Here is a 56049-nt window from a genome sequence, read left to right on the forward strand (position 1 = left end):
CTCGCGCCTCGGCGTCGCGCTCGGCGCGGAGGCGATCCGGATGTACGAGTCCGGCGTCGCCGGCGTCGCCGACATCGACGCCGCGATGGAACTGGGGTACAACCACCCGATGGGCCCGCTGAAGCTGACCGACGTGGTCGGGCTGGACGTGCGGTTGGACGTGCTCGAACACCTCCGCGAGGAACTGGGCGAGCGCTTCCGGCCGCCGCAGGCGCTCAAGCGGAAGGTCCGCGCCGGCAAATTGGGGAAGAAGGCCGGCGAGGGGTTCTACGTCTGGGAGGACGGCGAGGCCGTCCGGCCCGCGGACGAGCCGGCGGAGGGAGACGGGGCGGCCGGCGACGACGCCGCGTCCGAGGGCACGAAGGGGGAGCGATGAGCGACCGCGGCGGCGACGACGGCCGCGACGCCGACCCCGAGGCCGTCGCCGCCGGCTGCGAGTTCGTCGACTGCGCGGTCGGCGACCGGGTCGAGGGCGTGGCGACGATCGCGCTGAACCGGCCGGACGCGCGCAACGCCCTGAACGGGCAGCTCCGAGGGGAACTGAAGGACGTCCTCGACGCCGTCGAGGCCGAGGGAAGCGGCGTCCGGGTCGTCGTGTTGACCGGCGCCGACGAGGCGCGGGCGTTCGTCGCCGGCGCGGACGTGTCGGAACTGCGCGAGCGCGACATGCTGGCGCAGCGGCGCGCGAGCGAACGACCCAGGGTGTACGAGCGCGTTGCCGACCTCAGACAGCCGATCATCGCCCGGATCAACGGCCACGCGCTCGGCGGCGGCTGTGAACTCGCGCAGGCGTGCGACGTGCGGATCGCCCACGAGCGCGCGAAGCTGGGCCAGCCGGAGATCAACCTGGGGCTCATCCCGGGCGGCGGCGGCACCCAGCGGCTGGTCCGCCTCGTCGGCGAGGGCCAGGCGATGAAGCTCGTCCTCTCGGGGGAGCTGATCGACGCCCGGGAGGCACACGAGATCGGCCTCGTCGACGAGGTGTACGGCGACGGCGACGACGGCGCCGAGGGGTTCGACGAGGCCGTGTACGACCTCGCGGCGTCGATGGCCGAGAAGAGCCCCGTCGCACTGGAGTATGCCAAGGCCGCGGTGCGAGCGGCCTCGCGGACGGGACTAGAGGAGGGACTCGACTACGAGTCGGAGCTGTTCACCGCGCTGTTCGCCACCGAGGACAAGGACGAGGGCATCGACGCGTTCCTCGAGGACCGCGAGCCCGAGTGGGAGGGGAGGTAGGCCCCGGCGCGCCCCCGCCGGAGGCGACTCAGTACCGTACCACCGCGTCGACGATGCCGACGGTCTGGCCGAGGCCGACGAGCGCGAGGCCGACGAGTCGAGGCGGCGAGGTCGGAACCGCGCCGGCGACGAGCGCCGCGAGGTAGACGAGCGCGCCGACCAGCGAGACCGCGGCGGCGACGTAGTTGACCGTCCGGGCGGGCCCGTTCGATTCGCGGCCCGTGTACCACAGCGCCGGGACCGGCAGGAGCGTCCACCCGACGACGGAGACGGCGACGAGGGGTGCGGACTCGGGAGCCGCCGCCCGGAGCAGGCCGACTGTGCCGGCCAGCGTGACCGGGATCCCGGCGAGGATCACGAGTCGCCACGCCCGGAGGACGCCCGCGCGCATGTCGCGCCACGAGAGGGCGACGAACAGGACGAGCAGGGCGTCCATCACGAGGTGCGCGATCAGCACCGGGCGGTCGCCGACGAAGCCGAGGTGGGCGGCGATCGCGAACCCCCACGCGAGGGGGACGAGCCCGCCCGGTGCCGTCTCGCGGACGCGTCGGAACACGCCCGGGGGGACGGCGGTGGTCGCAAAAACTCCGGCGGCTACAGCGCCGCGACCGCGACGCCGACGAGCGGGACGAGCACGAGGAGGTACGCGACCGCCTCGACCGCCCACGCCCGTCGGATGCGGCGGAGCCGCTGCCGGGCCAGCCCCCGCGAGCGCGGGAGCACCACCAGCGCGAAGAAGCCGACCATCAGCGGGTACAGCAGGACGCCCGCGACGCCGGCTGCGACCCAGCCGACGCCGAGGACGCTCCCGACCGCGAGCAGCAGCCAGACGTACAGCGGGCCGGTGAGCGTCCCGGCGACGTAGTGGACGACCGTCGCCAGCCGCCGGGGCGAGTCGTCCGGATGGGTGTCCGTGAGCACGCCGCTGGCGACGCGCGGGGGCGTCTCCCCCTCGTCGATCCGGGCCATCACGAGATCCATCGCGAGCGTCGCGACCACGCCGGCGACGACCCCGGCGAGGAACAGCGCCGGTACCGAGACGGGTACGGCCGATTGCGAGATCACGGACGGACCCAGGGGCCGGACTCACCTATCGGTTTCTGCCGAGCGCCGCCGGGGCTCGGGCCGAGCGGCGACGGACGACAGGAGGCCGCCGGTCGCGGCTCACGGCCGACGGCCTGCCGCGGCGACGGCCGCGTCAGTCGTCCGACGTCGGGGGCGGCGCTGCGGGGTCCGTCGAGACGACCCACCCGTCGTCGTTCGCCCGCTCGGCGACGTGCGGACGTAACACCCATCCCGCGATCACGACGATCGGGATCATGGACGCCCCGACGATCGCGTAGCCGACGTGGAGGTTCGCCAGGAAGGGCGCGGCGTACACCAGCGGGTAGACGATGCCGCCGACGGTGCCGACCCCGCCGACGACGCCCGCGACCGACCCGGAGCTGTTCGGGAACATCGCCGGCACCTGCGCGAAGATCGCCCCCTCGGCGAACGCACAACCCATGCCGACGAGGAAGCCGGCGCCGACAGCGATCAGCACCTCGCCCGACAGCCCCGCCAGCGTCATCCCGAACATCGTCACGACGACGAAACACAGGGTGAGGAACGTCCACTGCTCGCGGTAACGCCCGGCGAACACCGGGAGGATGTCGCGCTCGGCGCGCGCCAGCCGGTCGCTCACGTAGCCGCCGACCGGGCGCAGCAATCCCGCGGCGATAGAGAACGTCGCCGCGAACGTCGCGGCAAGCGTGAGGTTCTGCGTGTCGAACCCCTCCCGGTAGTACGTGGCGAGCCACCCGTTCATCGACAGTTCGAGGCCGAACGTCATCACGTACGCCAGCGCGAGCACGACGGTCCCGTACCGGGTCGCGGTGAACAGCCACCCGCGGAAGCTGGCGCCCTCGGCGGTGGCCGCGCGCTTCTCCTCGGTCCTGGCCGCCTCGCCGAGGGCGTAGTAGGCGACCGCCAGCAGGATCGAGACGACGCCCGTGTAGAAGAACGCCGCCCGCCAGTTCGTCGAGAACAGCGGCCCGCTCCAGTCGGACGGGAACGCGCGCGGGAGGATCAGCGCCCCGCCCGCGGCGCCGGCGTTGCCGACGCCCGCGTAGATCCCCTCCGCGGTCCCCAACTCGTCCTCCTCGAACCACTCGGAGACGTGCTGGATCCCGATGACGAAGGTGATCCCCGCGGTCGCGACGATCAGGCGCTCGACGAAGAACACCGTGTACGACTGCGCGAACGCCGACGCCATCGAAAACACGCCGACGTACCCGAGGACGATGGCGAACACCGCCGGCGCGCCGAACCTGTCGGAGAGCCACCCCGTCAGCATCCGGCCGAACGGCGCCAGCCAGATGGCCGCGCTGGCGAGGACCCCGATCTCCGCCAGCGAGAGGCCGAACTCCTCGGCCATCGGCCCCGTGAACGGCGCGAACGAGAACCAGATCAGGAACGAGAAGTTGAACCCGACCGTCGCCAGCAGCAACGTCCGGTACTTGGTCATCCGGATCAGCGCCATTCGACCACCTCGCCGATCGAACGCTCGGATGAAGCGTTCGATACCCAATTATCGTTCATTAATTCGCCGTGTTCCGTTGTGAAACGCATCTTCGGTCGTCCGCTCGGAAGTCACGGTGTTAACTATTTCTGCGAACGATCGACCAGTTTTACGTACGAACACCGGACAGAAAGCCAATACTACGACGGATATTGTCTCCTAAAGGACGTTGTCTTCCGGCCGGACGGTGTGAAAACCGGACGTTCGTTCGGGGATCCGTCGGGCGATCGCGTGGGCGCGTCCAGTCACGCCGCCCGGACGGCGTTCCCGGGCGCGCGCCAGATCCCCCGAAGCGCGCCCGATGGACCCGAAATATCGGGTCTGGCGAACGCGACCTCGCGGCGCGTCACCCCCGGCCGGTCGGGCCCGCGGCGGTCACCCGCCGTCGGCCCGGACCCACTCCTCCAGGGTGAACCGGTCGTACTCCGTGGAGTCGACGAGGTCCCAGTCGGCCTCGTCCCACTCGGGGAAATACGAGTCGCCCTCGTACTCGCCGTGGACGCGGCTGAGGACCATCCGGTCGACCCGGGGCTGGAACAGGTCGTATATCGCCGCGCCGCCGATGACGTAGGCGGTGTCGGCGCCGAGGGACTCGGCGACCGCGACCGCCTCGTCCGGGTCGGCGGCGTGGCGGGCGGTGTCCACGTCGAAGGAGTCGCGGCTCCGCGAGACCACGATCTGGGCGGACCCGGGGAGGTCGTCGAGCATCGACTCGAACGTCGTGCGCCCGAGGATCACCGGGTCGTTCGCGATCCGCTCTCGGTACTGTTCCTTGTCGGCGGGGATGGATGACCACGGGAGTTCGCCGTCGTCGCCGATGACGCCGTTGTCTGCGACAGCCGCGACGGACACGAGTTCGACCATGTCCGGGGGACGGCGGCTTCGGACATACGGCTTTCCCCGCGGCGGTCCGCGGCCGAGTTCGGGTTCGGATCCGGACCGACGCGGCCCCCGCCCCGTCCGGCGCCCCTCCGCCTCAGTCTCCCGGGACGCCTCGCGGGGTGCCCGCCGCCGTCACGGTTATGCGCCCGGCGGCGGGGGATGGACAGTATGCGAATCGGAGTCGTCGGCGTCGGCGGGGGCGGGAGCGCGCTCGCGGACGCGCTGGTCGCGGACGACGCCGCCCGGGCGGACGGCTACCTGGCCGCGGCGGTCGCGCTCGACACCGACGCCGGTGCCCTCGCGTCGCTCGACGGCGTCGCCGAGGATCACAGACACCTCCTCGGCGCCGTCCACGTCGACGGCGAGGGGACCGCCGGCGACGCGGATCTGGCCGCCGAGATCGCTCGCGAGGAGCGCCCCGAACTCCGGGCCGCCGTCGACGCGGTCCCCGTGGGGAGCGTCGACGCGACGCTCGTGTGCGCCGCGCTCGGTGGCGGCACCGGCGCCGCCGTCGCGCCCGCGGTGGCGGACCTGCTCGACCAGTTGACCGGGTCGCCGGTGTACGCCGTCGGGGTCCTCCCGGGCACCGAGGAGGCCGGCGGCGACGGCGGCGCGGTCGGGGTCGGCGACCCGGCGCGGGTGAAGGGCGGAGCGGGGGACGGCCGTGGCGACGAGGGCGCCGAGGCCGACGCGCTCGACGGTCCGGACCGTCCGCTGGATTCCAACGCCGCCGGCGCGGTCCGGGCGCTCGCCGCCGCCTGCGACGACCTGGTGCTCGCGGATCTGGACGTGTGGCGCGCGGCCGGCGCGCCGTACGCGGCCGCCTGGCCCCGCCTGGACGCGGACGTGGCGGCGCGGCTGGGCGCGCTGTTCGCCGCCGGGGAGGCGTCCGACCCGGTACCCGAGCGCGTGCTCGACGCCAGCGAACTCGGGAACACCCTCGGCGCCGGCGGCGTGTCGGTGCTCGGCGCGGCGGGGACCGCGGTGGACAACGGCCGGCGCGAGGGGGTTGTCGGCGGCCTGCTCGACCGTATCGCCGGGGCGGACGACCCGGAGGTCGACGAGGGCGAGGCGGTGTCGGCCGCGGCCAACGCGGCGCGAAAGGCCGTGACCCACCGCCTCAGCCTCGCGTGCGACCCCACGAGCGCGTCGCGGGCGGCCGTCGTGTTCCACGCGCCCCCGGCCTGGCTCAGCCGCCGCGGCCTCGAGCGGGCGCGCGGGATCGTCGAGGACGAGACCGGCGTCCCCCAGATCAGGTGGGGCGACCTCCCCGACCCCCGGGCCGACGAGTTCCGGGTGACGGTGCTGCTGGCGGGCGTCACCGACTGCGACCGGCTGGACGACCTTGGGGACGCGATCGACCCGACGCGGCTCGGGTGAGACGAGCCCGGCGGGGGAGTCCGGGCGACGACGACGGGACCGACCGGTTTAGGGTGACGCTCGCCCGAGGGGGATGCATGCCCACCGACGGGGACGACGACCCGACCGTGCCCATCGTCTGCGAGGAGTGCGACACGCGGACGCGCGTCCCGCTGTCCGACCTCGCGACGCAGCTCGACCGCCACAACGAGACGCGCCACGGCGGCGAGGAGATCGCAGGCGTCGACCCCGCGATCGCGGACCGGATCGCCGACCTCGTCGCCGAGGACATGGGCCTGCTGGACGGGGAGTAGCCGGACGCAGGTAGGTGACAACGATCGGATAGTTGTTCGGTAGTACCACGGATCCGATAATCTCCTGTCGAGTCGATCCGTTCCCCCTCGGGAATCCGAGCGAGTCCGATCGATCCCCGACACCGACAGCGGTACCGAATCGGACCGCGGTCACGGTCCTCGCGCTCGTCGGGTGCGCCCTTGTCGCACGTCGTCGCCGCCACGCCGGATGACCGGTTCCCGCCCGACGGTGGGGTCGCCGTTCGTCGGGACTTCCGGGTCCGCCTCTCCTCCTGCGGGCGGTCCGGCATAGCAGCCCGGGGGCCGACCGTCGGTTCGGTCGACGCGTCCTCCGATACGAGCCGGAGGCCGGCCCCGAGCGGTCGATGACGGGACCCCGGAACGAACGAAAAGCCGGTCGCGATCAGTCGTCGACCGCCATCTGTTTCTCCAGATGGGCGGCGATCTGATCGCACTCGTCCTCGAACGTGTTCAGGTCGTAGTCCTGCGCGTGGAGCATACCGCTGTACCGCGGCGTGTACCCCGCAAGGAACGATACCTCCGAGAGCACCTCGTCGGTGGCGCCGTGCATCCGCGCCGCCCTCCGGTGGAAGTGCGTGCAGTACGGGCACTTCAGCGTGGCCGCGACCGCGAGGTTGATCAGTTCCTTGTACTTGTCCGGGATGACCGTGTCGGCCAACCCCATCCGCTTGAACGTCGGCCACTCGTCGACGAGGTCGTCCTCGTTCAGGTTCTCGAAGAACTCCGGGACGATACCCAGCGTCTCCTCGATCTCCGCGACGGTGTCGTCGGACGAATCGGTCGCCGGTGTGGTTGCCATGTCCTGTGTCCTCCGGTGTGTGACGGACCGCCGTCACGTGTGACCGTACAGGGCCGCGACCCTTTGTTATGAGTCGAGGCCGGTCCGGTACGACCGCCGGTATGACGCGGAGATGTCGAATATACAGCCCGTGATCGTCCCGGAGGGATCGAGTATGGGCTCCGCCACAGACAGACTTTTCGCTCGATATGTCGTCGCTTCGTGACGTGACGGTGCCCGCGACCCGTACTCTCCGGATTTCGTACGCGAGCGGGCCGCTATCCGAGGAAGGGGGTTGTAGGCGAATGAAGCCGCGAAAACATGGGCGCTGCAGGATTTGAACCCGCGGCAGCTTGGTCCGAAGCCAAGTACTCTGTCCAGGCTGAGCTAAGCGCCCGTACCGGACAGTATCGGACTGGGCCGCTTAAGTCCCGCGCTTCGTGCCGAGGGGGACCCGGCCGCGGGAACGGGACCGGTCCCCGACCGACGAACCGCGGACGCGTCCCGCGCCCTTTATCCCCGGGGGGCCGGTGAACGGGACCGATGGAGGCGACTCGGACGCTCGGCGGCTACCTCGAACTCGCCCGCGTCGGCAACGCGGTCGCGGCGGGCGCGCTCACGTTCGTCGGGTCGTTCGTGGCGGGCGGCCTCGACTCGCCCGTCGCCGTCGCGCTCGCGGTCGTGGCGACGATGGCGGCGACCGGTGCCGGAAACGCCGTCAACGACTACTTCGACCGCGAGATCGACGCGGTGAACCGCCCGGACCGGCCGATACCGAGCGGTCGCGTGTCCGCGCGGGCGGCCGCGGCGTTCGCGGCGGCGCTGTTCGCCGTCGCCACCGCGGCGGCGCTGTCGCTGCCGCCGCTGGCGCTGGCGATCGCGGTCGTGAACCTGCTGGCGCTGCTGGCGTACACGCAGCTGTTCAAGGGACTGCCGGCCGTCGGCAACGTCGTCGTCGCGTACCTCACCGGCTCGACGTTCCTGTTCGGCGCGGCCGCGGTCGGACCGATCGCGCCGCCGACGTGGACGCTGTTCGGCCTCGCGGCGACGGCGACGTTCGCCCGCGAGGTCGTCAAGGACGTGGAGGACGTCGCGGGCGACCGCGAGGAGGGCCTGCGGACGCTCCCGATCGTCGTCGGCGAGCGGCCGGCCGTCGCGCTGGCGACGGTCGCGATGGCCGCGGCGACGCTGGCGAGCGCGCTCCCGTACCTCGGCGGGACGTTCGGGGTCGCGTACCTCGCGGTGGTGATCCCCGCGGACGCGGTGATGTTGGGCGCGACGGTCTCGGGATTTCGTGACCCCGCGACGGCCCAGCGATGGATCAAGCGCGGGACCTTCCTGGCGGCGCTGGCGTTCGTCGCCGGGCGGGCCGCGACGGTGGTCGCGTGATCGCGCCGACGGAGGGCGGTCACGTCGCCCATCCAATCATAAAGAATAATACCGGCTCACAGCAACGTGTGGGTAGTTGGATGACTCCCGGCGAGACGGAGCGGACCACGAGCCCGCGAGAGCGCGCCGTCGGCGCCGGATCCTCCGCGGAGGCGCCGTATGTATGAGGTCGAGGCCCTCGGCAGCGAGATTGAGCCGGGATCGAACGTCCTCGTCACCGGCCCGCCGCTGAGCGGCAAGCGTGAACTCGCCCTGGACGTGCTCGCGGAGGGGACGCGCGACGGCGAGGGCGCGATCATGGTGACCACGAAGGACTCCGCCGACCGCCTGCTCAAGCAGTTCGCCAAGCGCGAGCCGTACGAGGGTCGGCCGGTCGCCGTCGTCGACACCGTCAGCCGCCAGCAGGGCGTCAACGACGTGCGCGACAGCGACCGCATCAAGTACACCTCCTCCCCGGTCGACATGACCGGGATCGGGATCAAGCTCTCGGAGTTCCTGGAGGCGTTCTACAAGGACCGCGGGATCCGGAAGAACCGCGTGATGGTCCACTCGCTGTCGACGCTGCTGATGTACTCGGACCTGCAGACGGTGTTCCGGTTCCTGCACGTGTTCACCGGGCGGATCCAGAGCGTCGACGGCCTCGGGCTCTACTGCATCGACTCGACGGCCCACGACGACCAGACGATGAACACGCTGAAACAGCTGTTCGACGGGATCATCGAGACGAGCGAGGACGGGGAGCCGACGGTCCGCCTGGCGAACTCGTAGGTTCCGGGACGGACCCGTACGAACCCTTTTGCCCGATCGCGGCCGAGTCACAGGTATGCCAGTCACCGACGACGACGGCCTGCGCGAACTGCTCTCGATGGACCCCGTCGCGGTCGTCGGCTGTTCGAGCACGCCCGGCAAGGCCGCCCACGACATCCCGAAGTACCTGCAGGAGCACGGCTACGAGGTGATCCCGGTGAACCCCTACGCCGACGAGATCCTCGGACGCGAGGCGTACGACTCGCTGGCGGACGTGGCGGAGGAGATCGAACTCGTGGACGTGTTCCGCCCGAGCGAGGAGGTGTCGGGGATCGTCGACGAGGTGCTCGCGCGCCACGAGGACCGCGGCGATATCGAGGGCGTGTGGCTCCAGCTCGGCATCACCGACGACGAGGCGCTCGCGCGCGCCGAGGAGGGCGGCCTGCTCGCGACCCAGGACCGCTGCATGAAGGTCGAGCACGGCCGGCTGATGGGGTGACGACCGCTTCCCCACGAGACCTCGCGTAGCCGTCGGTCAGAACGACTGCTCGTCGTCGCGCCGCTCGCCCCCGCCGCCGCGGTCGTCGTAGTGCTTTCGCCCGACGAACGCGTCGTCGACGAAGGACGTCACGGTGTCGTGGAGCTCCCCGGCGGACGCGAACTCGGGCGTCTCGGCCCTCTCGAGCACCGCCCCGACGGAGGTGTCCTCGCCGTTCGGTGCCTCGAGACGGACGTCGCCGACGCGGCCGCGGACGGGCTCCCGGTCGACGGGGAACGAGAGCCGGTCCTCGAACGCCTCGCGCGCTTCCGAGAGCTGCATGCCTCACCGAACGCGGCGGCGACAGAAGTATCTGGTTTCCGGGGGGTCGCACGGGCCCGTCCGGCCGGATCTCGGGGGCGTCCGGATCCGACGAGCGTCGTCGGGGGGCGCGCCGGTGACGCGCGGTTTATCCGGGCGCCGGTCGAAGCCGCCGACATGACCGCGCGCGCGCCGAACCGGAACACGCTGTGGGGTCGCGCCGTCGCCGACGAACTCGCCGCCGCCGGCGTCGACGCCGTCTGCGTCACCCCCGGGTCGCGCTCGACGCCCCTGACCGTCGCGTTCGCAGAGCACCCCGACGTCCACGTCTACTCGCACCTCGACGAGCGCGCCTCGGCGTTCTTCGCGCTCGGCCGGGCCCGCCGGACGGGCGCGGTGACGCCGCTGGTGTGCACCTCCGGCACCGCCGCCGCGAACTTCCACCCCGCGGTGATGGAGGCGGCCAACTCGCGGGTGCCGCTGCTGCTGCTCACGGCGGATCGACCGCCCGAGCTGCGCGACTCCGGCGCCAACCAGACCGTCGACCAGGAGAAGCTGTACGGCGACGCCGTCCGGTGGTACAAGGACCTGCCGGAGCCCGAAGCCGACGACCGCAAGCTCCGCTCCCTGCGTACGAACGTCGCCCGCGCCGTCTCGACCGCCGAGGGGACCCCGGCGGGGCCGGTGCACCTGAACGTCCCGTTCCGCAAGCCGCTGGAGCCCGTCGAGGTCGACGGCGACGTGCCCGACGACCTCCCCGAACTGGCGGCCGAGGGCCGCGACGGCGACCGGGCGTTCGTCTCCACGACCGCCGGCCACCCGATGCCCGACGACCGCGACATCCGGCGGCTGGCGCGGGCGCTGGAGACGGAACGCGGCCTGATCGTCGCCGGGCCGGCGGACCCCCCCGGTCCGGACCCGCAGGCGGTGACGGCGCTGGCGCACGCGACGGGGTTCCCCCTGCTCGCGGACCCGCTCTCGGGGCTCCGGTTCGGCTCCGCGACGCGGGTGGCGCCCGTCCTCGGCGGCTACGACGGCGTGCTCGCCGACGGGGCGCCCGACGGCTGGCCCGACCCGGAGGTGGTTCTGCGGTTCGGCGCCTCGCCCACCTCGAAGCCCCTGCGGCGGTACCTCGCGGACAGCGGGGCCCGACAGCTCGTCGTCGACCCCGCCGGCGGGTGGCGCGAGGCCGAGTTCGCGGCGACGGACCTAGTCGTCGCCGACCCCTCCCGGCTGTGCGGCGCGCTCTCCCGGCAGGTCGGCGGCCCGGACTCGACGGCGTGGCGCGAGCGGTGGGAGGCCGCCGAGGAAGTCCACTGGGACGCCGTCGCCGCGGAGGACCGCTTCTTCGAGGGGCGCGTCCTCGCGGACGTGGCCGAGTTGGCGCCCGAGCCCGCGACCGTGTTCGTCTCGAACTCCATGCCCGTTCGGGACGCCGACCGCTTCGCGGCGCCCGCGGCGAAGGGGCTCACGATGCTCGGGAACCGCGGCGCCTCCGGCATCGACGGCGTCGTCTCGACGGCGCTGGGCGCCGGATCGGCCACGACCGACGACCTGACGCTCGTGACGGGCGACCTGGCGTACTACCACGACACGAACGGCCTGCTCGCGCTGGAGCGCTGTGACGTGGACGCGACGGTCGTCCTGGTGAACAACGACGGCGGCGGCATCTTCCACATGCTGCCCATCGAGGACTTCGACCCGCCGTTCACGGCGCAGTTTAAGACGCCCCACGGCCTCGACTTCGAGCCGACCGGGGACCTCTACGACCTCTCGTTCGCCCGCGTCGACGGCGAGGATCGCGACGGCTTCCGCGAGTTGTACCGCGAGAGCGTCGCGAGCGAGGGGACCCACGTCATCGAGGTGACGAGCGACGCGGAGGCGAGCCACCGCGTCCGCGAGGACCTCGCGGAGACGGTCGCCGAACGCGTCGCGGACCTCGGGTGAGCCCGGGTCGGATCCCCGGTAGCGGGTGACCCCGGAGGCGACGGTGGCGTACCGGGGGGATCGGGGCGACGGTTTTTGCCGTCCGAGCACCCACTCGACGTATGGGATCGCGCGGCACCGACGAGGCCACCGAGCGGCGCAAGGTCCGCCCCCGCGAGCGCACGGACCGGACGGGCCGGCTCCTGGAGGACGTCTTCGACGCCCTCGGCGAGCACGGCCTGATCGCGGTGCCGGCGCTGGTGTGGGCGGCGCTGTCGGTGCCGCCGCGAGCGTCGCCGGCCATGCTGGCGGGCTACGTCGCGCTCGTCGTCGCCCTCGCGGTCGTCCGCGGGAACCGCCTCTCGGGGCGCGGGGGCCGCCGGGGGCTCCCGCCGTGGCCCGACGGGACGGGCCGAATGCTCCTCGTGCGGGTCGGCTACTACAACCTCGCGGTCGTCGCCCTCGCGCTCCTCGCCACCGCCGGCCCGACGCCGGGATGGGGCGAGTCGGCGGTCGGGGCGGCTGCGACCGGAACCCTCGGGGCCGCGCTCGGCGTCGGGTTCCCCGTCGCCGCGGCCGGGGTCGTGCGGGCCACCGGCGGCGGACCGCGCGCCCGGCCGCGGGACTGGGACGTCCTGCGCGCCGACCGCGAGCGGAACCGGCGGAGCCGGTGACGACCGCGACGGTAGCGGCCGCGACGACGACGGCCCGTCCCCGGTGACGGCGGGGGTGCCGCGACCGCCGACGCGACGCGCGTTCCGGCGCCACGACACGCGCACCTTTTTGCGCGCTCCGGCCGCGCGTCCGGACATGAGCGACAGCGACAACCCGGGCAGCGTCTCGGAGCTGTTCGACCCGGACCGGTGGGAGCCGGTCGACGGCAGCGACGCGTTCGACGACGTCACCTACCACCGCGCGGTCGACTCGCCGACAGTCCGGGTCGCGTTCGACCGGCCGGAGAAGCGAAACGCGTTCCGTCCCGGCACCGTCGACGAGCTGTACGCCGCGCTCGACGACGCCCGCAAGCGTGCGGACGTGGGCTGTGTCCTCCTGACGGGGAACGGCCCGTCGCCGAAGGACGGCGGCTGGGCGTTCTGCTCGGGCGGCGACCAGTCGGTCCGGGGCGAGTCGGGCTACGAGTACCGCGACGACGACGAGGCCGACGAGTCCGACGACGAGCTGGTCCGGGAGGCGAAGGCCGGCCGCCTCCACGTCCTCGAGGTCCAGCGGCTCATCCGCTTCATGCCCAAGCCCGTCGTCGCGGTGGTACCGGGCTGGGCGGTCGGCGGCGGCCACTCCCTGCACGTGGTCTGTGACCTCACGCTCGCCAGCGAGGAACACGCGAAGTTCCTCCAGACGGACCCGGACGTGGCGAGCTTCGACGGCGGCTTCGGCTCGGCGTACCTCGCCAAGCAGGTCGGCCAGAAGAAGGCACGGGAGGTGTTCTTCCGGGGGAAGACCTACTCCGCGGAGGAGGCCGTCGACATGGGGATGGCGAACGAGGCGATCCCCCACGACGAGTTGGAGGACGTGGCCCTGGAGTGGGCCGACGAGATGACGAGCAAGTCGCCGACGGCGATGCGGATGCTGAAATTCGCGTTCAACATGACCGACGACGGCATGGTCGGCCAACAGGTGTTCGCCGGGGAGGCGACCCGGCTGGCGTACATGACGCCGGAGGCGCAGGAGGGCCGGGACGCGTTCCTAGAGGGGCGCGAACCCGACTTCGACCAGTTCCCCTGGCACTACTAACGAACCTCTTTTCGCCTCGGGTTTCCTCGGCCGCCTTCGGCGGCCTGCGGGAACCGCTCGGCGAAAACCCGTTCATGCCAAAAGGCCGCTCGCTCGGCCTCCGGAAGACTCGCTTCGCTCGTCTTCCGTGCTCTCGTTCGCCGCGCTCACGAGAACTCCGGCCTCGCTCGCGGTACAATTACTGGTGCTTTCCACACCGCTACCGCGACAGCACCGCTACCGCGACAGCACCGCTACCGCGACAGCACCGCTACCGCGACAGCACCGCTACCGCGACAGCACCGCTACCGCGACAGCACCGCTACCGCGACAGCACCGCTACCGCGACAGCACCGCTACCGTTACCTACTCCCGCGGATCCCACCCCACGAACTCGTCTCCCTCCTCCAACTCCACGTCGAGCGCGTCGAGAACGCCCGCCAGTGCCGTGTAGCCGTTCGCCAGCGACGCCACGCCGACGGCCGTCGCGTCGTCGCGGGCGGCGACGAACGCCTCGTGGAGCGCGTCGTCGACCTCGCGCCCGAGCGCGGCGTGGGCGTACCGGAGCAGCAGCGCCTCGTCGTCGTCGAAGGCGTCGAAGTCGCCGTCGGCGACGGCGGCCATCTCGTCCGCGGCGACGCCGGCCTCGCGGCCGATCCGGACGTGCTGGTGCCACTCGTAGCGACAGCCGTTCTCGGCGGAGGCGAGCAGGATCACGAGTTCCCGCTCGCGCTCGTCGAGGCCGCTGGACTCCCACAGCGACGAGAGGAACGCGCGGGTCCCCGCCAGCACCTCCGGGTTGTTGCCGAGGGCGGCGTAGACGTTCACGGGGCGTCCCTGAAGCTTCGAGACGACGAGGTCGCGGTACTCCTCGGGCAGGTCCTCCGGGTCGACGTACGGAACGCGGGCCATGTGGGGGCGTCGGACGGCGAGTTCATAGCTGGCCGGGATACGGACGGTCCCGAGGGGATCGAACCAGGCATCCGTCGAATCGCCACGGTCCGATGCGTGGCGGGCCGAGCGACGGACGCCCTCTCGCCGGTGGCGCGAAACCCGAACGACCGAGCGTACGTCGGCCGAACGACCGACAGTGTGTCGGAAGCGATCGCGGTCGGGTCAGTCGTCTCCCGTCACAGGAGCAGCGAGCCGACGAACCCGGTGGGCGCGTTCGGGACCCGAACGCGGACCGTCGTCCCGCCGGACTCGTTGTCCTCGAAGGCGAGTTCGCCCCCGGAGCGGGCGATCGTCCACTTGAGGAACCACAACCCCAGGCCGCTGATGTGGCGGAGCTGCTTCTCCTCCCCCGTCCGAAGCGGGTCGAGTTCGGTGGCCGGGATCCCCGGACCGTTGTCCGCGATGCGGATCGTCGTCAGGTGTGGCGGGGACGATCCGGTCCGAACCGCGATCTCTATCCGCGGCTGGTCCGCGTCGTTGTGTTCGACGGCGTTCGCGATCGCCTCGGTCAGCGCCTCCTCGAACAGCGGGGCCACCTCGACGACCGCCTCCTCGGGGAGCGTCACCGCGACCTCGACGTCGTCGGTCACCAGCGGATGGGCGTCGAGCAACCGCGGGAGTTCCTCCGTCAGGTCGTACGCCGTCCGCCGGTCGTCGCTGTGGGCGAGTTTGTTGATCCGGGAGGCCTGCTCGGTGTACCTCGTCATCTCCTCGGCCGTGTCGAGGATCACGTCACACTTCGACCGGAGGGAAGCCGAGGGTGAGGGCAGGGAGTCGCGGACCAACTCGGCGTACCCGTGAACCACGCACAGGTCGTTTCGGAGGTTGTGTCGGAGCACCCGGTGGAGGACATCGAGTTCCTCCCGCTGGTGGTTCAGGCGCCGCATGCTGCGCTGGAGCTGTCGCTCCCGACGGCGCGTCAGAACGAACAACAGGGCGGCCGTCAGGACCACCTCGATCCCGCCCTTGAGCGCCTGTATCTGACTGAGCAGCGGCTCCGAGAGGTAGCGCACGAACAGCACGTCGGAGAGGAACAGCGCGCCGAACCCGAACATCGCGTAGATGAGCGTGATACGGACGGGCGTCAGATCCCGTACGGGGAGGTACCGTCTCGGCCAAGGGCGCGAGGCCGACCGTCGATCTGAGACCCACCGCCGCGAATGCCCGCTGCTCATACGATCCGGAGCGCGGCGAAATATTTAGCCGTTATTTATATAATACTACATGCCGCCGGACCGATCGATACCGGGCGATCGACAGGGCGGTTCCGCGCCGTCCGAACGGGAGAGGAGGGGGTGGACGGGGCGGGGAGACCACCGCCGCCGTAACCCACCCTTGATACTCCGTCCGTCCCGAGTGCCGCCAATGAGTACGGAGACGAGTCAGGCCGACATCTCCAGGCGGCGGGCGTGGGTGATCGCCGCGCGCCCGCAGACGATGCCGGCGGCGCTGGCGCCCGTCCTCGTGGGGACGGGACTGGCCGTCCGCGACGGGGTGTTCGCCCCCCTGCCGGCGCTCGTGGCGCTGGTGGGCGCCGCGCTGATCCAGATCGGGACGAACTTCGCGAACGACTACTACGACGCGGTCAAGGGCGCCGACACCGAGGACCGCGAGGGGTTCACCCGCGTCACGGCGGGCGGGCTCATCGAGCCTGCGGAGGTGAAGCGTGCGATGTGGCTCACGTTCCTCGCGGCGATACTCGTGGGCGCCTACCTCGTCGCGGTCGCGGGCCTGCCCATCCTGATCGTCGGGCTCGTGTCGGTGGCGATGGGCGTCGCCTACACCGGCGGCCCCTACCCCCTCGCGTACCACGGCCTCGGCGACGTGTTCGTGTTCCTGTTCTTCGGGCTCGTCGCCGTCACCGGGACGTACTACGTGCAGGCGGCCGCCCGCCTCGGCGTCGAGTTCGCCACGCTCGTCCCCCGGGCTGAGCTGGTTCCCCTCGCCGCCGTCGTCGCCTCCCTCCCGGTGGCGGCCATCGCGACTGACATCCTCGTGGTCAACAACCTCCGGGACCGCGAGGAGGACGCCGAGACGGGCAAGAACACGCTCACCGTCCGCTTCGGCTACGGCTTCTCGCGGGCGCAGTTCGTGCTCCTGCTCGGGATGGCCTACGCGATCCCGGTCGTCTTCTTCACCTCGACCGGCGACCCGGCCGTCCTCCTGCCGCTGCTGACGCTCCCGCTGGCGGTCCCGCTGACGCGGACGGTGCTCACGGAGACGGCCGGCGAGGCGCTCAACCCCGCGCTGGAACGGTGCGGGAAGCTGCACGCCGCGTTCGCGGCGCTGTTCGCGCTCGGGCTGGCGCTGTGACGGTCGTCGCGCTCCGCGGGTTCGCGCTCGACCTGACCGCGCCGCTGTCGACGGCCGCCGGCGACATCGCGGCCCGCGAGGGGCTGCTCGTCCGCGTCGACCTCGGCGGGACGCCCGGCGTCGGGGAGGCGACGCCGCTCCCGGGGTGGACGGAGTCGCTCGCGGACTGCCGCGCCGCCCTCGAACGCGCCCGCGACGAGGGGACGCCGCCCGGGCCCGGCACCCCCGCCGCGCGCCACGCGGTGACGCTCGCGTACCGCGACGCGGTCGCCCGGCGCCGCGGGGAGTCGGTCGCGGCGTCGCTCGCCCGCGACGGCGACGCGCCCGCGTCGGTGCCCGTCAACGCCACCGTCGGCGACGCCGGCGTGGAGGGGACGGTCGCCGCGGCCGAGCGCGCGGTCGGGGCCGGGTACCGGACGCTGAAGCTGAAGGTCGGTGCGCGTCCCGTCGCCGAGGACGTCCGGCGCGTTCGGGCCGTCGCCGACGCGGTTGTCGGGGGCAGGGGCGACGGAGGATCCGGGCGCGAGACCGTCAGGCTTCGCGCGGACGCAAACGGTGCGTGGGACCGCGCGGAGGCCCGGGAGGCGCTCGCGTCGCTCGCGGGGCTCGTCGAGTACGTCGAACAGCCGCTCCCCGCGGCCGACCTCGCGGGCCACGCCGCCCTCCGGGGCGTCGGCGCGCCGGTCGCGCTGGACGAGTCGCTGACGCGGTACGGCGTCGGCGACGCGCTCGCGGCCGGCGCGGCGGACGCGGTCGTGCTGAAGCCGATGGCGCTGGGCGGGCCCTCCCGCGCGCTCGCGGTCGGGCGCGCAGCGGCGCACGCGGGGGTCGCGCCGGTGGTCACCACCACGGTCGACGCGGCGGTCGCGCGGACCGCGGCGGTCCACGTCGTCGCCGCGCTCCCGGACGGTGACGAGAGCACCGGCGGCGCGGACGAAGACGACGGCGCCGGGGACGAGGGATACCCCGACGTCGCCCACGGCCTCGCCACGGGCGACCTGCTCGCGGCGGACCTGATCGACGAGGACCCGGTCCCCGTCGAGGACGGGCGGATCGCGGTCCCGCCGGGGGCGGGGCTCGCCGGCGACGCGTTCGACGACCTGCTGTAGTGGATCACCGCCGGCGAGAGCAACAGTTCCGTCAGCGGGATCGTCAGCCCTCGACGACCTCGATCACGCCCTTCATGCCGAGGTTCCGGTGGGGGGTGCAGTAGTACTTCGTGACGCCCGGGTCCTCGAACTCGTGAGGGAACGTCGCCCCCTCGGCGGCGTAGTACTCGCTCTCGAAGGCGCCGTCCTCGGCGACGACGTTGTGTCGACTCCCCGCGCCCGTCCACTCCCAGACGACCGTGGTGCCGGGGGAGACGCGAACGGCCGCCGGGTCGAACGCGAAGCCGTCGCCTGCGCCGACGGCGACCGACACCTCCTCGCGTCCGGTCCGGTCGGCGACCGACCCGTCGAAGCCGGCGGCGCCCGAGAGGTAGCCGTCGTACGGCTCCGAGCCGCCGGTCCCGTTCGAACCGCCGTCGTCGCCCGAGCCGCCGCCGGAACAGCCCGCGAGCGCCGCCGCGAGGCCGGCGCCCGCGGCCGCGAGGAGTCGACGGCGGCCGACGGGGCGGACTCCCGAGGAACCGCGCGAACCGGTGGGGTCGTCCATGCCGTGTCCGTGGAGCGGACGGGCTTTGACGGCACCGACTTCGATGCGACGCACCGCCCGTCGGGCGGGCGGGACCCTCGTGAACGACCGGGAAAGACTTTAGCCGCGACCGGCCGACCGGTTGCTTGGCATGACAAACCTCGTCACGCACGTCGGTTCGACCGTCGAGGACCACCCCGGGGAGACGGCCGTCTCCTACGACGGGGCCGACATCGCCTACCGGGAGCTGTGGGGACAGATCGGCGCGTTCGCGGCGGGGCTGGACGAGGCCGGCGTCGACCCCGGCGGGCGGGTGGGGATCTACCTCCCGAACCTCCCGCAGTTCGTGATCGGCTTCCACGGGACGCTCCGGGCCGGGGGCGTCGTCGTCCCCATGAATCCCCAGTACAAGGCGCGGGAGATCGAACACATGCTCACCGACTCCGGGGCGGAGGTGGTCGTCACGCTTCCGGACCTCGCGGGTCACGTGGCGGAGGTCCGCGGGGACACCGACGTCCACACCGTCGTCACGGTCGGGCAGGCCGTCGAGGGGACCGTCTCCTTCGAGGAGTTCTGCGGCGACCCCGGGTACGAGACTGTCGCCCGCGGCGACGACGAGGTGGCCTGCCAGCCGTACACCTCGGGGACGACCGGGACGCCGAAGGGCGTCCTCCTGACGCACGACAACCTCGCGTCGAACGCGGAGATGTCGGCCTCGCTCATGCCCGGCGGGATCGCCACCGACGACAAGCAGCTCGGGGTCCTCCCGCTGTTCCACATCTACGGCATGACGGTGGTGATGAACGCGACGCTGTTCGACGGCGGCGCCTACTACCCCCTCCCGGCGTGGGACGCCCAGGAGGCGTTCGACCTCATCGAGGCCGAGGAGCTGACGATCATGCACGGCGTGCCCGCGATGTACAACGACGTGATCAACCAGCCCGACGCCGCCGAGCGCGACCTCTCGTCGCTGCGGCTGTGCGGGGTAGGCGGCTCGGGCATCCCCGTGGAGGTGCTCCGGCGGTTCGAGGAGCTGTACGACGCGACGATCTACGAGGGGTACGGCCTCACCGAAACGAGTCCGGTCACGCACTTCAACAGGCCCGAGACGGGCCGTCGCGTCGGCTCGATCGGCAAGACGCTGCCGGGCGTGGAGGCGATGGTCGTCGACGACGACTTCGCGGAGGTCGCCCCCGTCGACGAGGGGCCCGTCGACGAGGAGGAGGTCGAACTCGACGACATCACCGGCGAGGTGGTGATCCACGGTCCGAACGTCATGAAGGGGTACCACGACCGGCCCGAGGCGAACGAGGAGGCGTTCACCGAGCGCGACGGGAAGCGGTGGTTCCACACCGGCGACGTCGGCTACCACGACGCGGACGGCTACTACTACATCGTCGACCGCGAGAAGCACATGATCAACACCGCGGGGTACAACGTCTACCCGCGGGAGATCGAGGAGTTGCTCTTCGAGCACGAGGCCGTCGCCGACGCGGCCGTCGTGGGCATCCCCGACGAGCGCCGCGGGGAGACGGTGAAGGCGTTCGTCGTCGCCGTCCCCGGCGCGGACGTGACCCCCGAGGAGATCAAGCAGTTCTGCCTCGACAACCTCGCGGAGTACAAGCACCCGCGGGAGGTCGAGTTCGTCGATGAACTGCCGCGGACGACGACCGGGAAGGTCCAGAAGTTCGAGCTCCGCGGGGAGTGAGACCGGTCCCCGTCACGAGCCCGTCGCCGACCCCGCCGGCGGGGAGTCCCGGGCGACGACCGACCGCTGCCGTGGTCGGGGTCGGGCCCGCGGCCGGGGAAACGACCATACCCCGCCCCCGCGTGGCCCCGGTATGTCCGACGCGACCACCTTCTCGGACGGGACGGTCAGGCTCGAACGCGACGGCGGCGTCGCCCGGATCGTCCTGAACGACCCGGACCGGCGCAACGCGCTCTCGACGGCGATGACCGACGGGATCGAGGCGGCCCTCGACGACCTGCGGGGCGGCGACGCCCGCTGTGTCGTCGTCGAGGGCGAGGGCCCGGCGTTCTGTGCCGGCGGCGACATCGCCTCGATGGTCGAGCGACAGGAGACGGACGCCCCGACCGACGACGCCGTCCGCCACATCATCGGCGAGATCGGTCGCTGCGTGAAGCGGGTGTACGAGTGCGAGTTCCCGACGGTGGCCAAGGTCGACGGCCCGGCGTTCGGCGCCGGCGCGAACCTCGCGATCGCCTGCGACGTGACCGCGCTCCACGAGGACGCACAGATCGGGTTCGGTTTCCGCGAGGTCGGCCTCGCGGTCGACTCCGGCACCTCATATCTCCTCCCGCGACTCGTCGGCGAGAACGTCGCGAAGGAACTGGTGTACACCGGCGAACTGCTCGGCGCCGAACGCGCCGAGGAGTTGGGTGTCGTGAACCACGCCGTCGACGACGACGAGTTCGAGGCACGCGTCTCGATGCTGGTCGATCGGATCGCGTCGGGACCGACGGTCGCGCTTCGGACCTCCAAGCGGCTCCTTCGCTCGGAGTTCGCGACGATCGGCGAGGCGATCGAACACGAGGCGGGCGCGCAGGCGGCGGTGCTGGAGTCGGACGACCACGCGGAGGGCGTCGCGGCGTTCGTCGAGGACCGCGACCCCGAGTTCGAGGGGCGGTAGGCGGCGGGCCGGCCGCGCCGGATCGTGTCGGCCGACCGGGACCGACCGCGGCGGGGCGGCGGACACCGGAGCGAAACGTAGAAGGGAGCACCCGAGAACCGTGAAGCCATGACCGAGTACACGGTGGAGTTCGTCGGCACCGGCGAGGAGATCGAGGTGTCCGACACACAGACTATCCTGAACGCGTGCATCGAGGAGGGCATCGCCCAGGAGTACTCCTGCCGCGTCGGGATGTGTCTCGCGTGCACCGCCGAGATCGTCGAGGGCGAGGTGGCCCAGCAGGCGGCCGTCGCCCGCGCGCTCACCGAGGAGGAGGCCGAGCGGTACGCGCTGACGTGCATGGCCCGCCCGCAGTCGGACCTGAAGCTCGACCGCGGGAAGTACCCCCCGAGCATCGAGGACGACGCGGCCGCCACAGACGGGGCGGAGGCCGCCGCCGGCGACGATTAATTCGCGCGAAGTTCGCCGAAAGGGTTTCCTCACGGTGCCGCAAACGCCGTACCGTGACCCATTCACGCGGGGCCCGGCTCGCCCCCGTCGCCCTCGCGGGGACGGTCCTCGCCCTCGCGGTCGCACACCTGTTCCTCGACGACGACCGCCTCGCCGTCGAACTCGCCGAGGCGTCGATCCTCGTCGTGTTCGCCGCCGCGCTGGCGTTCGTCGCGGCGCGCGTCCGTCGCGAGCGCCACGACCGCGACCGGGTCGGACGGATCGTCTCCACGAGCCTCGGGTCCGGTATCGTCGTCGGGGCGCTGTCGGCGCTGTACCTGGCGGCGCGGACGGCCAGCGGCGAGCCGGTCAGCGAGGGCTGGTTCGTCGTCTCGATCGGCTGGAGCCTCGGCGCGAGCGCGGGCGCCGTCGTCGGGTACTACGTCGAGCGGGTCCGGAGGGAACGGGCCGAGCAGACGCGGCTCTCGGGACGGCTCACCGTGCTCCAGCGGGTGCTCAGGCACAACATCCGCAACGAGGTGACCGTCATCCGGGGGCTGGCGTCGAACGCCATCGAGTCGACCGACGACCCCGACATCTCCTCGCAACTGGGGCTGCTGTGCGACCACGCCGACCGGGTGTACGGACTCTCGGAGAAGGCGCAGACGCTCGCGAACCTGTGGGCCGACACGTCGACCGTGGAGACCGACCTCGCCGGGCTGACGCGCGCCGAGGTCGAGCGCTTTCGGGAGGCGAACCCGGACGCCGACGTCCGGCTGTCGTCGCCCGACCGCGCGACGGCGGTCACGCACCCCGACGTGCGGGCGGCCGTCCGGGAGACGCTCGAGAACGTCGCCGAGCACAACGAGACGCGGGAGCTGTCGGTCGAGGTCAGTGTCGAGCGCGACGGCGCCTGGACAGCCGTCGAGGTGGTCGACGACGGGTCGAGCATCCCCGAGGAGGAGCTGGCGGCGCTGTCGGCCTCGCGGGAGCTCCCCCTCCAGCACGTCACCGGGCTCGGCCTGTGGGTCATCTACTGGGTCGTCGATCTGTCCGAGGGCGACCTCGACATCGACAACCTCGACCCCCGCGGCGTCCGCGTGTGCATGCGGTTCCGTTCGGCGGGGACGCCGGAGTGAGCGCGACTCGGAACGCCGGGATCAGCCCGACGAGACCGCGCAGTTGTTCGGCCCGAGTTCCGCCTCGAACGCCTCCTCGTCGTCCATCGACGCCAGCCCGAGGTTCGTCGCGACGATCCGCTCGAAGTTGGCGGGCCGCGGCGGCAGGTCCGAGGCGACCCGCTCCACGAACGCCTCCCGGTCGAGCGAGAGCACGTCAAGGTCCCGGAGCGCCGACAGCGCCGCGGCGTAGGCGTCGCCGCGGGCGTCCGCGAGGTCGGCGACGTGGCCCGGGGCGACCAGGGTGTCGTCGGGGAGCGCGAGTATCCGCTCGTGGAGCGTCTCGTACGCCCGTCCGGCCAGGTCCAGCGCGGCGTCGTCGCCCGATTCCAGGTCGGGCCGGCCGACGCTCCGGAGGAACAGCGCGTCGCCCGTGAACAGCACGTCGCCGGCGTCCGGGTCCTCGCGGTGCAGCCGTAAACAGGTCAGCTCGCTGGTGTGGCCCGGCGCGTAGACCGCCGTCAGGGTCGCGTCCCCGACCCGGAGCGCGTCGCCGTCGGCCAGGAGCGTCGCCTCGAACGAGAGCCCCCGGTCGGTCGCGCCGGCCGGCACCGCCGCCGCGGCGTCGCCGTCGGTCGCCGTCCGGACGGCCCGGACCCCGCTGACGTGGTCGGCGTGGACGTGCGTGTCGACGGCGTACCGGAGCGTCGCCCCCCGCTCGGCCGCGTCCGCGACGTAGCGGTCGGCGAACGCCCGCAACGGGTCGATCACGACGGCTTCGCGGTCGGAGCCCGCGCCCGCGACCACGAGGTACGCCAGACACCCCGAGGAGGGGCGCAGGTACTGGACCACGGCGAGGTCGCCGCGCCGGACCAGCGGCTCCGCGAGGTACACCTCGGCCCACGCGTCCATGCCGCCCGCGAGGTTCGCCGCCTCGACGCCGGCGTCGGCGAGCAGCGCCGCCACCTCGGCGCTGGCCTCGCCGCGCCCGCAGACGACGACGACCGGCTCCGGGAGGTCGTCCGGCAGCGGCTCGGTCGCGTCGCCGCGGGCGTTCGCGGCGACGAAGTTGACGTGTGGTACCTGCCGAGCGGTCACCCCGCGGCCCCCGATGTGCCACGCCTCGAACTCGGGGCGGTCCCGCACGTCGAGCACGGAGACGGACCCGCCCGCCCGCAGCGCTCGCGCGAGGTCCTCGGGGGCGACCTCGTCGCCGGCCGCGAGCCCGTCGGCGGACGCGACGTCGCGCCCGCCGTCGTCCGGCGGATCGACACCGGGCTCGCCGGCACCGGCGTCGCCGTCGCCGCCGTGGTCGGTCATCGTCCCCGCCTCACTCCCGGGGCTCGAAGGCGTGGCGGACGACCTCGCTGTCGTCGTCCCACTCGAACTCGTCGTGGACCCGTTCGAGCCGTCGCCTATACGCCTCCAGGTCCTCGGACCCCTCCGCCCGGGCGTCCTCGTCGGTGAGGTCGCCGAGCGTCCGGCGCTCGACCGCGGTCACCTCGAAGGTCGTCCCGTCGATCTCGAAGGTGTCGCCCTCCTCGGCGTAGGCGTGCCCCCGATGCAGTTGCGTCACCTCCCCCTCGGCGGCGAGTTGCTGGACGTGCCCGTTCGGCAGGATCTCCGAGGCGTCGACGCGTGCCATACGCGATCGGTGGTGTCGCTCGGGGGAAACGTTAACGCCGCCGTCGGCGACCGATCGGACATGGACAGCGAGGCCTTCCGCGAGCGCGTCGAGTCGGCGCGGGCGACGGAGCTGGAGCGGCTCGGCTCGAACAAGCTCCTCATCGCGCTGACCGACGCGACGCTGGAGCCGGAGGCGGTGCTGCGGGCCGCGGCCGACTCCGAGCACGCCGCCCACAACACGTTCGCCGCGTGGGCCGAGGACGAGGAGTCGCCGGACGGCCGGGAGCTGTTCGCGTGGCTGGCCGAGCGCGAGCGCGAGCACCGCGAGCGGGTCCTCGACTCCCTGGCCGACCTCGGCGTCGACCACGACCCGGCCGACGGCGGGACCATGCACGAGTACCTCCGCGCCCGCGGGGACCTCGTCGAGCGCGTCGCCGCCGGCACCGTGGGTCGCTGCCTCGTCAGCGACCGCTCGCACCTCCAGATCGTCTCGTTCTTCGTCAACGAGGGCGACGAGGCGCGGGCGGACCTCTTTCGCGACCTCCGCGCGGAGACCGGGGAGGAACTGGAGCGCGGGCTGGCGCTGCTGGACGACGCCTGCGACGGCGAGGACGACTGGGAGCGGGCCCGGATGGTCGCAGAGTACGTGATCCAGATCGCCTACGACGACTACGCGGACGCCCTGGAGGGGATGGGCATCGACGTGAAGCCGGTGTGTTGAACCGGCCGCCCGCGGTCGCCGTCGGGACCCGCCTCGGGTCCCGTCTCCGGGTCCGGGTCCCCGTCGGCGCCGGCGCGTCCGTCCGACGACCGAGACGGTCGGTGCGGACCGCGTGTGGCCGGGCGGGCGAACGGCGTGTCCCGGCCGATCGAGCGTCGGTCCGCGGTCGCACTCGTCGACCCCCGGCCGTGCTGGACGACAAGTGATCGGAACCGCGATTGTGACAGCGAACGAACCCCCACGGTCGGGGTGAGAAGGATGGGACTCGTCTCCAGGATCAGGGACGCGGTCGACCGGATGCGGCCGAGCGACCCGTACCACTACGAGTGTACCGTCTGTGAGCGCGCGTTCCCGGCGGAGCAGTCGACGTGCCCGGAGTGCGGCGGCGACGTCGAGCGCGTGACCGGGTCCTTCGACTCGACGGCGGTCGACCCCTCGCCGTGAGGGGCGGGTCGCCGTCCCGCCGGCGCGTCCGTCCCCGATCGGCGCACCCGCCGCCCCGGTGACCCCGGCGCTTCGAATCTCGTAACCGCGTCGCCGTCGGGGTGCACGCCCGTGCAAAACCGCACGACAGCGGCGTGATACCCGAGCCGATCGATTGAAGGGAGCCGGCGACGCCGTATCGAGTGATGCGACACGACCACCTCCTCTCGGCGGGCCAGCTCACCCGGGAGGACATCGAGGCCGTCCTGGACCGAGCGGCCGCCCTCGCCGACGACCCGGGGAGCGTCGGCGACCGCCACGCCGACCAGCTGCTCGCGCTGTGTTTCTTCGAGCCGAGCACGCGAACCAAGATGTCGTTCGACACCGCCATGAAGCGGATCGGCGGCGACACCGTCGACATGGGGACCGTCGAGTCGTCGTCGGTGAAGAAAGGGGAGTCGCTGGCCGACACCGTCCGCGTCATCGAGGGGTACGCCGACGGGATCGTCCTCCGGCACCCCAGCGAGGGGGCGGCGAAGCTCGCCTCCCAGTTCGTCGACGTCCCGGTGATCAACGCGGGCGACGGCGCCGGCCAGCACCCGAGCCAGACCCTGCTGGACCTGTACACGATGCGCGAGCGGGCCGGCCTCGACGACCTCACCGTCGGGATCATGGGCGACCTGAAGTACGGCCGGACGGTCCACTCGCTGGCGTCGGCGCTCACCAACTTCGACGCCCGGATGCACTTCGTCAGTCCCGAGTCGTTGCGCCTCCCGCGAGGGGTGCAGTACGACCTCCACGACGCCGGCGCCAGGCTCCGGGAACACACCGACCTCGACGAGGTGCTGGAGGAGTTGGACGTGCTGTACGTCACCCGGATCCAGCGCGAGCGCTTCCCCGACGAGAACGAGTACCAGCAGGTCGCCGGCGAGTACCGGATCGACGCCGGGACGCTGGAGCGCGCCCGCGACGACCTCACCGTGATGCACCCGCTCCCGCGCGTCGACGAGATCGCGCCCGACGTGGACGACACCGAGTACGCCGCCTACTTCGCGCAGGCGCACAACGGCGTCCCGGTCCGGATGGCGCTGCTTGACGAACTCCTCGGCGGGGACGACCCGGACGGTCCGGGCGAGGACGCCGCCGCGACCGACGGGGGTGACCCGCGATGAGCGACTCGCCCGATCGCGAGCTCCGCATCTCGAAGATCCGCGACGGGACGGTCATCGACCACATCGCGGGCGGGCAGGCGCTGAACGTGCTCGCGGTCCTCGGCATCGACGGGAGCGAGGGCGTCGGCGTCTCCATCGGCATGAACGTCCCCTCGGACAAGCTCGGCACGAAGGACGTGGTGAAGGTGGAGGACCGCGAACTCAGCCAGGGGGAGGTGGACGTGCTCTCGCTGCTCGCGCCGGAGGCGACCGTCAACATCGTCCGCGAGTTCGAGGTGGTCGAAAAGAAGCGCGTCGAGCGTCCCGACCGCGTCGTCGGCCTGCTCCACTGCCCGAACCACAACTGCATCACGAACGCCGACGAGCCCGTCGAGTCCGCCTTCGAGGTCGTCGCCGACGGCGTCCGCTGCGAGTTCTGCGGGGAGATCGTCCGCGAGGACATCGGCGACCACCTCGCGGTCCACTGACGCCGCCGTCCCCGCTCCCCTGTCGCGTTCCGCCGCGGCCCGACCCCGACCGCGACGGCCGCGCGGGGCGGCGGCCCCGACACCGGTGACGCATCGGAAACCCCTATCCCGCTCGGGTCGCCACTGCGGGACATGGACGCGCTCGACACGCTGCGCCGCCCGGAGTACACCGGCGAGCGTCGCTGCTGGCCGTGTACCGCCGTCAACGCCGCCGCGGTCCTCCTGGCGTCGGCGGTCGCCGCCGCCGTCTCGGGGCCGGTCGCCCTGCTCGTGCTCTGCGGCGGCGCGGCGCTCATCTACCTCCGGGGATATGTCGTCCCCGGCACGCCCGAGTTCGCCCCCCGCCTGGTGGCCGCACTCGGGCTGGCCCCGTACTTCGACCACGTCGCTCCGGACGGCGGGCGCGCGGACGACAGCCGCCGCGAGTCGGACGACCTCGCCGACCACCCGGAGCCGGAGCGGTTGCTGGGGGCGATGTTCGAGGCCGGCGTGCTGGAGGAGGGCGACGACGGCGCGCTGTACCTCACCGACGAGTTCGAGGCGGCCTGGCGCGAGGAGCTGGCGGCCCTCCGCGACGGGTCGGTCGACGACCTCGTGGCGGCGACCGCCGAGGCCGTGCCGTTCGAGGCGACCGGCGAACGGAGGTACGACGGCGTCTCCGTCGAGGGCGAGGGGGGCGTCGTCTGGCTGCGGCCGGTCAACGCGACAGGCGACGTGGCGGCCGTGCGCGCGATGGCGCGCCTCGGCGTGCCCGAGTCGGTCCGCGCGCCGGGGGCGGCGCCGCTGCGACTGTTCACCCCGGAGTGTCCGAACTGCGGCGGCGACCTCGCGGAGCGGACCGTGCAGGACGCCTGCTGCGGCGGGACGATGGGCTACCGGGACACGCCGACCCGCGACGTGCTCGCGTGCGTCGACTGCGACGCGGAGGTCCACGAGTTCGACGACCCCGCGGCGGGAGGCGACGCCGGGGGCGACGAGGACGGGAGGAACGACGCGGACGCCGGGAGCGACGGGGGCTGAGCGGGCGATTCGGGCGCCGGCGAGGCCGCAGGCCGACCCGTGCCGCCGACGCCCCGCCGGTCGGAAACGATTAGTGCCCGCCGGCTGAACGGACGTCTATGTCCGGAAAGACGAAGCTCGTCGTCCTGTTCGGTGTCGTCGTCCTCCTGTACGTCCTGTTCAGCTCCGACACGGAGCCGGTCGAGGTCGAGGTCGAGTCCGAGGAGTAGCGGTCGGAGTCCGACCACCACGGCGCCCGAACGACCCCTTCTTTCGAAACACGTACCCCCGCGAGCCGCCAACGACGGCCATGACCGCGTACGGCGTCGTCACCCGCAACGCCGAGGAGGTGGAGTGGCCGGAGTTCGACCTGGGCTTCTACGAGGTGAAGGACGTCACCGGGCGGTCGGCCGAGCCGCTCGCGACGGCCGTCAACATGGTGTCGTGCTTCGGCGACAACGCCGCCGCCGAGGCGAACCCGGAGCTGGTGCCCGTCAACGCGGACGGCGAGCCCGCCACCCGCGACCGGACCTACTTCGATTGGGCGTACATCTGTCCCACCCACGGGGAGTACCGCCGCGGCCTGCTGGAGATCGTCGAGGACTGCGCCGCCGTCAACCCTGACGTCCGCCTCGACGACGTGGGGTTCCCCCGCGAGGGGTACTGCCGGTGCGACCGCTGCGAGGACCGGTTCCGGGACAGCGACCACGACGACTGGGCGGCGTGGCGCGCCGAGGTGATCACCGACTTCGTCGCCGAGGCGACCGACCGGATCCCCGGGCGCGTCTACCTCACCCTCTACCCCGACCCGTACCCGGGCCACCTGTACGACCGCGCCGGCCTCGACCTGGAGGCGCTGGCCGAGCACGTCGACGAGTTCGTCGTCCCGCTGTACGACACCCACTACGGGACGACCTACTGGCTGGAGACCATCGCCAAGGGGTTCGAGAGCCGGCTGGCGGACCTTGACGTCGAGTTCTCGGTGGAGCTGTACGCCGTGAACGTCGACATCGACGACCTGAACCACGCCGCCGAGGTCGCCGCCGCGTACGGGAAGGACGTGTTCTTCGGCTACGACGCGAGCCAGGCCGTGGCGGCGCTCCGGCGGCTGAAGGCGGACGAGCGCGAGGGGCGCTCCTACGGGAAGGGTGAGGGCGAGGACGAGCGAACGGAGTGAGCGAGCCCACGAACGCAACGAGGAGTGAGCCGAGAGAAGCGGGGTGAGGTGAGTGGACCGCCTCGGAACGGCGGCGGCGGCGCTGACGTCGAGTCGGACCGCGGCGACCCCGCGACGCCCCGGCCCCGCTACGACAGCGGCCCGTACGCGAACGCCCAGATCACGACGATCGTCAACAGGAAGACGAAGCCGGCGACGCCGGCCAGCACGAACAGCATCCCGCCGGTCTCGCGTTTCCGGTCCTGGTCGGCCATATCCGCACGAGGGCCCGCGGACACATAGGTCCCCCGGCGGGCCGCTTTTGCCGCCGCGGTCCCGAGGGGCGGCCGTGTCCGCGTCGTCGCCGCCGCCGTCGATGCTCCACCCCGAGGACCGCCCGGACCCCGCCGCCGAGACGTGGCCGTGGACCGCGCTGATCCTCGCGGGCACCGTCGCCTGGGTCGCGCTCGCGGCCGTCGAGTCCCGGCTCCTCGCGGCCGGCACGTCGCCGTGGGCGCTCGTCCGCAGCGCGTCCACCCTGGTCGTCGCCCCCGGCGTCGCCGCCGTGCTCCTGCAGGACGCCCGGGTCAGGGCCGCGACCGTCGGCGGGATGGGCGCGGTCCGGTGGCCGTACGCGCTAATCGCGCTCGCGTTCCCGCCGGCGTCGGTCGGCTACCTGCTCCACCAGCGTCGCCGCGCCCGGTAGCCGCCGGCGGGGCGGCGGAGTCGGCGGGCCCGGGGACGGACCGCCCCGGCGCCGGACCGGCCGCGACCTGTGGAATCATTACAGACTGGCCGAAACGTCCGGGCGTGATCGACGAGACCGTCCGGCGGATCGAGGCGATGGAGACACAGAGCGCGTCGCAGGTCGCCGTCGACGCCGCCGAGGCGCTCGGCGAGCTGCTCGACCGGGAGTTCCGGAGCGTCGAGGAGTTCGAGCGCTCGCTGGAGCGGAACAGCCGCACGCTCCGGCAGGCGAACCGGTCGCACGCGCCCCTGTACACCACCCAGCGGCGCGTCCTCGACGCCGTCGCGGCCGCCGAGCCCGACGACGTCGAGGCGGCGAAGGCGGGGCTGTCGGCGGCGATCGACGACGCCGTCGAGCGGGTCAAGACCAGCAAGAACGGCGCGGGCGAACAGGCCGCCACCCTGATCGACGACGGCGACACGCTCCTGACGCACGAGAACTCCTCGACGGTGATGGCGGCGCTCGACCACGCGCTCGCCGCGGGGAAGTCGTTCGACCTGTACGTGACCGAGTCGCGCCCGCGGTTCCTCGGCCGCCGGACCGCCCGTCAGCTCGCCGGCTACGACGGCGTCGACGTGACCCTGATCGTCGACGGCGCCGCCGGGCACGTGCTCGCGGAGTGCGACCGCGTCCTCGTCGGGATGAACTGCCTCATCGACGACACCGTGTACAACCGGATCGGCACCTACGGCATCGCCACCGCGGCCGCCGACCGCGACGTCCCGTTCACCGTCGTCGGCGCCTCCGCGAAGTTCGTCGGCGACTCGGGGTTCACCTTCGAGAACGCCCGCCGGCCGCCGGCGGAGGTGCTGCGCGAGCCGGCCGACGGCTTCGGCGCGTCCAACCCCGGGTACGACGCGACGCCGCTGCGGCTCGTCGACGCCGTCGTCACCGAGGACGACGTGCTCCGACTGTGAGCGGGTCCGGCCGGCGGCCCCCCGCCGCCGCGAGGGCCGTGTGCGGGATTCGCAGACGCTTTTGCCGCGACCCGCGAACGACCCGCACATGACTCTCTACGACCGGCTCTACGAGCTCTACGCCGAGTTCGACACCGAGACGCTCCGCGCGTACCGCGAGTTCGTCGACCTGTTCCCGCCGCTGGACTCCCGCGTCGCGCTCGACAGCTGGGACGACGCGAACGCCGAACTCGCCGACCGCCGCGAGCGCATCGAGCGCGCCTTCGGCGACGGCGGCGACACGCTCGCGGAGGTGGCCTCGATCGCCGACCGCGAGTCCTCCTTCACCGCGCTGGACCTCCACGGGAAGTACGGCCGCGCGCCGAACGCGCTCGTGCTCGACGTGGACGAGACGCTCCGCTCGGCGGGCGACACCGACAACGAGATCCCCCGCGTGACGCTCCACCTGCTCACCGAGTTCGCCGAGCGGGGCGTGCCGCTGGTGATCTGCACCGGCCAGACCCTCGAGAACGTGAAGGGCTTCCTCATCCAGGGGCTCGGCAACGAACTCGTCCACTCGGGCGACGTGTCGGTCGTCTACGAGGCCGGCGCCGGCGTGTTCACGCCCGGCAGCGGCGCCGACACCAAGCGCCTGCTGTACGACGACCTCGCGGACGACGTGCGCGGCGTCGTCGACGACGTCCGGGAGGGCGTCCTCCGCGAGGCGCCCGAGCGCGTCCGGCGCGGCTGTCACCTCCAAGGCAACGAGTTCAACGTCACGCTCAAGCCCAACTACGAGACCGGCAGCGACGACGCCGAGGCGGTGATCGACGAGGCGATGGTCCACCTGCTCGACCTCGTCGGCGACGCGGTGGGCGAGCGGGTCGACGTCGACGACGGGCCGGCCGCCGCGCGGGCGTACTACGCGGACGCCGACCCGGAGATCGCCGGCGCGCTCGACCGGGCCGGCGCCGACGCGCCCGAGGACGTGCCCGCCGCGGCCGGGCGCCTGCTGGACCGGCTGGAGGTGGCGCTGTACCGCGCCGACGCCGCCGAGCTCGCCGCGGCCGACCTCCACAAGGCCGCCGGCGTCGAGGCGTCGCTCGACGTGCTCGGGGTCGACGACCCCTTCGTCTGCATGATGGGCGACTCGAAGTCGGACCTGCGCGTGATGGAGTGGGCCGAGGAGACGGACTCGGGGGTCGCCGCCGCGCCGGAACACTCCTCGGGGCGCGTCCTGGAGCACGTCCGCTCGACCGACGACCTCGTGTTCGCCCCCGGCGACGCGGCGGCGGTGCTGCGGACCATGTACGCCTGGCGGTGTCTGGCCGAACTGAACGGGAATAGCATACCACAGATGTGATAGAAACATTCAACTGAGATTGTACATCCAATTGAAATGGTGTGGGTGCGTGTCACAGCGAGTCAGAGATCATCAACCGACACGATTTCGAACGATCGATCGCCGTAACAGGACGTTTCTTGTGTCCGGTTTAACACTCCTTGTCGTCAGCAAGATCGCAGACGTGGTGACGACAGCTGTAGGGCTGCTGTTCATTCCGGGGATCACCGAGCTCAACCCGATCGCAGCGAGCGTGTTTCAGAGCATGGGCACGGTGGTTGGGGTCGTCGTGTTCGGATTTATAATCGTGTTTTGTACAACCGCCGTCGTCGAGTTGGGTGGATGCGAACTGTATCGGCAGACCGGGTCCGAAACGGCCACAGTATGCCTGCGGTTCGGCGCGTACGGAGCCCTCTCCATGATTTACTCATACGCCGCGTATCAGAACGCGGTGCTGATCGCCGATAACGTATCCATCTGGCTGCTGCTGTGAGTCGGGACCCGTAACTACTGTTGTGCACTCGTGTCGACAATGATACTGGATTTAGAGGTTAAGTCTCTCCTCAGGGGGGAATTTAGAGAGTGAAGTGATCGAGTAGCGCAGTGGAAAAGTTGTCTCACATGCGGGACACCGCCGCTTTTGAGTTTACTACGCACAGATTACACCGGGGCGATGCTGCATTTTGAGTGATAGTATACCATTTTCGGTCGAGATCGTTTCTTTCCCAGAGGCAGTCGGACATCGAACGGATCAATATTTACTGCAGGATTGAGACGTGTATACGTGGCCCCAGACGGTGATGAAGAGTCGGATGAGTCGAACGACTCTAAGGATGAATCCGGTCGCTCGTCGTTTTCCCACCTGGCCGATCGGGTTCGAAATAGTTCGACCGAAAACGCCCAAGAGTCCGACCGACAGGAGCGGTCGCTTGCCAGTCTAGCGGATTCAGTCCGACAAAAGAGTGCGGCCAACACACAGGACACCGCAGATCCCTCTGTTGATAATACTGAAAGCGAGGAATGGGATGTCGTTGACGGAGGCGATACGAACGCCACGGCACCGACAACGGACGCTAAAACCGAAGCCGTCCTCGAATTGATCGATGGTGCATCTAATGTATTAATAAAGGGTCCGGCCAACTGTGCGACCGAGGAGAGTCTCTGTTCGAGACTGATGGCCGCACGGCCGGAGGAGAAGGTTGATTTGGTTCTGTTGCTGGTCAATGAGTCGCCTAGCGAGCGTCTTTCGTTTCTTCAGAATTATATTACGAACCCCATTAGTGATATTTCAGTGATATATGTTCAGACCTACGATCGACAGGATAAGCACGAGGAATTTTCGGATATCTCAATTAAAAGAATATCGGACCCGACAGACCTCCGGCGGATCGGTATCCTGACGAGCAAGGCAATGGGCGCTCGCCAAGATTCTCCGAATCAGACGGTTCTCTGTGTGCATTCCATATCAGATCTGATCAACGCGGCAAAGGACAACCAACGTGTTTTTCGGTTCTTGCACGTTCTCTTGGGACGTGTCGACTCGACGGGTGCGCGAGCGCACTATCATTTCGATCCGGATCGACACGCAAACGAGATCGTTCAGACATTCGTCTCCCTGTTCGATACCGTTCTCGACTTCGACGAACAGGGATCCTTATCACTCGAGTGAGACCGGATGTAGGAGAGGCGGCTCCGATCGATATCCTCCTAATCTAAACGACGAGGAATTCTCAAGGGAATATTCAAGTGGCGTGCTTCCTCAGTTCTCAAGTACGCTTTCGCGTGGAACGTCGAAGGTCACCATCCAGTTGTGATCGAGGACGTGCTTTCCAGCGCGGGTAGTCCCGTCAATAGAGCCTTTCCACCTTTCAAGGGCGCTCTTGTGGCGTAGATTGTTGGTGAGTCACAGCGCAGTTTCGAGGATGGTTTTGAGCGCGTCTTCACCCGGGTTCCGGAAGACTTCACGACGGAGCTGAAACGCTCGGAGATACGGTGTAAGTCTGTCTTTGGAGACACCCCGATGCGGCGAGAGCCACCGTCGCGTCAGCGACGCGTGGCTCTCGCAGGTGTTCACGTGAACGGCTCCATCGACGTACTCACCCTCGCTTGGACGACGTATTCACGAGTGAATGCGTCGTCCTCCTCAAGCGGATCGTACGCCCGGAACCCGTCGATATAGACGGTTAGCGACTCCTGCTGGCGGTCGGCCAGCAGGAGTCGAATCGCCGATTCAGTGGCGGCTTTCGCCGGAATGACGTACCGCTTCCCGCTCCCGCGATCCGCGAGGATGAACACGGGTGGCTTGTCCCCAGCGTGCGTTCCACGTCCGCGCGTGGACAGACCACGCGAGCGCGACGAGCCGTCGCGCTCGCGGCCCTTGAGACCGGCTTCCACGTACAGTTCGTCCACCTCGACCGGACCTTCGAGCTGTAGTGGAGGCGCGTCCAGCGCTCGCAGGAAGCGCTGGACGCGCCGATAGATCGACTTGTACGAAACGCCGATCTCCACGTCTAGTTGTCTGAGACTCGTGTTGAAGCGGATGTACGTATACACCGCGAGGAACTACTTTCTGAGTGCGACCGCAGAGTGTTCGAACACCGTGCCCGTCTGATTGTTGAACGTGCGGTCGCGATCCTTACACAGATATCGCTGAAACACGCGATAGCTGCCGTTGCCGAATCCGTGATTCGGCACGGCAGCGCGGGCAATAAACGCCGTCACGCCAGCGAATCTGTGCCAGCAGATTCGCGGCCCGACGCTCCGAGACGAACGTCTTGATTCAAGTCTTCGATTCGACGCTGTTCTTTGTCACCCACACAGATAGGTGCTCGAAGCGAAGTCAACCTCGATACCGATGGACGTCTCACCCGACGTGTCGGAGCCGTACTCGGCGTTGAACGTACAGTACCAGTCGTTCCCATGGCAGTAACTTGAACTCGCGTCTGTTTCGTCCTATTCCGTCAGCCGGTCTACGGCGTCGGCAATATCGTCGTACACACCGATGGGTGTACTACCACTTTGAGACGCACAGGAGGCCGACGACGACCGTGCCGTCCTCGGTCGTGTCGATTCCTCAGTTCTGGTTATCGATGGCGAATGGTTGACGCCTCAAAAATGAATCTTGTTCTGGTCAGATTTCGCCTCACTAATGATTTAATACTGGACAAGGAATCTTGGAAACGAGTTACTCAAACTCCTGCCAATCGAAACTGTCGACCAGTTTGGAGTCTTCAGTATCTTCTTCCTCGCTGTGACGTACCTCGTCCGAGGGGTTTGGGTCCAGTCGCTTCTGAATATCTTCAGGAAGCTGACCGGACATCGATCGCTCCTGACGCTCCTCGGAGGAGTCGCCCTCTTCCATTATCGGGTCGGATTGGTTCCCGGTTGTCGATAGCTCATCTTCGCCACCGGGATTGATATCAAGCCGATGTCTGTCGTCGGACGAATGCTCCGTCGTCTCTGATGTCTGGGTGTGAGGACTACCGTGTCCTCGGGACGTTTCCTCCTGTACAGGTTCAGGGGGATTCCGACGATCTGATCTCGATTCGGTCGTTTGAGCAACTGGGTTCCCGAACAGGAACCACTTGGTTTCCTCTTCAATCCCGGTCAACCGACGCCCGCAATTGTAGCACTCGGGGGTGGTAAGTAACGGGAGATCGATCGTCTCCTCACAGTTGTCACAAGTTGCCGTCGTCGTGTCGATCTCCGCTGCGTCCTGCATCACTCGCTGCAGTTGTAGTTGATCAACCTGTAACTCCTCAAGTGCTGACTGGAGCGCGTCCGTTTTCGACCGTTGCTGTCGTTCAATTCGATCGATCTGGGACTCAAGGGAATCTGTCGTCGTAAGCAGGTGGTCGAGGATCGTCTCGAGATCCTCAAATTCGTTGTCGAGTCGAGATTCGATCCGTGCCTGCTCGTCTGTGACCTCGGATTCTATCGCGTCTAGTTCCTCGTTGAACTGTCGTAACTCAGATAGAGTTGCCGACTCGTGTTCGGCTATTTCCGTTTCGAACGCCTCGATGCGGTCTACTACCGTTCGGAGCTGTGACTCCAACTCGGTCCCCCGTTCGATCTGGGCTTCAAGTTTCGCTTCAAGCAGGCCGAGTCGCTCGTTAAAGTCCTCGTCCGACTGAGATCCTACGTCCGATTCACTCTCTCGTTGATGAGACGATGACGATCGTTTGTCCCCCGTCTGAGTGTTCGAGGATGGGGGTCCTCTGTCGGACGACCCACCGAACAGGTTGTCTTCATCGGCAGACTGCAGTAGCTGCGTTACCTCATTAAGAGTCCAGTATGATGAGAGTAATCGCTGAAAGAGTTCTTCTTCAGAAACGCCCTCCCGCTTAGCTTGATCGGCCAACCACTCCTCTAACGAATCAGCCGAGGGATCCAGGTCCCGATCGTCCCAGGAGTCGTCAGCCATATTCATCGATACACTTGACCCTAGGAGTTGCTCCGAAGTTAAAAAAGCGTTGCCTATTGACACTGAGATAATAAAGTATATATTCTCATACTGTGGTTGTATAAATATCTGATTAAAAAGTAGAATTAGCTCGCACCTGTGTCTTTCGTGGCTCCGAAGCGTACAAGAGGTCAGACAGGCTTAGACTAAGCAGGGTCCGAGGATTGAATGTCCCGATCACTGTGGTACCTCGGTGTCATACTCATCATCGGAGGGTTGGCGTTTAGCGTCGTTCCAACGGGGAGTTACGGTACGATCGCCGGCGATCGACCCGTCGATGTCTCAGTTGCTAGTGATAGCGAGGCGTTCGTCGCGCTCCAAGGAGCTAAAAACCAAGTGTCGGGTTCGGGGGACGGATCTGTTGTCGCCTATCTTACGAACAACCTCCAATCGTCGATGACAATCGAGTACGAGGCGACGGTTCGATCGGATACGGTATCAGTCGAACAATCATCGAATACGGTGACCGTTTCACGCGGGTCCCGACACGGGATCACTGTCGCCTGCTCATCACAGAATAGTGGTTCGGGAACTGCTACACTGGAAGTCACAGTAATCGAAGCGAAAACTGGATCTGCCACAGTCAGGGACGCAACACTCGAGACCACATTCGAGTACGATTGCTCCGCCGGAGGATCCGGCCCAAACGCACCCCCCGCGCCGAGGGGGCCGCCAGGTAGCGCCATTGCGTACATCGACTCGGATCACGACTACTCCTACGATAGCGGGGAGGTAACGGTCGACCGAAACGAGCTAGCGTCCTTCGAAAACGAGAGCGCTCACCTCGTTATTGCCGCGGACGGTGGACGAATTAATTACCGTAATCAAGAGGTCGATATCTCGGCGAAAACAGTAACTATCGGAGAAGCAACACTTGTGAGTAACAGCGCGATCACACTCTCCGCCCAGAGCGGTGGCCTTTCGATGCGGGACGCGACGATCGATACAAAAAACGGAGAGATTTCTCTCACTGGCGATACAATCCGAGTAGCAGAGAGTACGATAACGTCGAACCGTAAGATCAGTCTCGAAGCGAAGTCAGGTACGGTGGGTCTCAGTCGTTCGACCGTCGATTCCGAGAACGGCAAGATCGAGATCAAGGGACCGTCCGTCGATACCTCCGAGTCGACGATCACCACCAATCGTGAGATCAAGCTTACCGCCGAAAGCGGTTCTCTCTCACTCCCGAACGGACGAATCGAATCAAAAAACGGTGCGATCACGATCAAGGGTCGCTCTATCGACGCAGCCAAATCGACCATTTCAACCAACCGGGAAATCAAGCTCGAATCCGAGGGAAGCACGCTCACCCTGAGCGACGCGAGCGTCACGTCGAAGAACGGCGCGATCACGCTCAAGGCGACCCACATTGATGCTGAAAGTGCGACGATCTCGACGAACAGGGAGATTAAAATCACCAGCGAGTCCGGTCCTGTTTCTCTCCGGTACGCCTCCGTCGAGAGTAAGAACGGCGAGATTACCGTCAAATCGACGGCTAACTTGGACGCCGACGGCGCGGTTATCAAGACGAACAAAGCGATCAAGCTCACTGCAACAGGAAACGTCACGATCGCGGGGACACGAATTTCCTCGATGAACGGCCAGGCGACCATTACGCTGAACCGAGCATCGGCGACGCTGGCAGTCGATGGTGCGGTCATCGCCGACCGCGATAACACGGTCGTGTACAGTCCGAGCGGCGTCCGAGTCATCGGATCGCCGTCGCAGGGGACTGTCAGGGCCGGTTGACATTCTCCCGGCTATGAAAGGCGAAGACTCTGATACAGGGCAGCGAGCGGTCCGGCGTCCCAGTTTGTAACTTCAGGTCTTCCGAACGCAGTCCGGCGCAGGCGATAGCGATGTGCGCAATATACGTCGGCCACGCGAGCGGTGTAGCGTGTTCAGCGACCGATCGGACGAGGTAGCCGCCTCCACCGTACATCTCGTTCGTTTCAGAGATACGGCGGTGATTGCATCTGTCTAACGGTTCCCGCGTCTGGGAACGGGCCATGTCATCGCCTGACTCTCTTTTATATCACGGTGGACAAGCATGCTCGGGCCGAGGATCGTGTTTTGTCTACCGTGTCGCCATGACCTGAGTATCGCCCGCTAAGGGAAAGTGTGGGGGCCTTCGTCGTCCAAGCGGACCCCAATTCAACCTCAATATCTATCTGTTGTGTATAACCTCAAATTCACGGATATGAAACGCGGACGGCAAGGTTTTATCCTCGTACTTTTCTTACAACCAGGTGGCTCGGATATTCGTAGTCGAGCCGGGACCGAAGCGACTACAGGTTGCCAACGGATGACCGAACTGTAATGAGAACGCCATCTTGCCTACACGGTGGCTCCCAGTTTGTTAATTATTATTGAGATTACCAGGAGTCGTCGTGTAGTTCGATACAGAGAAACCTTTGGTGAAAGGAGGCCGTCCACTTGAAGATGAATGCAAAGATCAACTCCTTCGAGAGTGAGAGGAGAGCGATACTCCCAAGGATAACCCACGTAGAGACTGGTTCAGCTTTTTTATAACGATCGGTCGAATTCATCGATCCGATACCGTTGATTGAGATACGTATGATATATAGAAGAAAATAGAAAAATGGCGACAATTATTGTCGGATACAGCAGCTCCGGTGCCAATCCTGCCGGAATAAAGTCTAACCAAAGAGCCGCCAGAATGACTGTTGAGAGAACGGAAAGTCCGAGATAGTACACTCCCCAAGGGATCGATCCTTCCGGAACGATATCGAGATAAATATCAAGACGCTCGATCCGCTCGGTTAATTCTACACTGCCGTCCTCGAACTCCACGACTCCTGCACGGTCGAGACGGGGAAGATGCGTCTGTTGAAGCGACGTGTAGACCGCTTTGCGTTCACCCGACGTGATCTCCGAGATGCCTTTGTCGTGCTCCAACGCGGCGACATGTTCGGCTAACTCGGAAAGTGACACCGTTCCACCGGCCTCCTTGCAGTATTGAATCGTATACCGACGGCGACTGTTACTGATAAGATCAAATATTTCATCACGCGATAGTTCTTCATCCCACTGATTACGAGTGAGTATCTCATCAGCTCGCGTGTCCATCTTCTGAGTAAGTGAGACTTACGTGAACACTTAATTCCTCCTATGTGCCTTGTTTCCAGCAGATATGACCGGTATTGTACAAAACTGTTCCACGTAGACTTCCCCCTCTCCCATATGAAGTTATTTCTCTCGACCGGCGACGACAGTATTTTGTTCCAGTTGTCAGTACCTTCACCGCGATGACTGACGCTCGCATTCCTGTAACCATGGTCTACCCCGGATTATTGAATTTCGATGGCGTTTGAAGACCGAGTGAAGCTGTTTATCAGCCAGAATCATAGAGCTGTAGCCGGCCTTCTCCTTGTTGTCGGCGTGTTCTGTTTGATAACGGCGGGATACGTGTATGCGACGCCGGCAACGCAAACAGTTACTCAAGAAACTAATGTCCAGACATTCAGTAGTCACGTCGATTCGAGCGCTGTCGTAACTCGCCCCACGATGTTGTACGATCAGGGAGAGCGATTAGAAAACCGGTCTGTGTATTTTCTGTTTGCGACACCAGTATTCTCTTTTGAGGTGAACACGACCGTCCCGGCTGGAACACCCGTAGAAGTCCAGCAACGACTACAGTTCGAGATCGTCGGCGTTCGTGATGGAGCACCGTTCTATCGCCAGACACGAACGTTAGTCGAGAGAAATCAGACCGTCAGGGACGGTACGGTAACGACTTCGAGCCACCTGAACATCTCCGCGGTATCTCAGGAACTCGCAGCGCTTCTCGAGGAGGTACAGAATACGGGACAGTTCCAACTCCGACTACAATTAAATGTAACGTACCAAACGGAACGATACCAAGGGAGACTTCGATCGACAGTTCCGTTCGTGATCACCGGCGAAGCGTACTATATCGACGGCGAACTCTCTGCGGAGCGAACGGAATCGACGACGGTGGAACGGCAGATCACCCGCCAGCCGAGTCCTATAGAGTACGGTTCGATCGCCATTATCGGTCTACTGATAATCGGTCTCGCGACTGTGACAAGTCGGATAAAAAAGCGGGCAGACACCGAACTCCTGAAAACCCGAATCGTCCACGATCAGCATGAGGAGTGGATCTCGCGAGGCCAGTTCCCAACCAATGCCGAAAAACAATATATATCTATATTAACGCTTGAAGACCTCGTAGATGTCGCTATCGACACGAATCGACGGGTGATTCATGACCCGGAAATCGACGCGTACGCCGTTATCGACAGTACCGAGATCTACTACTACGCTCTCGAGGGAATCCAGGCCGACGACTGGCTAGATATTTAAATTAGACCGCCACTCTCAGATCTCCTTCCAATCCGAACCACGAACGACAGCTTCCCGATCGAATGGCCGGGCAAGAAACATTCAAAACATTTTACGCTTTATTCGTTGCACTGTCGAAATATCTCTTCCGGCCGACCGGAATCGGATAGGTCCGATTCCGACGGCCAAGAGCCCGGCAGTGACCGCCCCGAGTAGCAGCACGAGATCGATAGTTAGGACCGCTATAAGCGGATGGATAGCGTGGAGCCCCAGAATGATCGACCGTGGAAGGATCGGAAGATACTGCCATTGGGTGATACTTCTGGTGAACACTCCGGTCTGATCGGGGGCCCGAATGCTAAGCATCGTCACCCGCTCTGTTTTGCCTGGAACGAACAGTACCTGCTGAGATATCGAGACACTGGGACTGTCTGATTCGATCACGGTCAGCACCGGGATGTATCCGCCATTTGAGACCTGATACTCAACAGATGTTTCTTGACCGACACCAACGACGAGCGGATTCCCCCCCGGTGATTCCGAACTGACAATATCGAACGTCGTCGTACCGGAAGGAACAATCATACTTGCCGTTGCCGGCGTGAGAACGACTAATATCAATACGAGTAGAAATGTAGTATTTTTTATATAACCTGAGCGTCGTCGTGTCCGCCGGCCGGAGGAACGATCGCTTGAGACTATGTCGGCGACGAACCCGATCCCGATAACGCCGATACCGATCCAGACGAGCGACTGCGCACCGTCACCGACGAGCGACCCGATGCCGATAGCGGTTACTGCGGAACTGATGATATTCTGAAAACCCAACACCGCGTCGCCCAAGTTGGGAATCACGACGATTTGATTGTTGATCTCCAATGCAACGGCGACGATCTGATCCTCTGAGACAGGTGGTTCTGTTCCCGACTGGTCGGTAAACGGATTGGCGTCTCCGCGGGTTATATATCCGGCCTGAGATCGGCCGACGATCCGGTGGGTCACGAGTCCACCCCCATGCAGCTCCTCCGCCCTAAACGTAACGACGTCGCCGACCTCGGGCTCTCCCGCGATCACCGACGGGATCGCGATGAACCCATCGCCGGGTTCCATCGTCGGGGACATACTTCCGGTTTCGACATACCCCAAGAGGATCGGTTGGCCCATCATCTGCCCGAACAGCAGTGCCCCGACTGCGAGCAGCACAAGCACCACGAAAGCGTTCTGTACGATCCCTGAAAGCCTCACAGATGCAGTTGTCGACGGGAGAATATAACGCTTGATACGGTCTCTGCGTCTGTGCAACGGGAATCGGAGCGCACTTGAACCCAGAACTGAGTAGACTGTCCCACTCCACTGCGTTACCCGGTCGCTTCATCTCCCGCGTTGCTCTTTGAGATAGAGGAGGTTTGCGCCTAAAATGAATACGGTCCCCACTTATTCGACATCTCTGGCGCCGGCGACAAGCGACGTACAAGCTCACCTTTCGGAGTTCTCACCGAGCTTGAACGGCGTTCAAGCACCTGAATACAAAGATGGTAGGGATCTATTACGGAGACAGAGACGCAGACCGGCTGCGTCAAGGGAGCACATAACCATGGCACTCAGCAGACGGAACATCCTGATCGGACTGGGAGCAGCGGTCGGGGGCGGCGGCGCCCTCGTGAGCACAGGCGCGTTCACTACGGTGAGCGCTCAGCGGACGGTCGACGTTCAAACCGCTGGAGATGCAAGCGCGTTCCTGCAGATCACCGCCGACGACGAGTACGTCCCGGCGAACAGCGACGGGGGTACCCTCACTATCGACCTCGCCGGCGGAGGCAGCAGCGGGTTCAACCAGAACGCGGTTACGACGATCGACGGCGTGGTGAGCATCACTAACAACGCCGCCGACGGGAGCAGCGCGCTAGTCGGGGTTTCGACGACCGCGCCCGGAAGCGATCCCAGCGCGAACGGGTCGGCCTCGCTGCTGCTAACGGACCAGAACGGCAACAACGTCGCCGTGGTGACGTTCTACGTGAGCCCGGACGACTCCAGCATCTCGTCGGGGAGCACCCAGACGGTTCAGTCCGGCAACTCGGTCGAGCTCGATGTCGAGGTCGACACCACCGACAGCACGCTGAACAATACCAGCGCGACGACCGGCGGCCTCACGATCGTCGCGACGGAGTCGGCGTAATCAGCCGATACCGTTTTCACTACGGTATCAAACAAATGACCTGAAGTCGAACACAATGAAACGGCGAAACCTCATCACGGCTGTCGGAACGCTCGCGATCGGAACCGGAACGGCCCTCGGTACGGGCGCGTTCAGCGCGACGTCGTCCAGTAGCGAGGCGACGATGTCGATCGTTACTCAAGGGTCGGACGCGAACCTCGATCTGGATGTCGGTAACGGCGTCAGTAGTAGTTCCGACATCAAAAATGGTTTGTATAGTGGTGGTACCATCGATGAGTTCGATGTTAACGAGCTCCCCAAAGCCGCTGTCGAAGATAACGGGCAGGGGATGGTGAACGTTCAGGTATTCGGCGTGACGGGGAAGAGCAACACGTTCTCAAAAATAATTGAAGTCGTTAACAACGATTCTGTTCCCTACAACGTCGGATTCGCCTTTACCGGATTCGCAAGTTTCGTCGGAAATGGAGGAAAAATCACAACATCGGATATTAACTCTGTTTTCAAATTTGAAAACGGAGGCGATGTGATTTCAGGGGTCCCCGACGCAGAGCCCGGGTCAGGTACGGATCTATCGAATATCTCGTTCTCTGACCTCGGCATTGATAATCCCCTCAAAGTCAGTGGCGCTAATACTAAACAGGTCGATCTGAAATTCAACGGGAGCACTAGTGCATTGACAGACCACTATAACACCGCCCCGGGGAACTTCACGAACGCGAACAACGCTACCGATGGTAGCATCGCATCCGAACGGCAGGAACTGGTGAATGAGGTCACAGCCGTCGCGAACCCGACGAGCGAGTAGTCACCGTCGAGAATTCGATCTGTAATTCGAGACACCGTTGGGATGAACGAGGGGCGAACCCCGGAATCGCGGACACGATGATCGAATGCTCACCCGTCGCCAACTCATCGCTGGAATCGGAAGCGCCTTTATCAGTGCCGGGGTCGTAAGCTCCGCAGCCGCGTTCTCGGCGACATCGAGTGCGGCGTCAGCCTCCTTCACCGTCGTCTATCCCGACCTGATCGAGCTTCGGGCGGCCAACGATCCGCCAGTGCACGTGGAGACGACCGACGGGGGACGCGTAACGGCGATCACCCCCGGCGGCGAGGAGGAGGGGGTCAATCAGCATGCCATCACCCGATTCGAGGACATCATCGAGGTGGTCAACGCCGGCACGATGGACCTCGACGGGATCTACTTCGCCTTCGAGGCCGAGAGCGATACCCTGGGGTCGGAGGTGCTCTCCGACATCGAGGCGGCGCTGGCCGTCACCGCGGGTAGCGAACCGCTCGATGGGAGCGGCGAGTCCAGCGACGACCTCCTGGCAGTAAGCCCACACCCGAACGTCGCGGACGGCGTCCTCTCGCCGGGCGAATCGATCCCCTTCGGGATCCGTGTAGATCTCGTCCCAGAACACGGCACAAGCCAGCTGTCGGACCTTCCTGACAGGGATTACGAAGTCACTCTCCGGGTCACGGTGAATACCCGAAAAGAGTGAGGGGTCCGTCGAGAGGCTCCGAACCGAGTCGTGGACGACGTGTCGAAACAGCAGTGTTCGGGAGTTCGGTTCGCGCAGTCAAGAGACGGCTCGGTGGAGTGCGTCACATTGCACGTCGGAAGCCGTGTGTTTCACGGAACCACTTCGACACTTGTCAAACACCTTAGCGAGACACCAACAGTATTTCATACAATTGGTGGTCGATCGATCGCAGTCTATCGGTCGTATCGCACCTTGTCGAGTATTTATCCGGCCTACTCGTTCCCTTTGGTCACTCTTTGGACCGGTAGGGTCCTATTTAAATAACGCTGAGAAACTATTTTCATGTGTCAGATCGATCGGTAGGGTATGGATTCATTTCGCCGTGCGACATACGCGGAGATATCGAACGCGGTTCACGATATCGCGGATATTTCTGTCGAACTAGGTCAACCCGCCGGAGACTGACATTGTCCCGCGGATACCAAACGAAGTAGGGTGTCAACTTCAAGACTTCAAAGCCGGGGGCCATCGATCTCGCCTCTTTTATAAATGAACCTAACGTTTTATTATATATCGAACGAGTCTGATTTGCCTCCCGTACGTTCACTGCTTTCGATAAACCATTGTATACCGAAGGTAATCATCACCCAGTGGCCCGGAAAATCGTCGCAGTGGACGATGACGAAACGATCCGGGAACTCCTTCGATACCGCTTCGAACGCGAGGGGTATGAGATCGAGGTGTTTGTCGATGGCATGGAGGCGACGAACGCGCTCGTCGAGGGTGACGTCGATCCGGACCTGATAATCGTGGATGTGATGATGCCACGGCTCGACGGGAAACGACTCCTCCGTCGGATCCGTGCCGGCGATGCCGGGGTCGACTCCGACACGCCGGTCATCATGTTGACCTCGAGAGGGAGAGAGGAGGACGTCCTCGGTGGATTCGACTCCGGTGCCGATGATTACATGACGAAACCGTTCAGCCCCGCAGAACTGGTCGCACGCGTTCGGAGACACCTCAATGAGTGAGCTGTCATGTCCGGAGGCGAGCGTCGTCAGCCAAGTTCCGAGCCGGTCAGTCGCGCTCAGCGATCTACTCGGGGAGATTATCGGTATTATCGGAGTGGTTCTTTGCTCACTGCTCCTCTCTGTTGTGATTCTAACTCTTGGGAGATCCATAGCGGCGGCCCGGAGACGGAAACGCCGCGAACGCGTCCATGATACCCTCCGTGCAGGTCTTCTCGATCGATTATATAGCCCCGGAGACTCCGAGTGGGATGCCTGGGTACGCAGGCTCTCCCGAGTGGAACGGTCTGTGCTGGAGTCGGTGTTGGATTCGACGTTGAGAGAGGTAGAGGGAAGCGATGCCGAGACACTCCGTGAGTTGAGTGTGGCGTTGGGGATCCCCGCACGAGCGCGACGCAATCTGAGCTCAGGTCGCGAATCCGTACGGCTTCAGGCCCTTACTTGGCTGACGCTACTTCGAGATCCGACCGACGAGATACTCGACAGGAGCTACGAGCCGTCGACCACGGCAGAACGTGTCGCGGTCGCACGGTTGGTCTATGCCGCGGACCAGCCCGATGCGGAGTACGGCCTCTCGATCCTCCTTGAGGATGCGAACGAGCCGTTCAGTGTGTTCGGTGTCGACACGCTCTATCGGCTCGCGGAACGTGACGTGGAGACGTTCCTCGATCGAGTAGCTGCCTCCGCGTCGACATGGGATTCGGACCTCCTGGCGCAGGTGTTACTCGTCGTCCGGTCGGTAGGCACGCCCGCTGAGCCGGACCGTCTCAAGTGGATCGTCGACCAACTCGATCACCCTGACGGCTCAGTCCGTGCAGCAGCGGCTCGCACCCTCGGAACGGTGGGCTGGAACGCGAGGATCCGGGCGAATACACCCCTCAAACGCATCATTCACGATGGCGACCCGACAGTGCGTTCGAGCGTATACCAGATGCTCGGTGAATGGCGAACCGAGAAGGCCCGTACCACCATCCTGTCGGCACTTGCGGAGGAAGCGGACGACAGGGCACTCGTCGCCGCAGCACGTGCGCTCCATACCGGCAACGACACCCTGGCGATCTCGGCGCTCCCGCCACGAGCACGGCCCGCGTTCGAGTGGGTACGCGAGATCCACGAATACGAGCGACGCGCTCGAACGGGTCAGAACGTTGCGGCCTCCACGAGCACCGCGAGGTGATCCATGCACACGATTCAACACCTCGCGGTGTCCATGCTGGCAGCGAGTGGTGTCGTTGTCGTCGGATACTACGCGCTGGTCAACGCGTTCTACTTCCTGATACACGGTCTCGCGCTCCGGGAACTGCAAGAAGACGTCCGTGAGGCATCCTATGACCCGCCGTTTCGAGCGTTCGACACTCCTTCGTATCCCGGGGTCGGGGTGATCGTTCCCGCATACAACGAGGAAGCGACAATCGTCGAAAGCCTCCGGTCGATGCTCGCATTGAACTACCCCGACATGGAAGTCGTCGTGGTCAACGACGGGTCGACAGACGGGACCCTGCCGGCACTGATCGAACAATTCGACCTCGAACGGGGTGAGGCAGAGATTCCATTCGATATTCCGAGCGAGCCGATCCACGCGGTGTATCGTTCGACGACGTACGAGGAGTTACTCGTCGTAGACAAAGAGAACGGTGGGAAGAGCGACGCGCTCAATGCGGGATTATGGCTCACAGAGAAGGAACTGTTCTGTGCAGTCGATTCCGACACGGTCATCGACAGATCGGGACTTCTCCAGATCGCTCGTCCGTTCTTGAACGAACCGACGAGGGCCGTCGCCTCGGGCGGAACGATCCGAGTCGCAAACGAGTGCGTCATCGAGGAAGGACTGGTCAAGGAGGTGAACCTTCCGAAGACAGGGTTAGCCGGACTACAGGTGATGGAATACCTCCGGGCGTTTTATTCGGGACGTCTCGGAATGAACCGGCTCAACGGTCTAATCCTGATCTCTGGAGCTTTCGGACTGTTCCGGACGGACCTCGTCCGAACGGTTGGTGGATATCGTCACGACACCGTCACCGAGGACTTCGATGTCGTGATGCGGCTTCATCGATACCTCAAAGAGAACGACCAGGAGTACACCGTCGATTTCGTTCCTGAACCGGTCGCATGGACGGAAGTCCCGGCCACCCGGAAGATGTTAAGTCGGCAGCGTAGGCGGTGGTATCGCGGAATGGTGGAGACAGTCGCTACCCACAGAGACATGATCTTCAATCCGAGATATGGTCGCGTCGGGACGTTCGTGCTTCCGATGTTCGTCCTCGCGGAGATGTTCGGACCGCTCGTCGAGGGTCTCGGGTATCTGTTACTCCCGCTCGCGTGGTACTATGGGGTACTCAACGTCGAATTCTTCGTCCTGTTCTTTCTCCTCACGACGGGGTTCGGCGTCTTCCTTTCGTGGTTCGGAATTTTCAGCGAGGCGTGGAGTTTCAACAGATACGACCGCCCCGAACAGGTCCTTCGGCTGCTGTGGTACGGCATCTTAGAAAACTTCGGGTACCGACAGTGGAAGACGCTGGTTGCCTGGCACGGACTCGTCGAATATCTCCGCGGTACCACCGCTTGGGGTGTGATGGAGCGAACAGGATTCACGACCGGGGAGGAGGACGAACACGAGTGAGACGCGGCAAGAGAGGTTACCTCCTCGAAAGGGGGAGGAGCCGCGAACGCTTCCACCGTTGATCAAGGGGTCTCCCGAAAATCTATCTTCGTGGCGACAATTGATCGGATATGACTTTTGAGTCCACGCCGTCCACGACCGAAGGATATTTTGCGGATTTGTATCGTCTGGCGAGTTCCGACGAGCTGGGGCTCGAAGAACGGATCGAGCGTGCGATCGAGATCGGACGTGATCGTCTCGGGGCAAGCAACGGCGTGTTGTCGTACACTGCGGACGGAAAGTACGAAGTGGTGGCTTCTACGATCGACTCTGGGACGTACGCTCCTGGAGGCGTGAGTGCTCTCGAGGACACATGGTGTCGACACGTAACGGAACGACGCAAACTAGTCGGCTTCGCCGATGTTGTCGGCTCCACATACGCCGACGACGTGGCGAGGGAGACGACGGGCCTCACTTGTTATATCGGTGCCCCGGTCGTCGTCGACAACGAGACGTACGGGACGCTGTGTTTCTCCAGCGAGGACCCACGAACTACAGAATTCACGGAACCTGAGCGACAGTTCGTTGAGCTGCTGGCTCAGTGGGTGTCCTACGAACTGGAACGCGACAGGCATCACAGGGAGCTCCGGGTACAAAACGAACGTCTAGACGAGTTCGTCGGGATCGTCGCTCACGACCTTCGAAACCCGCTCTCGACTATCACGGGATACACAGAGCTCGCGATCGAAGCGGCCGAAGGCGAGCAGGCGGAATTTCTCGCCCGAGTCAAATCCGCCGCCGACCGAATGGACCGGCTCATCGGGGATCTCCTCCGGTTGGCCCGCGACGGGGGTGACGTCGGCGAACGAGAGCCGGTCGATATAGCGGCGATAGCACAGCAGGCGTGGTCGTTTTTCGCGGACTCCGACGCCTCGCTGATCGTCCGAACCGAGAAGACGATCTACGCGAACCGATCACGCCTCGAACAATTGTTCGAGAACGCCTTTCGAAACGTCGTCGAACACTGTCCTCCGGGTACGACCGTCGTCGTCCGGGATACCGACGACGGGTTCATGATCGAGGACGACGGACCGGGAATGCCGGAGGCGCTCGCCGCGTCGCTATTTTCGTCGGAAATCGACCGTGAGGTGGCCCTAGGACTCGGACTGCTCATTATCGAACGCGTGGTGAACGGCCACGGCTGGGATGGCGAGGTAGACAGTGATGACGGTGGAACGACCCTCGTCTTCCGAGGGGTCGAGGACGCGGAACACTCGGGGGCCGGGCAGATCGGGGAACCCACGTGACGGCGTCGCGGGCGAATAACTGACGTTCGCTCGACTGCTCTCATTCGGCCGACGCCAGCGAGCGTGTTGCTGTTCCTGTGGACACGAGTATGATTGTCGAGAACGTACTCGTGTAACAGGGTGCAAGCGTGACCCGAACAAAGGTCGACGACGTACAGATCACCGAGCGTGCGACCGAGCTGAACGTTCCATCGGGCGGCGAACTGAGCAGCACGTGGATCTGCCCCGAGGAGACGTTCTGTTCCGATGGATCACTCGCGGCAGGACGCTTGGCCGCGATCGTCGCCGATGAAGGCGCATTGTCTTCCTTCATCGACCGTATTCAGATGTGTCCGACCCGGCGAGATCCTATCGAAACCGTAAAAAATGGTAATACAGACGCTCGAAGCACACCCACCGGAGCGACAGATTTGTCACCGATCGAAGTGTTAGATGGATTTTATGTGGAGCGAGCAGGAGGATGGCCGCTGATTCGTGCGAGCGGAACGCAAACCGCTTGTTCGGATCACCACAGGGGCACGTAACGTTTCTCGCGCTGAGGAATTTCTTTCAGGACCAAGAGCTCGTTTCGGACGCGACCCTGGAACTCAAGAACACGTAATTCACTACAAACCAGTAGAAATATCCGGTACTACCCACTGTACACAGGAAATGGCTGAGAGGGCGGACCAGACGGACCGAATGGTCGAAGTAGAGTTCGCCTTGTCGGATCCCAGCAATCCGATCGTTGGGCTTTCCTCGGGTACTGCGGGACGGGCGGAACTCGTCGAAATGCTTCCGGCCGGCGCTGGAAGATACACCGAATACTTCACCTTATCAGGGATATCGACGAAGGAGATTCCGGAGATCGATGCCGATAACGATCCGATCGATGCAACTGTCGTGACCGAACGCGAGAACGGAGGTCTCGTCGAGATCGTGGTCGGCGACAGCTGCCCGGCCGTGACCCTGACCGAGTTCGGGGCCATCCCGAACTCGGTCACAAGTTCCGAGGGAACCTTACAGATCACTGCGAGCGTACTCCCGGAAGACGACACGACCGAACTCATCGATGCGTTCCTGACAGACTATCCGACGGCGGAGCTGGTGGCAAAGCGAACCAAAACTAGCGACCGGCCGGTGTTTTCCGGGGTAGACATCCGAGAGACGATCAGCTCAGCGCTCACCGAACGGCAAGAGGAAGTACTCAGGTGCGCACTGGAAGGAGGCTACTACGACCAGCCTCGGTCGACGACCGCTGCCGAACTCGCCTCGGAGTTGGGGATCTCCCAACCCACGTTCAGTCAGCACTTGCGCTCCGCAGAGCGGAAGGCGCTCTCGGTAATATACGACGACTGATCCTTTCAGGAGGGAACTGACGGACGGAGTTCGAAGACCCTCTACGGGAGGACAGCTGCGATCTCGATTTCGTCCTATTCGAACCGTCCGGCAAACAAACAACCAAGTGTGACCGTCGGCGTTGTGTGTGTGGAAGTAGATGTTTCGTTCCTCTGTTCCCACAAGCGACCCTTTGGATCCGTACGTCGATAGCACGTACGGGAGCAGTCAGGAGTTCGAGGGCATTCTCGATCGCCTCGCCGAGGAGACGAGGAGTTCGTTCAGCGAGACGACCACTATCGAGGACTGTCCGCTCGATCTCGCACCAGGAAACGGGCGGGGGGCCGTCGTGTTCGCGGCGACGACCGACGCGATCCCGACGGCGATCGACCGACCGACGCTTTGGGTCGCGCGTGACCCGAGCACCGCGGCGGCCGCCATCGATGCGGGGGCGCTCGATGCGCTGACGTGGGACCCAAGCGACGGAACCGATCTTCTCGTTCGAAAACTGTCGCAGTTTGTCGCTGACTCCGACGACCGACGGACCACCACATCAGGGGAATCACCGGGACTAGACGACGATCGGAGCGATCGGACGGCGTACGAATCCCTGGTGAAAACGATCGGGGACGGAGTGTATCTCCTCGATACCGACGGCCGGTTCACGTTCGTCAACGACGCGCTCTGCGAAATGACCGGGTACGATCGTGAGGAGCTTCTGGGCTCGTCCGTGCACCTGATCAAAGACGACGAAACCGTTAAAGAGGCGGAGGAAGCCCTTCGCCGCCTTCTGAGCGAGTACGACGGGGACGCTCCCGGAGAGACTTCCATTGCCAAGCTCGACGTGGAACTCGTGACGAAGGAGGGTCGACGGCTCCCGTGCACCGACCGGATGACGCTGCGTCCGCTCGAGAACGGGTCGTTCTCCGGAACTGTCGGAACGCTCCGAGATATCAGCCGTCAACGGCGGCGCGAGCGGATCCTGAACAACTTATTGGAAGCCGCACAGGAGATGGTCGGCGAGGCGACAACAGAGGGCGTCGCCGAACGTGTGGTCGATGTCGCGATGAATACGATCGAAGCCGACGGTGCGGTCGTTCGCGAACACGATCCCCGGACCGACGAACTCGTGCCCGTCGCGGTTCCTGATCCAGTTCGGGATCTCCTCGGAAACCGTCCCCGATACGACGCCGACGAAGGACCCGTGGGAACCGCGTTCACCGAGGGACGATCGGTAACGGTCGACGAGTTCGATCATCTGGACGTCGACCCTGGCAAGACCGGAATGTATCTTCCGATCGGTGACTCGCGGACGCTCAGCGTCGGGTTGGATTCGAGTGATCAGGTGACGGACGACGAGCAGCAGTTTCTCAAGCTCCTGACGACGACTGCGGAGTCGGTGTTCGACCGGGTCGAGCGGGATCAGGAGCGCCGTCGATACGAGGCGATCGTGGAGGCGGCCGATGACATGCTCTTCACGCTCGATTCTGACGGGAACTTCACGCTCGTCACGGAGTCGTTCGCCGCGATGCTGGGACTGAACCGCTCGGACCTCGTCGGTAGGCCGATCGACGAGGTTCTCGTGGACGACGATATCGGTCGATTCGAGACCGAAACGGACGAGGGTATCGAGACCGAGACATCGCTTCTCAGTCACGACGGGACGGAGGTGCCCTGTCGGATCTCGGTGACTCCGATCACAGACCCTGTGGGAAGCGGTTCCGTCGGGACAGTTCGAGACATTCGTGAGCTCCGGCTGGCCGAACAGGAAGCCTCCCGACAGCGCCGTCGGTTCACCGAGCTGTTCGACACACTGACCGATCCCCTCGTTGAGGTGACCGTCGAAGACGACGCGACGACGATTCTCACGGCGAACGCTCAGTTTGCCGAGCTCGCCGGTCTCAACGAGTCAGAGTTCCGCGACGCGGCGGTGGCGAACGTTCGAGAGGCGCTCCCGTCGGCGATCGTTGATGCGCTCGACGCGATCAAGCCGGACACCGCCGACATCGAACGGGAGGTCCGCGTCCGGACGCCGAACGGTGTTCGATTCTACCTGCTTCGGAGCGTGCCGTATCAAACAGAGAACCGGTCTCGTGCGTTCGTGGTGTTGACGGATGTGACGGAGGTGAAACAACAGAGCACGCATCTGCGTGTGCTCCACCGGCTGTTACGACACAACCTCCGGAACAAGACGAACGTGATCCACGGACGGGCGGAGCTCGTTCGAACACGGACCGACGATCCAGAGATAGACACACATGCCGCCGAGATCGAGACGGCGAGCCGGTCGTTGGTCGACGCGAGCGAGACCGCACAATCGATCCAAGAGGTGTTGCAGACGGGTGCAGTCGCTCCCGATCTACTGTCGGGAGAGGCAGTGGAGCAACGTCTCGAGCGCAAAGCGAGCACGATCGACCCTTCCGAACGCGCAGTGCGCGTGTCCGTTTCCGTCGACCGGGAGATCCCGTATGACGACGCGATCGAGCGAGCGATCGGGGAGCTGCTTGAGAACGCCATCGAGTTCGGTACGCCGTCTCCGGATTCGACTGTCGATCTCGCTGTGTCGGAGCTCACGGATGGCCTCGTCCGGTTCTCGATTGCCGACGACGGGCCGGGGATCCCGGAAGCCGAGTGGACGGTCGTGGCCGGCGACCGCGAGATCACCCAGCTCCAACACGCGTCGGGGATGGGGTTGTGGCTCGCGAAATGGGTCGCCGACAGCCACGGCGGCGACCTCAGGCTCCTCTCGGCGGATGAAGACGGGACTACGATCGCGCTCGACATCCCGGTCGAGACATCGGCTCGCGAGTGACCGGCTAGTTCCCGATGAACGGCCACGTAGTCGCTCGAGTCGGACCGAGAGTCACCGGGTACGCTATCGGGTCGTCGTGTCCTCCGTTCCGGAGGAAACGACGAGAGACTAGTTCTATACGAACCCGACGATCACTGTCATACATGCCCGATATTACGTTGTCCGACGATCAGATCGAGTACCTCGACTCCCTCCGCGAGTGGATCGCCGAGGAACACGTCGGTCCGTACGGCCACGTGAGGATGCGCGACACGGTCCAGTTTCTAATCGACCGACACGAACGAGAGGACACCGTCTCCAGAGACAGCCTCAGACGCGTCGTTGAAGCGTGTCTCTCCGAATACACGTATCAGGAACTCCAGTCGCTGGCCGCTGAGACGGCCGGTGTGGAACCGGGCGGCAAGGCCGAGGCGCTCCGTTCCCGGCTCGTCGACGCGAGGGTGAACGAGGTTCTGGACGACGAGGCGACAAACAATATCGGCCCGACAGCGACGATGTGTCCGACTACGAAGGACGATTCCGAAGCGAATGTCACGGAGCGGACGGACACGGACGACTCTCTTGAGACCGAAAACGGCGAGAGCGTGGGCGGAACCGAGGACGCGGAGGGTGACGGTACCAGCGACGACGACAGTGGCGACTCGATCGAAACGGGACGGGACACCAACGATGGAGGGACAGCCTCGGGTGAGGAGTCCTCACGGCTCCAGCGAATGATCGGGCTCTTGGACCGCTACGATGACGTTTGGGAAGAAACCGATAGTGACGAGGGGAAATACGCGGTCACGCTTCCCGAGGGAGGGACGCGGACCGTCCGGACAAAGGACGATGTCCGCGCGCTGTTGTTTCGGCACTACGATTGACTCTCACTGTGAACTGCCTCGGGGTCAAGCCCCGAAGCACTCGGCCTGCTCCGCCTGTAGATTGATTACTGTAGGGTGCCCGACCGAACGCATGGACTGTCCGCGATGCGGTGCGTCGCTCCGGACGTTCCGGCTGTCAGGAAGCGAGTCGGTCGTCTGCGAGTCCTGCTCGTATGTCGGCGTGTCGACCGACCTGCGGCCGGAATCCGGGACACGGCCGGAATCGTGGGAAGAAGCTCTCGACCGGTTCCGTTCTTCCAAAAACGTCACCGAACGTGCTGAAAATCTGCCCTCGGCGGACGACCGCTCGGAATCGGACGACGAACACATGAACGACCGCCTGGAGTAGCCTCGAATCTGACCCGTCGGTTCGAATTCCCGGACGCTCGTCCCGGACCCGGACAACGCGAACGAGACGGTCAATCCTCGGTTGTCGCCTCTGCCTCTTCCGGTCCGGTGTCGGAGCTCCCCGGTACTGTTCCTTCCTCGGAGCGAGCCGCGACGAGCGCCCCCCGTGCGACACTGTACATCGGTTCACGCGCACGTGTGACACCGCTGACTGTGAAGGGGATGTTCGATTCGGCCAGCCGTTCACGGAATAGTTCCTCGAAGCCATCGGGACTGGAGGTCCCGCCGGTGACCACGACCGGAACATCTAGTCCCTCCTCGACATCCTCTTCGTCGACCTCGCGGACGATGTTCTCGACGACATAATCCAGCAGGTTGTCGTAGTAAATAGAGACGGCGCCCTCGACGCCGCCGATATCGCTCTCGAAGTCGAGCTGGAAGTCGTCCTCTTTCGTCGAGGTCACCTTGTCGACGGGCGTCCCCGTCGCCTGTGCGGCCTGCTCGTCGATCCAGTCGCCACCACGCGCGATCGAAAACCGCATGACCGGCACCGCGTAGTATGCCAAACAGACGTTCGTCATTCCGGCCCCGAAGCTGATCCCGAGCCCGGTGAAATCGTTGTTCGCGAGTTCCGAATAGATGACCGCCATCCCCTCGTTGATCGGCTCCGGGTCGTACCCCATATCGCTGAGGATGGCCTCCAGCGTTTTCTGGTGGTACAGCGTCGATAGTTCGGAGTCCATCGGGTCCGCCGGAGTTGAAAAGAACAGCACTTCGCCCTCATGAGCGGGCTCGCCGACGACCTGTTCGATGATGAGCTCGATCATCGGGATCGCCGACTGCTCGTCGCTCGAGAGGATGCCGTGTTGCATCGGCCGGCGCGTCTCGGTGTTGAAGATGTTGGCGAAGTTGAGCGCGTCGTCGCCCACCACGTA

At 66.1% G+C, this 56049-nt stretch carries 57 protein-coding genes, 1 tRNA gene and 1 pseudogene (2 of these 59 only partly in view); 41 read left to right on the forward strand and 18 right to left on the reverse strand.

The genetic code is table 11. The features are described 5' to 3' along the window. A protein-coding gene (locus ACQUQ1_RS13345) for a 3-hydroxyacyl-CoA dehydrogenase family protein (RefSeq protein ID WP_435064797.1) crosses the window boundary here: on the forward strand, window positions 1–376 show its 3' end. It extends 560 nt beyond the left edge of the window; only the last 376 of its 936 coding nucleotides appear in the window; its start codon lies off the left edge, out of view; its stop codon occupies window positions 374–376. Further along, window positions 373–1236, forward strand: a complete 864-nt coding sequence (locus ACQUQ1_RS13350; RefSeq protein ID WP_435064798.1) for an enoyl-CoA hydratase/isomerase family protein — start codon at window positions 373–375, stop codon at window positions 1234–1236. Before ACQUQ1_RS13345 ends, ACQUQ1_RS13350 begins: the two co-directional genes overlap by 4 nt. Before the next feature lie 28 nt (window positions 1237–1264). Here the strand turns inward: ACQUQ1_RS13350 and ACQUQ1_RS13355 are convergent, their stop codons facing one another. From ACQUQ1_RS13355 to ACQUQ1_RS13370, 4 genes are all read right to left on the reverse strand, one after another. Continuing rightward, the gene (locus ACQUQ1_RS13355) at window positions 1265–1792 is read right to left on the reverse strand and encodes a hypothetical protein (protein WP_435064799.1); all 528 of its coding nucleotides are present in this window, start codon (window positions 1790–1792) and stop codon (window positions 1265–1267) included. A gap of 38 nt (window positions 1793–1830) precedes the next feature. After that, on the reverse strand, window positions 1831–2301 hold the full coding sequence (locus tag ACQUQ1_RS13360; RefSeq protein ID WP_435064800.1) for a hypothetical protein: 471 nt from the start codon (window positions 2299–2301) through the stop codon (window positions 1831–1833). 133 nt (window positions 2302–2434) lie between these two features. Next, on the reverse strand, window positions 2435–3742 hold the full coding sequence (locus ACQUQ1_RS13365; protein WP_435064877.1) for an MFS transporter: 1308 nt from the start codon (window positions 3740–3742) through the stop codon (window positions 2435–2437). A 429-nt stretch (window positions 3743–4171) separates the two neighbouring features. Continuing rightward, a complete protein-coding gene (locus ACQUQ1_RS13370) occupies window positions 4172–4660 on the reverse strand; it encodes a dihydrofolate reductase (protein ID WP_435064801.1) in 489 nt (162 codons plus the stop codon). Between the two features lie 186 nt (window positions 4661–4846). On the opposite strand from ACQUQ1_RS13370, the gene ACQUQ1_RS13375 reads away from it, so the two are divergent. Together ACQUQ1_RS13375 and ACQUQ1_RS13380 are read left to right on the forward strand one after the other, a co-directional pair. Beyond that, window positions 4847–6058, forward strand: coding sequence for a hypothetical protein (locus tag ACQUQ1_RS13375; RefSeq protein ID WP_435064802.1), 1212 nt, complete (start codon window positions 4847–4849; stop codon window positions 6056–6058). Between the two features lie 77 nt (window positions 6059–6135). Continuing rightward, window positions 6136–6351 carry a hypothetical protein gene (locus ACQUQ1_RS13380; protein WP_435064803.1) on the forward strand — a complete coding sequence of 72 codons (216 nt, stop codon included), beginning with the start codon at window positions 6136–6138 and terminating at the stop codon, window positions 6349–6351. A gap of 403 nt (window positions 6352–6754) precedes the next feature. On the opposite strand, the gene ACQUQ1_RS13385 is transcribed toward ACQUQ1_RS13380, so the two are convergent. Continuing rightward, a complete protein-coding gene (locus ACQUQ1_RS13385) occupies window positions 6755–7171 on the reverse strand; it encodes a carboxymuconolactone decarboxylase family protein (RefSeq protein WP_435064804.1) in 417 nt (138 codons plus the stop codon). A gap of 301 nt (window positions 7172–7472) precedes the next feature. After that, window positions 7473–7547: transfer RNA gene (locus tag ACQUQ1_RS13390), tRNA-Arg, on the reverse strand. Between the two features lie 146 nt (window positions 7548–7693). Here ACQUQ1_RS13390 and ACQUQ1_RS13395 point away from each other — a divergent pair. The 3 genes from ACQUQ1_RS13395 (at window position 7694) to ACQUQ1_RS13405 (ending at window position 9785) form a co-directional block, all read left to right on the forward strand. After that, complete coding sequence (locus ACQUQ1_RS13395) at window positions 7694–8539, forward strand: geranylgeranylglycerol-phosphate geranylgeranyltransferase (protein WP_435064805.1); 846 nt, start codon at window positions 7694–7696, stop codon at window positions 8537–8539. Between the two features lie 159 nt (window positions 8540–8698). Next, window positions 8699–9307, forward strand: a complete 609-nt coding sequence (locus tag ACQUQ1_RS13400; protein WP_435064806.1) for an RAD55 family ATPase — start codon at window positions 8699–8701, stop codon at window positions 9305–9307. Window positions 9308–9362: 55 nt separating this feature from the next. After that, window positions 9363–9785, forward strand: a complete 423-nt coding sequence (locus ACQUQ1_RS13405; RefSeq protein WP_435064807.1) for a CoA-binding protein — start codon at window positions 9363–9365, stop codon at window positions 9783–9785. A gap of 36 nt (window positions 9786–9821) precedes the next feature. On the opposite strand, the gene ACQUQ1_RS13410 is transcribed toward ACQUQ1_RS13405, so the two are convergent. Next, on the reverse strand, window positions 9822–10106 hold the full coding sequence (locus ACQUQ1_RS13410) for a DUF5789 family protein (protein WP_435064808.1): 285 nt from the start codon (window positions 10104–10106) through the stop codon (window positions 9822–9824). A gap of 156 nt (window positions 10107–10262) precedes the next feature. Between ACQUQ1_RS13410 and menD the strand changes: the two genes are divergently transcribed. The 3 genes from menD to ACQUQ1_RS13425 all read left to right on the forward strand — a co-directional run bounded on the left by menD (window position 10263) and on the right by ACQUQ1_RS13425 (window position 13763). Next, window positions 10263–12032: a 2-succinyl-5-enolpyruvyl-6-hydroxy-3-cyclohexene-1-carboxylic-acid synthase gene (gene menD / locus ACQUQ1_RS13415; protein WP_435064809.1), complete on the forward strand. Its 1770-nt coding sequence runs from the start codon at window positions 10263–10265 to the stop codon at window positions 12030–12032. 101 nt (window positions 12033–12133) lie between these two features. Next, on the forward strand, window positions 12134–12685 hold the full coding sequence (locus tag ACQUQ1_RS13420; RefSeq protein ID WP_435064810.1) for a hypothetical protein: 552 nt from the start codon (window positions 12134–12136) through the stop codon (window positions 12683–12685). Window positions 12686–12821: 136 nt separating this feature from the next. After that, window positions 12822–13763, forward strand: a complete 942-nt coding sequence (locus ACQUQ1_RS13425; RefSeq protein ID WP_435064811.1) for a 1,4-dihydroxy-2-naphthoyl-CoA synthase — start codon at window positions 12822–12824, stop codon at window positions 13761–13763. A 345-nt stretch (window positions 13764–14108) separates the two neighbouring features. On the opposite strand, the gene ACQUQ1_RS13430 is transcribed toward ACQUQ1_RS13425, so the two are convergent. Together ACQUQ1_RS13430 and ACQUQ1_RS13435 are read right to left on the reverse strand one after the other, a co-directional pair. Then, a complete protein-coding gene (locus tag ACQUQ1_RS13430) occupies window positions 14109–14654 on the reverse strand; it encodes a carboxymuconolactone decarboxylase family protein (RefSeq protein WP_435064812.1) in 546 nt (181 codons plus the stop codon). A 218-nt stretch (window positions 14655–14872) separates the two neighbouring features. Further along, window positions 14873–15871 carry a sensor histidine kinase gene (locus tag ACQUQ1_RS13435; RefSeq protein WP_435064813.1) on the reverse strand — a complete coding sequence of 333 codons (999 nt, stop codon included), beginning with the start codon at window positions 15869–15871 and terminating at the stop codon, window positions 14873–14875. Window positions 15872–16061: 190 nt separating this feature from the next. Here ACQUQ1_RS13435 and ACQUQ1_RS13440 point away from each other — a divergent pair, with 190 nt between their 5' ends. Both ACQUQ1_RS13440 and ACQUQ1_RS13445 read left to right on the forward strand, forming a co-directional pair. Continuing rightward, window positions 16062–17009, forward strand: a complete 948-nt coding sequence (locus ACQUQ1_RS13440; RefSeq protein WP_435064814.1) for a 1,4-dihydroxy-2-naphthoate polyprenyltransferase — start codon at window positions 16062–16064, stop codon at window positions 17007–17009. After that, window positions 17006–18118, forward strand: a complete 1113-nt coding sequence (locus tag ACQUQ1_RS13445) for a mandelate racemase/muconate lactonizing enzyme family protein (protein ID WP_435064815.1) — start codon at window positions 17006–17008, stop codon at window positions 18116–18118. The genes ACQUQ1_RS13440 and ACQUQ1_RS13445 overlap by 4 nt, the downstream gene beginning before the upstream one ends. 43 nt (window positions 18119–18161) lie before the next feature. On the opposite strand, the gene ACQUQ1_RS13450 is transcribed toward ACQUQ1_RS13445, so the two are convergent. Continuing rightward, a complete protein-coding gene (locus ACQUQ1_RS13450; protein WP_435064816.1) occupies window positions 18162–18665 on the reverse strand; it encodes a halocyanin domain-containing protein in 504 nt (167 codons plus the stop codon). Between the two features lie 130 nt (window positions 18666–18795). Here ACQUQ1_RS13450 and ACQUQ1_RS13455 point away from each other — a divergent pair, with 130 nt between their 5' ends. The 4 genes from ACQUQ1_RS13455 (at window position 18796) to ACQUQ1_RS13470 (ending at window position 22863) form a co-directional block, all read left to right on the forward strand. Beyond that, entirely contained in the window at window positions 18796–20352 is a 1557-nt protein-coding gene (locus tag ACQUQ1_RS13455; protein ID WP_435064817.1) for a long-chain-fatty-acid--CoA ligase, read from the forward strand. Window positions 20353–20485: 133 nt separating this feature from the next. Further along, window positions 20486–21295 (forward strand): enoyl-CoA hydratase/isomerase family protein, encoded by an 810-nt coding sequence (locus ACQUQ1_RS13460; RefSeq protein WP_435064818.1) that lies wholly within the window; start codon window positions 20486–20488, stop codon window positions 21293–21295. A gap of 108 nt (window positions 21296–21403) precedes the next feature. Next, a complete protein-coding gene (locus tag ACQUQ1_RS13465; protein WP_435064819.1) occupies window positions 21404–21745 on the forward strand; it encodes a 2Fe-2S iron-sulfur cluster-binding protein in 342 nt (113 codons plus the stop codon). A gap of 53 nt (window positions 21746–21798) precedes the next feature. Beyond that, window positions 21799–22863, forward strand: a complete 1065-nt coding sequence (locus ACQUQ1_RS13470; RefSeq protein WP_435064820.1) for a sensor histidine kinase — start codon at window positions 21799–21801, stop codon at window positions 22861–22863. A gap of 21 nt (window positions 22864–22884) precedes the next feature. Here the strand turns inward: ACQUQ1_RS13470 and ACQUQ1_RS13475 are convergent, their stop codons facing one another. Together ACQUQ1_RS13475 and ACQUQ1_RS13480 are read right to left on the reverse strand one after the other, a co-directional pair. After that, window positions 22885–24162 carry an MBL fold metallo-hydrolase gene (locus ACQUQ1_RS13475; RefSeq protein WP_435064821.1) on the reverse strand — a complete coding sequence of 426 codons (1278 nt, stop codon included), beginning with the start codon at window positions 24160–24162 and terminating at the stop codon, window positions 22885–22887. 10 nt (window positions 24163–24172) lie between these two features. Further along, the gene (locus tag ACQUQ1_RS13480) at window positions 24173–24487 is read right to left on the reverse strand and encodes an ASCH domain-containing protein (RefSeq protein ID WP_435064822.1); all 315 of its coding nucleotides are present in this window, start codon (window positions 24485–24487) and stop codon (window positions 24173–24175) included. 60 nt (window positions 24488–24547) lie between these two features. Between ACQUQ1_RS13480 and ACQUQ1_RS13485 the strand changes: the two genes are divergently transcribed. The 6 genes from ACQUQ1_RS13485 to ACQUQ1_RS13510 all read left to right on the forward strand — a co-directional run bounded on the left by ACQUQ1_RS13485 (window position 24548) and on the right by ACQUQ1_RS13510 (window position 29427). Further along, complete coding sequence (locus tag ACQUQ1_RS13485; protein WP_435064823.1) at window positions 24548–25189, forward strand: ferritin family protein; 642 nt, start codon at window positions 24548–24550, stop codon at window positions 25187–25189. A 258-nt stretch (window positions 25190–25447) separates the two neighbouring features. Beyond that, a complete protein-coding gene (locus ACQUQ1_RS13490; RefSeq protein WP_435064824.1) occupies window positions 25448–25633 on the forward strand; it encodes a hypothetical protein in 186 nt (61 codons plus the stop codon). A 185-nt stretch (window positions 25634–25818) separates the two neighbouring features. Beyond that, window positions 25819–26784, forward strand: a complete 966-nt coding sequence (pyrB, locus tag ACQUQ1_RS13495; protein ID WP_435064825.1) for an aspartate carbamoyltransferase — start codon at window positions 25819–25821, stop codon at window positions 26782–26784. Continuing rightward, the gene (pyrI, locus tag ACQUQ1_RS13500) at window positions 26781–27251 is read left to right on the forward strand and encodes an aspartate carbamoyltransferase regulatory subunit (protein WP_435064826.1); all 471 of its coding nucleotides are present in this window, start codon (window positions 26781–26783) and stop codon (window positions 27249–27251) included. Before pyrB ends, pyrI begins: the two co-directional genes overlap by 4 nt. 132 nt (window positions 27252–27383) lie before the next feature. After that, a complete protein-coding gene (locus tag ACQUQ1_RS13505) occupies window positions 27384–28271 on the forward strand; it encodes a hypothetical protein (protein WP_435064827.1) in 888 nt (295 codons plus the stop codon). A 289-nt stretch (window positions 28272–28560) separates the two neighbouring features. Next, window positions 28561–29427, forward strand: a complete 867-nt coding sequence (locus ACQUQ1_RS13510) for a hypothetical protein (protein ID WP_435064828.1) — start codon at window positions 28561–28563, stop codon at window positions 29425–29427. Between the two features lie 128 nt (window positions 29428–29555). Here ACQUQ1_RS13510 and ACQUQ1_RS13515 read toward each other — a convergent pair whose 3' ends face one another. Further along, window positions 29556–29681 (reverse strand): hypothetical protein, encoded by a 126-nt coding sequence (locus ACQUQ1_RS13515; RefSeq protein WP_435064829.1) that lies wholly within the window; start codon window positions 29679–29681, stop codon window positions 29556–29558. Between the two features lie 74 nt (window positions 29682–29755). Here ACQUQ1_RS13515 and ACQUQ1_RS13520 point away from each other — a divergent pair, with 74 nt between their 5' ends. The 5 genes from ACQUQ1_RS13520 (at window position 29756) to ACQUQ1_RS13540 (ending at window position 34061) form a co-directional block, all read left to right on the forward strand. Next, the gene (locus tag ACQUQ1_RS13520; RefSeq protein ID WP_435064830.1) at window positions 29756–30112 is read left to right on the forward strand and encodes a hypothetical protein; all 357 of its coding nucleotides are present in this window, start codon (window positions 29756–29758) and stop codon (window positions 30110–30112) included. A gap of 104 nt (window positions 30113–30216) precedes the next feature. Continuing rightward, window positions 30217–31071 (forward strand): translation initiation factor eIF-2B, encoded by an 855-nt coding sequence (locus ACQUQ1_RS13525; protein WP_435064831.1) that lies wholly within the window; start codon window positions 30217–30219, stop codon window positions 31069–31071. An 88-nt stretch (window positions 31072–31159) separates the two neighbouring features. Then, complete coding sequence (locus ACQUQ1_RS13530; RefSeq protein ID WP_435064832.1) at window positions 31160–32413, forward strand: HAD family hydrolase; 1254 nt, start codon at window positions 31160–31162, stop codon at window positions 32411–32413. 163 nt (window positions 32414–32576) lie between these two features. Beyond that, the gene (locus tag ACQUQ1_RS13535) at window positions 32577–32885 is read left to right on the forward strand and encodes a hypothetical protein (RefSeq protein ID WP_435064833.1); all 309 of its coding nucleotides are present in this window, start codon (window positions 32577–32579) and stop codon (window positions 32883–32885) included. 291 nt (window positions 32886–33176) lie between these two features. Beyond that, a complete protein-coding gene (locus tag ACQUQ1_RS13540; protein ID WP_435064834.1) occupies window positions 33177–34061 on the forward strand; it encodes a DUF7504 family protein in 885 nt (294 codons plus the stop codon). Between the two features lie 234 nt (window positions 34062–34295). On the opposite strand, the pseudogene ACQUQ1_RS13545 reads toward ACQUQ1_RS13540, so the two are convergent. Both ACQUQ1_RS13545 and ACQUQ1_RS13550 read right to left on the reverse strand, forming a co-directional pair. After that, window positions 34296–35171, reverse strand: a pseudogene (locus ACQUQ1_RS13545) (IS1595 family transposase). 405 nt (window positions 35172–35576) lie between these two features. After that, a complete protein-coding gene (locus tag ACQUQ1_RS13550) occupies window positions 35577–36815 on the reverse strand; it encodes a hypothetical protein (RefSeq protein ID WP_435064835.1) in 1239 nt (412 codons plus the stop codon). 207 nt (window positions 36816–37022) lie between these two features. Here ACQUQ1_RS13550 and ACQUQ1_RS13555 point away from each other — a divergent pair, with 207 nt between their 5' ends. Beyond that, on the forward strand, window positions 37023–38603 hold the full coding sequence (locus ACQUQ1_RS13555) for a hypothetical protein (RefSeq protein ID WP_435064836.1): 1581 nt from the start codon (window positions 37023–37025) through the stop codon (window positions 38601–38603). A gap of 777 nt (window positions 38604–39380) precedes the next feature. Here ACQUQ1_RS13555 and ACQUQ1_RS13560 read toward each other — a convergent pair. Continuing rightward, window positions 39381–39944, reverse strand: a complete 564-nt coding sequence (locus ACQUQ1_RS13560) for a DUF7344 domain-containing protein (RefSeq protein WP_435064837.1) — start codon at window positions 39942–39944, stop codon at window positions 39381–39383. 438 nt (window positions 39945–40382) lie between these two features. Here ACQUQ1_RS13560 and ACQUQ1_RS13565 point away from each other — a divergent pair, with 438 nt between their 5' ends. Next, on the forward strand, window positions 40383–41201 hold the full coding sequence (locus ACQUQ1_RS13565; protein WP_435064838.1) for a DUF5305 family protein: 819 nt from the start codon (window positions 40383–40385) through the stop codon (window positions 41199–41201). Window positions 41202–41282: 81 nt separating this feature from the next. On the opposite strand, the gene ACQUQ1_RS13570 is transcribed toward ACQUQ1_RS13565, so the two are convergent. Beyond that, a complete protein-coding gene (locus ACQUQ1_RS13570; RefSeq protein ID WP_435064839.1) occupies window positions 41283–42425 on the reverse strand; it encodes a signal peptidase I in 1143 nt (380 codons plus the stop codon). A 349-nt stretch (window positions 42426–42774) separates the two neighbouring features. On the opposite strand from ACQUQ1_RS13570, the gene ACQUQ1_RS13575 reads away from it, so the two are divergent. The 12 genes from ACQUQ1_RS13575 to ACQUQ1_RS13630 all read left to right on the forward strand — a co-directional run bounded on the left by ACQUQ1_RS13575 (window position 42775) and on the right by ACQUQ1_RS13630 (window position 55115). After that, complete coding sequence (locus tag ACQUQ1_RS13575; protein ID WP_435064840.1) at window positions 42775–43356, forward strand: hypothetical protein; 582 nt, start codon at window positions 42775–42777, stop codon at window positions 43354–43356. Window positions 43357–43411: 55 nt separating this feature from the next. After that, window positions 43412–44161: a hypothetical protein gene (locus ACQUQ1_RS13580; protein WP_435064841.1), complete on the forward strand. Its 750-nt coding sequence runs from the start codon at window positions 43412–43414 to the stop codon at window positions 44159–44161. 85 nt (window positions 44162–44246) lie between these two features. Continuing rightward, the gene (locus tag ACQUQ1_RS13585) at window positions 44247–44858 is read left to right on the forward strand and encodes a hypothetical protein (RefSeq protein ID WP_435064842.1); all 612 of its coding nucleotides are present in this window, start codon (window positions 44247–44249) and stop codon (window positions 44856–44858) included. Window positions 44859–45511: 653 nt separating this feature from the next. After that, entirely contained in the window at window positions 45512–45871 is a 360-nt protein-coding gene (locus ACQUQ1_RS13590; RefSeq protein WP_435064843.1) for a response regulator transcription factor, read from the forward strand. Further along, window positions 45864–47045, forward strand: coding sequence for a HEAT repeat domain-containing protein (locus tag ACQUQ1_RS13595; RefSeq protein ID WP_435064844.1), 1182 nt, complete (start codon window positions 45864–45866; stop codon window positions 47043–47045). The genes ACQUQ1_RS13590 and ACQUQ1_RS13595 overlap by 8 nt, the downstream gene beginning before the upstream one ends. A 3-nt stretch (window positions 47046–47048) precedes the next feature. Next, on the forward strand, window positions 47049–48488 hold the full coding sequence (locus tag ACQUQ1_RS13600; RefSeq protein WP_435064845.1) for a glycosyltransferase: 1440 nt from the start codon (window positions 47049–47051) through the stop codon (window positions 48486–48488). 110 nt (window positions 48489–48598) lie between these two features. Then, window positions 48599–49774 (forward strand): sensor histidine kinase, encoded by a 1176-nt coding sequence (locus ACQUQ1_RS13605; RefSeq protein ID WP_435064846.1) that lies wholly within the window; start codon window positions 48599–48601, stop codon window positions 49772–49774. Window positions 49775–49902: 128 nt separating this feature from the next. Beyond that, on the forward strand, window positions 49903–50298 hold the full coding sequence (locus tag ACQUQ1_RS13610; RefSeq protein ID WP_435064847.1) for a hypothetical protein: 396 nt from the start codon (window positions 49903–49905) through the stop codon (window positions 50296–50298). A 127-nt stretch (window positions 50299–50425) separates the two neighbouring features. After that, on the forward strand, window positions 50426–51112 hold the full coding sequence (locus ACQUQ1_RS13615) for a bacterio-opsin activator domain-containing protein (protein WP_435064848.1): 687 nt from the start codon (window positions 50426–50428) through the stop codon (window positions 51110–51112). Between the two features lie 172 nt (window positions 51113–51284). Next, window positions 51285–53903: a PAS domain S-box protein gene (locus ACQUQ1_RS13620; protein WP_435064849.1), complete on the forward strand. Its 2619-nt coding sequence runs from the start codon at window positions 51285–51287 to the stop codon at window positions 53901–53903. Between the two features lie 143 nt (window positions 53904–54046). Next, a complete protein-coding gene (locus tag ACQUQ1_RS13625) occupies window positions 54047–54766 on the forward strand; it encodes a hypothetical protein (RefSeq protein WP_435064850.1) in 720 nt (239 codons plus the stop codon). Between the two features lie 91 nt (window positions 54767–54857). Beyond that, a complete protein-coding gene (locus ACQUQ1_RS13630; protein WP_435064851.1) occupies window positions 54858–55115 on the forward strand; it encodes a zf-TFIIB domain-containing protein in 258 nt (85 codons plus the stop codon). A 70-nt stretch (window positions 55116–55185) separates the two neighbouring features. On the opposite strand, the gene ACQUQ1_RS13635 is transcribed toward ACQUQ1_RS13630, so the two are convergent. After that, window positions 55186–56049, reverse strand: partial view of a hypothetical protein gene (locus ACQUQ1_RS13635; protein WP_435064852.1) — the 3' portion only. Its footprint extends 174 nt past the window's final position; only the last 864 of its 1038 coding nucleotides appear in the window; its start codon lies off the right edge, out of view; the stop codon is at window positions 55186–55188.

Source organism: Halobaculum sp. EA56 (assembly GCF_051195075.1).
Taxonomy (GTDB): domain Archaea; phylum Halobacteriota; class Halobacteria; order Halobacteriales; family Haloferacaceae; genus Halobaculum.

Excerpts from the sequence above, each read along its gene's own strand:
- ACQUQ1_RS13605 (WP_435064846.1), top strand. The coding sequence starts at position 48,599 with ATGACTTTTGAGTCCACGCCGTCCACGACCGAAGGATATTTTGCGGAT.
- ACQUQ1_RS13400 (WP_435064806.1), top strand. The coding sequence starts at position 8,699 with ATGTATGAGGTCGAGGCCCTCGGCAGCGAGATTGAGCCGGGATCGAAC.
- ACQUQ1_RS13505 (WP_435064827.1), top strand. The coding sequence starts at position 27,384 with ATGGACGCGCTCGACACGCTGCGCCGCCCGGAGTACACCGGCGAGCGT.
- menD (WP_435064809.1), top strand. The coding sequence starts at position 10,263 with ATGACCGCGCGCGCGCCGAACCGGAACACGCTGTGGGGTCGCGCCGTC.
- pyrI (WP_435064826.1), top strand. The coding sequence starts at position 26,781 with ATGAGCGACTCGCCCGATCGCGAGCTCCGCATCTCGAAGATCCGCGAC.
- ACQUQ1_RS13630 (WP_435064851.1), top strand. The coding sequence starts at position 54,858 with ATGGACTGTCCGCGATGCGGTGCGTCGCTCCGGACGTTCCGGCTGTCA.
- ACQUQ1_RS13420 (WP_435064810.1), top strand. The coding sequence starts at position 12,134 with ATGGGATCGCGCGGCACCGACGAGGCCACCGAGCGGCGCAAGGTCCGC.
- pyrB (WP_435064825.1), top strand. The coding sequence starts at position 25,819 with ATGCGACACGACCACCTCCTCTCGGCGGGCCAGCTCACCCGGGAGGAC.
- ACQUQ1_RS13565 (WP_435064838.1), top strand. The coding sequence starts at position 40,383 with ATGTTGTACGATCAGGGAGAGCGATTAGAAAACCGGTCTGTGTATTTT.
- ACQUQ1_RS13395 (WP_435064805.1), top strand. The coding sequence starts at position 7,694 with ATGGAGGCGACTCGGACGCTCGGCGGCTACCTCGAACTCGCCCGCGTC.
- ACQUQ1_RS13530 (WP_435064832.1), top strand. The coding sequence starts at position 31,160 with ATGACTCTCTACGACCGGCTCTACGAGCTCTACGCCGAGTTCGACACC.
- ACQUQ1_RS13370 (WP_435064801.1), bottom strand. The coding sequence starts at position 4,660 with ATGGTCGAACTCGTGTCCGTCGCGGCTGTCGCAGACAACGGCGTCATC.
- ACQUQ1_RS13615 (WP_435064848.1), top strand. The coding sequence starts at position 50,426 with ATGGCTGAGAGGGCGGACCAGACGGACCGAATGGTCGAAGTAGAGTTC.
- ACQUQ1_RS13510 (WP_435064828.1), top strand. The coding sequence starts at position 28,561 with ATGACCGCGTACGGCGTCGTCACCCGCAACGCCGAGGAGGTGGAGTGG.
- ACQUQ1_RS13585 (WP_435064842.1), top strand. The coding sequence starts at position 44,247 with ATGCTCACCCGTCGCCAACTCATCGCTGGAATCGGAAGCGCCTTTATC.
- ACQUQ1_RS13480 (WP_435064822.1), bottom strand. The coding sequence starts at position 24,487 with ATGGCACGCGTCGACGCCTCGGAGATCCTGCCGAACGGGCACGTCCAG.
- ACQUQ1_RS13595 (WP_435064844.1), top strand. The coding sequence starts at position 45,864 with ATGAGTGAGCTGTCATGTCCGGAGGCGAGCGTCGTCAGCCAAGTTCCG.
- ACQUQ1_RS13575 (WP_435064840.1), top strand. The coding sequence starts at position 42,775 with ATGGCACTCAGCAGACGGAACATCCTGATCGGACTGGGAGCAGCGGTC.
- ACQUQ1_RS13435 (WP_435064813.1), bottom strand. The coding sequence starts at position 15,871 with ATGAGCAGCGGGCATTCGCGGCGGTGGGTCTCAGATCGACGGTCGGCC.
- ACQUQ1_RS13475 (WP_435064821.1), bottom strand. The coding sequence starts at position 24,162 with ATGACCGACCACGGCGGCGACGGCGACGCCGGTGCCGGCGAGCCCGGT.
- ACQUQ1_RS13350 (WP_435064798.1), top strand. The coding sequence starts at position 373 with ATGAGCGACCGCGGCGGCGACGACGGCCGCGACGCCGACCCCGAGGCC.
- ACQUQ1_RS13555 (WP_435064836.1), top strand. The coding sequence starts at position 37,023 with ATGTCCCGATCACTGTGGTACCTCGGTGTCATACTCATCATCGGAGGG.
- ACQUQ1_RS13560 (WP_435064837.1), bottom strand. The coding sequence starts at position 39,944 with ATGGACACGCGAGCTGATGAGATACTCACTCGTAATCAGTGGGATGAA.
- ACQUQ1_RS13515 (WP_435064829.1), bottom strand. The coding sequence starts at position 29,681 with ATGGCCGACCAGGACCGGAAACGCGAGACCGGCGGGATGCTGTTCGTG.
- ACQUQ1_RS13490 (WP_435064824.1), top strand. The coding sequence starts at position 25,448 with ATGGGACTCGTCTCCAGGATCAGGGACGCGGTCGACCGGATGCGGCCG.
- ACQUQ1_RS13375 (WP_435064802.1), top strand. The coding sequence starts at position 4,847 with ATGCGAATCGGAGTCGTCGGCGTCGGCGGGGGCGGGAGCGCGCTCGCG.
- ACQUQ1_RS13465 (WP_435064819.1), top strand. The coding sequence starts at position 21,404 with ATGACCGAGTACACGGTGGAGTTCGTCGGCACCGGCGAGGAGATCGAG.
- ACQUQ1_RS13455 (WP_435064817.1), top strand. The coding sequence starts at position 18,796 with ATGACAAACCTCGTCACGCACGTCGGTTCGACCGTCGAGGACCACCCC.
- ACQUQ1_RS13410 (WP_435064808.1), bottom strand. The coding sequence starts at position 10,106 with ATGCAGCTCTCGGAAGCGCGCGAGGCGTTCGAGGACCGGCTCTCGTTC.
- ACQUQ1_RS13460 (WP_435064818.1), top strand. The coding sequence starts at position 20,486 with ATGTCCGACGCGACCACCTTCTCGGACGGGACGGTCAGGCTCGAACGC.
- ACQUQ1_RS13365 (WP_435064877.1), bottom strand. The coding sequence starts at position 3,742 with ATGACCAAGTACCGGACGTTGCTGCTGGCGACGGTCGGGTTCAACTTC.
- ACQUQ1_RS13440 (WP_435064814.1), top strand. The coding sequence starts at position 16,062 with ATGAGTACGGAGACGAGTCAGGCCGACATCTCCAGGCGGCGGGCGTGG.
- ACQUQ1_RS13430 (WP_435064812.1), bottom strand. The coding sequence starts at position 14,654 with ATGGCCCGCGTTCCGTACGTCGACCCGGAGGACCTGCCCGAGGAGTAC.
- ACQUQ1_RS13580 (WP_435064841.1), top strand. The coding sequence starts at position 43,412 with ATGAAACGGCGAAACCTCATCACGGCTGTCGGAACGCTCGCGATCGGA.
- ACQUQ1_RS13425 (WP_435064811.1), top strand. The coding sequence starts at position 12,822 with ATGAGCGACAGCGACAACCCGGGCAGCGTCTCGGAGCTGTTCGACCCG.
- ACQUQ1_RS13385 (WP_435064804.1), bottom strand. The coding sequence starts at position 7,171 with ATGGCAACCACACCGGCGACCGATTCGTCCGACGACACCGTCGCGGAG.
- ACQUQ1_RS13380 (WP_435064803.1), top strand. The coding sequence starts at position 6,136 with ATGCCCACCGACGGGGACGACGACCCGACCGTGCCCATCGTCTGCGAG.
- ACQUQ1_RS13405 (WP_435064807.1), top strand. The coding sequence starts at position 9,363 with ATGCCAGTCACCGACGACGACGGCCTGCGCGAACTGCTCTCGATGGAC.
- ACQUQ1_RS13550 (WP_435064835.1), bottom strand. The coding sequence starts at position 36,815 with ATGGCTGACGACTCCTGGGACGATCGGGACCTGGATCCCTCGGCTGAT.
- ACQUQ1_RS13450 (WP_435064816.1), bottom strand. The coding sequence starts at position 18,665 with ATGGACGACCCCACCGGTTCGCGCGGTTCCTCGGGAGTCCGCCCCGTC.
- ACQUQ1_RS13625 (WP_435064850.1), top strand. The coding sequence starts at position 54,047 with ATGCCCGATATTACGTTGTCCGACGATCAGATCGAGTACCTCGACTCC.
- ACQUQ1_RS13600 (WP_435064845.1), top strand. The coding sequence starts at position 47,049 with ATGCACACGATTCAACACCTCGCGGTGTCCATGCTGGCAGCGAGTGGT.
- ACQUQ1_RS13485 (WP_435064823.1), top strand. The coding sequence starts at position 24,548 with ATGGACAGCGAGGCCTTCCGCGAGCGCGTCGAGTCGGCGCGGGCGACG.